Source organism: Hominimerdicola alba, assembly GCF_900109655.1.
GTDB lineage: Bacteria > Bacillota > Clostridia > Oscillospirales > Ruminococcaceae > Hominimerdicola > Hominimerdicola alba_B.
On record NZ_FOAT01000005.1, the window covers coordinates 57672 to 115342 of the forward strand.

The 57671-nt window shown below is 46.3% G+C and carries 52 protein-coding genes and 4 tRNA genes (2 of these 56 cut by a window edge); 17 read left to right on the plus strand and 39 right to left on the minus strand.

What is annotated here, in order from left to right; genetic code table 11:
- Window positions 1-648, minus strand: the beginning of a protein-coding gene (locus BMY75_RS07285) for a BspA family leucine-rich repeat surface protein (RefSeq protein WP_074831845.1). The gene continues 1290 nt to the left of window position 1, outside the view; only the first 648 of its 1938 coding nucleotides appear in the window; the start codon lies at window positions 646-648; the stop codon falls past the left edge of the window.
- Between the two features lie 346 nt (window positions 649-994).
- Between BMY75_RS07285 and BMY75_RS07290 the strand changes: the two genes are divergently transcribed.
- Window positions 995-1927 (plus strand): LysR family transcriptional regulator, encoded by a 933-nt coding sequence (locus BMY75_RS07290; protein WP_074831848.1) that lies wholly within the window; start codon window positions 995-997, stop codon window positions 1925-1927.
- A 213-nt stretch (window positions 1928-2140) separates the two neighbouring features.
- Here the strand turns inward: BMY75_RS07290 and gdhA are convergent, their stop codons facing one another.
- On the minus strand, window positions 2141-3490 hold the full coding sequence (gene gdhA / locus BMY75_RS07295) for an NADP-specific glutamate dehydrogenase (protein ID WP_074831852.1): 1350 nt from the start codon (window positions 3488-3490) through the stop codon (window positions 2141-2143).
- 861 nt (window positions 3491-4351) lie between these two features.
- On the opposite strand from gdhA, the gene BMY75_RS07300 reads away from it, so the two are divergent.
- From BMY75_RS07300 to BMY75_RS07310, 3 genes are read left to right on the plus strand one after another with little or no spacing between them, the layout of a single operon-like run.
- Window positions 4352-6196, plus strand: a complete 1845-nt coding sequence (locus BMY75_RS07300) for a PIN domain-containing protein (RefSeq protein WP_074831854.1) — start codon at window positions 4352-4354, stop codon at window positions 6194-6196.
- Window positions 6197-6252: 56 nt separating this feature from the next.
- Window positions 6253-8097: an excinuclease ABC subunit UvrC gene (gene uvrC, locus BMY75_RS07305; protein WP_074831857.1), complete on the plus strand. Its 1845-nt coding sequence runs from the start codon at window positions 6253-6255 to the stop codon at window positions 8095-8097.
- A gap of 4 nt (window positions 8098-8101) precedes the next feature.
- Complete coding sequence (locus tag BMY75_RS07310; protein ID WP_074831860.1) at window positions 8102-8512, plus strand: peptide deformylase; 411 nt, start codon at window positions 8102-8104, stop codon at window positions 8510-8512.
- A gap of 460 nt (window positions 8513-8972) precedes the next feature.
- Here the strand turns inward: BMY75_RS07310 and BMY75_RS07315 are convergent, their stop codons facing one another.
- From BMY75_RS07315 to BMY75_RS07330, 4 genes are all read right to left on the minus strand, one after another.
- Entirely contained in the window at window positions 8973-9776 is an 804-nt protein-coding gene (locus BMY75_RS07315) for a hypothetical protein (protein WP_074831876.1), read from the minus strand.
- A gap of 2 nt (window positions 9777-9778) precedes the next feature.
- On the minus strand, window positions 9779-10555 hold the full coding sequence (locus BMY75_RS07320; protein WP_074831877.1) for an EFR1 family ferrodoxin: 777 nt from the start codon (window positions 10553-10555) through the stop codon (window positions 9779-9781).
- Window positions 10556-10559: 4 nt separating this feature from the next.
- On the minus strand, window positions 10560-11249 hold the full coding sequence (locus BMY75_RS07325; protein ID WP_074831878.1) for a DUF2461 family protein: 690 nt from the start codon (window positions 11247-11249) through the stop codon (window positions 10560-10562).
- A 71-nt stretch (window positions 11250-11320) separates the two neighbouring features.
- Window positions 11321-11677 carry a hypothetical protein gene (locus BMY75_RS07330; RefSeq protein ID WP_139199747.1) on the minus strand — a complete coding sequence of 119 codons (357 nt, stop codon included), beginning with the start codon at window positions 11675-11677 and terminating at the stop codon, window positions 11321-11323.
- Between the two features lie 149 nt (window positions 11678-11826).
- Between BMY75_RS07330 and BMY75_RS07335 the strand changes: the two genes are divergently transcribed.
- From BMY75_RS07335 to BMY75_RS07350, 4 genes are all read left to right on the plus strand, one after another.
- On the plus strand, window positions 11827-12294 hold the full coding sequence (locus BMY75_RS07335) for a GNAT family N-acetyltransferase (RefSeq protein ID WP_074831880.1): 468 nt from the start codon (window positions 11827-11829) through the stop codon (window positions 12292-12294).
- A 14-nt stretch (window positions 12295-12308) separates the two neighbouring features.
- On the plus strand, window positions 12309-12782 hold the full coding sequence (locus tag BMY75_RS07340) for a hypothetical protein (protein WP_074831881.1): 474 nt from the start codon (window positions 12309-12311) through the stop codon (window positions 12780-12782).
- A 64-nt stretch (window positions 12783-12846) separates the two neighbouring features.
- The gene (locus tag BMY75_RS07345; RefSeq protein WP_024857420.1) at window positions 12847-14463 is read left to right on the plus strand and encodes an ABC-F family ATP-binding cassette domain-containing protein; all 1617 of its coding nucleotides are present in this window, start codon (window positions 12847-12849) and stop codon (window positions 14461-14463) included.
- A gap of 391 nt (window positions 14464-14854) precedes the next feature.
- Window positions 14855-15841 carry a hypothetical protein gene (locus BMY75_RS07350; protein WP_242940203.1) on the plus strand — a complete coding sequence of 329 codons (987 nt, stop codon included), beginning with the start codon at window positions 14855-14857 and terminating at the stop codon, window positions 15839-15841.
- Between the two features lie 449 nt (window positions 15842-16290).
- On the opposite strand, the gene BMY75_RS07355 is transcribed toward BMY75_RS07350, so the two are convergent.
- The 16 genes from BMY75_RS07355 to BMY75_RS07430 all read right to left on the minus strand — a co-directional run bounded on the left by BMY75_RS07355 (window position 16291) and on the right by BMY75_RS07430 (window position 26178).
- A complete protein-coding gene (locus BMY75_RS07355) occupies window positions 16291-16665 on the minus strand; it encodes a VOC family protein (RefSeq protein WP_074831886.1) in 375 nt (124 codons plus the stop codon).
- Between the two features lie 54 nt (window positions 16666-16719).
- A tRNA-Cys gene (locus BMY75_RS07360) sits at window positions 16720-16790 on the minus strand.
- 10 nt (window positions 16791-16800) lie between these two features.
- Window positions 16801-16873: transfer RNA gene (locus tag BMY75_RS07365), tRNA-Gly, on the minus strand.
- 27 nt (window positions 16874-16900) lie between these two features.
- Window positions 16901-16974, minus strand: a tRNA-Asp gene (locus BMY75_RS07370).
- A gap of 22 nt (window positions 16975-16996) precedes the next feature.
- A tRNA-Val gene (locus BMY75_RS07375) sits at window positions 16997-17072 on the minus strand.
- A gap of 236 nt (window positions 17073-17308) precedes the next feature.
- Window positions 17309-18190, minus strand: coding sequence for an Hsp33 family molecular chaperone HslO (gene hslO / locus BMY75_RS07380; protein ID WP_074831889.1), 882 nt, complete (start codon window positions 18188-18190; stop codon window positions 17309-17311).
- Between the two features lie 93 nt (window positions 18191-18283).
- Window positions 18284-18664 (minus strand): hypothetical protein, encoded by a 381-nt coding sequence (locus BMY75_RS07385; RefSeq protein ID WP_074831892.1) that lies wholly within the window; start codon window positions 18662-18664, stop codon window positions 18284-18286.
- Between the two features lie 30 nt (window positions 18665-18694).
- Complete coding sequence (locus BMY75_RS07390) at window positions 18695-19450, minus strand: class I SAM-dependent DNA methyltransferase (protein WP_074831895.1); 756 nt, start codon at window positions 19448-19450, stop codon at window positions 18695-18697.
- Window positions 19447-19755, minus strand: coding sequence for a YerC/YecD family TrpR-related protein (locus tag BMY75_RS07395; RefSeq protein ID WP_024855868.1), 309 nt, complete (start codon window positions 19753-19755; stop codon window positions 19447-19449). Before BMY75_RS07395 ends, BMY75_RS07390 begins: the two co-directional genes overlap by 4 nt.
- Before the next feature lie 129 nt (window positions 19756-19884).
- On the minus strand, window positions 19885-20595 hold the full coding sequence (yihA, locus tag BMY75_RS07400) for a ribosome biogenesis GTP-binding protein YihA/YsxC (RefSeq protein ID WP_074831898.1): 711 nt from the start codon (window positions 20593-20595) through the stop codon (window positions 19885-19887).
- Window positions 20596-20679: 84 nt separating this feature from the next.
- Complete coding sequence (locus tag BMY75_RS07405; protein WP_074831900.1) at window positions 20680-21075, minus strand: cytidine deaminase family protein; 396 nt, start codon at window positions 21073-21075, stop codon at window positions 20680-20682.
- Between the two features lie 19 nt (window positions 21076-21094).
- A complete protein-coding gene (lon, locus tag BMY75_RS07410; protein WP_081350476.1) occupies window positions 21095-23521 on the minus strand; it encodes an endopeptidase La in 2427 nt (808 codons plus the stop codon).
- Between the two features lie 298 nt (window positions 23522-23819).
- Window positions 23820-24065 (minus strand): 30S ribosomal protein S18, encoded by a 246-nt coding sequence (gene rpsR / locus BMY75_RS07415; protein WP_013499091.1) that lies wholly within the window; start codon window positions 24063-24065, stop codon window positions 23820-23822.
- Window positions 24066-24119: 54 nt separating this feature from the next.
- A complete protein-coding gene (locus BMY75_RS07420) occupies window positions 24120-24719 on the minus strand; it encodes a single-stranded DNA-binding protein (RefSeq protein WP_074831902.1) in 600 nt (199 codons plus the stop codon).
- Window positions 24720-24789: 70 nt separating this feature from the next.
- A complete protein-coding gene (rpsF, locus tag BMY75_RS07425; protein ID WP_074831904.1) occupies window positions 24790-25080 on the minus strand; it encodes a 30S ribosomal protein S6 in 291 nt (96 codons plus the stop codon).
- Window positions 25081-25209: 129 nt separating this feature from the next.
- On the minus strand, window positions 25210-26178 hold the full coding sequence (locus BMY75_RS07430) for an RING finger protein (protein ID WP_074831920.1): 969 nt from the start codon (window positions 26176-26178) through the stop codon (window positions 25210-25212).
- Window positions 26179-26597: 419 nt separating this feature from the next.
- Here BMY75_RS07430 and BMY75_RS07435 point away from each other — a divergent pair, with 419 nt between their 5' ends.
- Window positions 26598-28106 carry an LCP family protein gene (locus BMY75_RS07435; RefSeq protein ID WP_074831923.1) on the plus strand — a complete coding sequence of 503 codons (1509 nt, stop codon included), beginning with the start codon at window positions 26598-26600 and terminating at the stop codon, window positions 28104-28106.
- A 332-nt stretch (window positions 28107-28438) separates the two neighbouring features.
- Here BMY75_RS07435 and BMY75_RS07440 read toward each other — a convergent pair whose 3' ends face one another.
- The 13 genes from BMY75_RS07440 to BMY75_RS07500 form a co-directional block, all read right to left on the minus strand.
- Window positions 28439-29428, minus strand: a complete 990-nt coding sequence (locus BMY75_RS07440; RefSeq protein ID WP_074831924.1) for a RelA/SpoT domain-containing protein — start codon at window positions 29426-29428, stop codon at window positions 28439-28441.
- A 185-nt stretch (window positions 29429-29613) separates the two neighbouring features.
- Window positions 29614-30537 (minus strand): M14 family metallopeptidase, encoded by a 924-nt coding sequence (locus tag BMY75_RS07445; protein ID WP_074831926.1) that lies wholly within the window; start codon window positions 30535-30537, stop codon window positions 29614-29616.
- Window positions 30537-31472 carry a M14 family metallopeptidase gene (locus BMY75_RS07450; protein ID WP_074831927.1) on the minus strand — a complete coding sequence of 312 codons (936 nt, stop codon included), beginning with the start codon at window positions 31470-31472 and terminating at the stop codon, window positions 30537-30539. Before BMY75_RS07450 ends, BMY75_RS07445 begins: the two co-directional genes overlap by 1 nt.
- Before the next feature lie 13 nt (window positions 31473-31485).
- A complete protein-coding gene (locus BMY75_RS07455; RefSeq protein ID WP_074831929.1) occupies window positions 31486-32256 on the minus strand; it encodes a transglutaminase family protein in 771 nt (256 codons plus the stop codon).
- On the minus strand, window positions 32253-32954 hold the full coding sequence (locus BMY75_RS07460; RefSeq protein ID WP_074831932.1) for an alpha-E domain-containing protein: 702 nt from the start codon (window positions 32952-32954) through the stop codon (window positions 32253-32255). Before BMY75_RS07460 ends, BMY75_RS07455 begins: the two co-directional genes overlap by 4 nt.
- Window positions 32936-34273, minus strand: coding sequence for a circularly permuted type 2 ATP-grasp protein (locus BMY75_RS07465; protein ID WP_074831934.1), 1338 nt, complete (start codon window positions 34271-34273; stop codon window positions 32936-32938). The genes BMY75_RS07460 and BMY75_RS07465 overlap by 19 nt, the downstream gene beginning before the upstream one ends.
- Window positions 34274-34429: 156 nt before the next feature.
- A complete protein-coding gene (locus tag BMY75_RS07470) occupies window positions 34430-35713 on the minus strand; it encodes an HAD hydrolase family protein (RefSeq protein ID WP_074831936.1) in 1284 nt (427 codons plus the stop codon).
- A 358-nt stretch (window positions 35714-36071) separates the two neighbouring features.
- Window positions 36072-37199, minus strand: coding sequence for an iron-containing alcohol dehydrogenase (locus tag BMY75_RS07475; protein ID WP_074831938.1), 1128 nt, complete (start codon window positions 37197-37199; stop codon window positions 36072-36074).
- Window positions 37200-37208: 9 nt separating this feature from the next.
- Window positions 37209-37844, minus strand: coding sequence for a cytidylate kinase-like family protein (locus BMY75_RS07480; protein ID WP_074831939.1), 636 nt, complete (start codon window positions 37842-37844; stop codon window positions 37209-37211).
- Window positions 37845-37853: 9 nt separating this feature from the next.
- Entirely contained in the window at window positions 37854-38594 is a 741-nt protein-coding gene (locus BMY75_RS07485) for an amino acid ABC transporter ATP-binding protein (RefSeq protein ID WP_074831940.1), read from the minus strand.
- Window positions 38595-38609: 15 nt separating this feature from the next.
- Window positions 38610-39365 (minus strand): amino acid ABC transporter permease, encoded by a 756-nt coding sequence (locus BMY75_RS07490; RefSeq protein WP_074831942.1) that lies wholly within the window; start codon window positions 39363-39365, stop codon window positions 38610-38612.
- 93 nt (window positions 39366-39458) lie between these two features.
- Entirely contained in the window at window positions 39459-40313 is an 855-nt protein-coding gene (locus BMY75_RS07495; protein ID WP_242940196.1) for a transporter substrate-binding domain-containing protein, read from the minus strand.
- A gap of 53 nt (window positions 40314-40366) precedes the next feature.
- Window positions 40367-41581 carry an aspartate aminotransferase family protein gene (locus BMY75_RS07500; protein ID WP_074831946.1) on the minus strand — a complete coding sequence of 405 codons (1215 nt, stop codon included), beginning with the start codon at window positions 41579-41581 and terminating at the stop codon, window positions 40367-40369.
- 2133 nt (window positions 41582-43714) lie between these two features.
- On the opposite strand from BMY75_RS07500, the gene mobC reads away from it, so the two are divergent.
- The 5 genes from mobC (at window position 43715) to BMY75_RS07525 (ending at window position 49224) form a co-directional block, all read left to right on the plus strand.
- The gene (gene mobC / locus BMY75_RS07505) at window positions 43715-44065 is read left to right on the plus strand and encodes a plasmid mobilization relaxosome protein MobC (RefSeq protein ID WP_242940197.1); all 351 of its coding nucleotides are present in this window, start codon (window positions 43715-43717) and stop codon (window positions 44063-44065) included.
- The gene (locus BMY75_RS07510; RefSeq protein ID WP_431602518.1) at window positions 44014-45438 is read left to right on the plus strand and encodes a relaxase/mobilization nuclease domain-containing protein; all 1425 of its coding nucleotides are present in this window, start codon (window positions 44014-44016) and stop codon (window positions 45436-45438) included. Before mobC ends, BMY75_RS07510 begins: the two co-directional genes overlap by 52 nt.
- A gap of 176 nt (window positions 45439-45614) precedes the next feature.
- Window positions 45615-45782, plus strand: coding sequence for a transposon-encoded TnpW family protein (locus tag BMY75_RS17490; RefSeq protein WP_081350477.1), 168 nt, complete (start codon window positions 45615-45617; stop codon window positions 45780-45782).
- Window positions 45783-45867: 85 nt separating this feature from the next.
- Window positions 45868-47466, plus strand: a complete 1599-nt coding sequence (locus tag BMY75_RS07520) for a recombinase family protein (protein WP_074831949.1) — start codon at window positions 45868-45870, stop codon at window positions 47464-47466.
- A 669-nt stretch (window positions 47467-48135) separates the two neighbouring features.
- On the plus strand, window positions 48136-49224 hold the full coding sequence (locus tag BMY75_RS07525) for a GGDEF domain-containing protein (protein WP_074831952.1): 1089 nt from the start codon (window positions 48136-48138) through the stop codon (window positions 49222-49224).
- A 245-nt stretch (window positions 49225-49469) separates the two neighbouring features.
- On the opposite strand, the gene prfB is transcribed toward BMY75_RS07525, so the two are convergent.
- The 4 genes from prfB to BMY75_RS07545 all read right to left on the minus strand — a co-directional run bounded on the left by prfB (window position 49470) and on the right by BMY75_RS07545 (window position 55327).
- Entirely contained in the window at window positions 49470-50606 is a 1137-nt protein-coding gene (prfB, locus tag BMY75_RS07530; protein WP_024857546.1) for a peptide chain release factor 2, read from the minus strand.
- A gap of 619 nt (window positions 50607-51225) precedes the next feature.
- The gene (gene pfkA, locus BMY75_RS07535; protein WP_074831955.1) at window positions 51226-52188 is read right to left on the minus strand and encodes a 6-phosphofructokinase; all 963 of its coding nucleotides are present in this window, start codon (window positions 52186-52188) and stop codon (window positions 51226-51228) included.
- A gap of 182 nt (window positions 52189-52370) precedes the next feature.
- The gene (locus tag BMY75_RS07540; RefSeq protein WP_074831958.1) at window positions 52371-54302 is read right to left on the minus strand and encodes a protein kinase domain-containing protein; all 1932 of its coding nucleotides are present in this window, start codon (window positions 54300-54302) and stop codon (window positions 52371-52373) included.
- A 191-nt stretch (window positions 54303-54493) separates the two neighbouring features.
- On the minus strand, window positions 54494-55327 hold the full coding sequence (locus BMY75_RS07545) for a glycosyltransferase (RefSeq protein WP_074831961.1): 834 nt from the start codon (window positions 55325-55327) through the stop codon (window positions 54494-54496).
- Window positions 55328-55550: 223 nt separating this feature from the next.
- Between BMY75_RS07545 and proC the strand changes: the two genes are divergently transcribed.
- The 3 genes in view from proC to BMY75_RS07560 are tightly spaced (at most 47 nt apart) and all read left to right on the plus strand, a layout consistent with a single transcriptional unit that may run on beyond the window.
- Window positions 55551-56354, plus strand: a complete 804-nt coding sequence (gene proC / locus BMY75_RS07550; protein ID WP_074831965.1) for a pyrroline-5-carboxylate reductase — start codon at window positions 55551-55553, stop codon at window positions 56352-56354.
- A 47-nt stretch (window positions 56355-56401) separates the two neighbouring features.
- A complete protein-coding gene (locus BMY75_RS07555) occupies window positions 56402-57022 on the plus strand; it encodes a hypothetical protein (RefSeq protein WP_242940198.1) in 621 nt (206 codons plus the stop codon).
- A gap of 39 nt (window positions 57023-57061) precedes the next feature.
- On the plus strand, window positions 57062-57671 hold the 5' portion of the coding sequence (locus BMY75_RS07560) for a YesL family protein (protein ID WP_074831972.1). Its footprint extends 284 nt past the window's final position; the window shows 610 of its 894 coding nt (coding positions 1-610); its start codon is at window positions 57062-57064; its stop codon lies beyond the right edge, outside the window.

Sequence of the window (57671 nt, forward strand, 5' to 3'; positions counted from 1 at the left end):
TGTATCAAAACCGCTAACATCAAGTGCAGTCAGATTATCACAGTTAGCGAACATTCCGCTCATACCTGTAACTTTGCTTGTATCAAAACCGCTAACATCAAGTGCAGTCAGATTATCACAGTTAGCGAACATTCCGCTCATACCTGTAACTTTGCTTGTATCAAAACCGCTAACATCAAGTGCAGTCAGATTATCACAGTTAGCGAACATTCCACTCATATCTGTAACATTGCTTGTATCAAAGCCACTAACATCAAGTGAGGTCAGTTCTCTACAAAAGAAGAACATTCCACTCATATTTGTAACATTGCTTGTATCAGCCTTTGAAAGATCGATACTCGTACACGAATAATATTCACTAAATAGTTTGCTACAGTCTTCAGGCAAAACTGTTCCTTCTTCGGCTATAATGGATTTTAGCATAGGTCTATAATTAGCACTGAATTCCTTTAATGCATCAGCGTCGATCTGTCCCCTGAGTGTAAGCACACGTGTACCCAGATCAAATGAATAACAGTCCGCCTCCATAGTAACAGTTTGCCCTGTTATGACCGTTTCTGCGCTGCTTACCACTGTGTTTGGCAGAGCTGTGCCGCCGAATACTAATGTCAGCGCCATCAGACCTGCTACGATTTTTTTGTTGTTCATAATTATGAACCCTCCTATATAAAAAACAATTTAACGACATGGACCCGACTAAAAAATTTTTATCCCGACAATAAAAATTACTTATCCCTGCCACTTGTGCTGTGCTTGGCTACACTGACAAGATCGGGATAAATATAATAGCACATGTCGTCTATGGTTAATTATATTATATTTTTAACTGTTTGTCAATAGGTGTTCTGCAAAATAAAGAATTATTCTTTTTAGATATTTTTTGCGCGCTACCGTCAATTGCATTTATAGGTGATATATGCTCTTGACATATAAAAAAATATATTGTATAATATACATGACAATATGTACTTTTCGATATAACGGAGGGATAACAATGAATTTGACGCATCTTCGGTACATTGTGGAAGTCGAGCGGCTGGGATCGATAACCAAGGCTGCGGCGGCGCTTTATATGGGTCAGCCCAACCTTTCAAAGGCTATAAAAGAAATGGAACACGAAGTCGGGATACCGATATTCAAGAGGTCGGCAAAGGGCGTAGTGCCCACGGACAAGGGCAAGGAGTTTTTGCAGTACGCTAAAGCCATACTCGTTCAGCTTGACAAGATGGAAAATCTTTACAAGGACAATGTCAGCAACAGGGTGAGCTTTTCTCTGCTTCTGCCACGTGCAAGTTACATCACTCACGCTTTCACCTGTTTTCTGAACAGGGTATCTGACAGGCAGGCGATGGACATCAAGATAAAGGAAACCAACTCGATGGAGGCTATAAACTCGGTGGTGGAGTGCGAATACGATATGGGCATAATCCGCTATCCCATCGCATACGAGAGCTTTTTTCTGCCGCTGCTTGAAGAGAAAAATCTCACGATACACAACAGCTGGGAATACGACTATGTGCTGATAATGAGTGCGGACAGCCCTCTTGCGCAGGAGACTGAGATAACCGAGGAGACCCTTGAAAAGTACATCGAGATACTTCACGGCGACAATACCGTGCCGAATATATCGGCGGTATATCAGAAGAAAAATGCAGACCTCAATCCTCACAGGCGGCATATATATGTTTACGAAAGGGGCAGTCAGTTTGATATACTGTCGGATTGTCCCGAATCGTATATGTGGGTATCGCCCATGCCCCGGGAGATACTCGACCGCTGCAAGCTGGTTCAGCGCAGCACGCCGAATATCCGCAAGACCAACAAGGACGTGCTGATATATCAGTCCAGCTATCGTCTGAGCGCGACGGACAATATGTTTGTGGACGAGCTGGAGAAAGTTCGCAGAGAGATAAGTGTATCGGAATGATCTTGGCTTGATGATATATTCGCGATATTATTTATACTATTATAATAGTATAGTTTGCTGATAGCATAATCTAACGGGAACTGCTAAGGAAACAAAGTACGCGCTTTGCTTCCTTGGCAGTTCCCGTTATATTGCTTTTCGCAAAAAAATATACCCGTCATCACTGACGGGTATATCCGATATATAAGGACTATATAGTTTAAATGGCTAGTATTATACCACGCCCTGAGCCTTCATAGCCTCTGCTACCTTCAGGAAGCCTGCGATGTTTGCACCTGCTACAAGGTCATCGCCCAGACCGTACTCGTGTGCTGCCTCGATGGAAGCAGAGAAGATGTTCTTCATGATCTGATGCAGCTTAGCATCAACTTCCTCGGAAGTCCAGTTGTATCTCATGGAGTTCTGGCTCATCTCGAGGCCGGAAACTGCAACACCGCCTGCGTTAACTGCCTTGGAAGGAGCTACGATAGCGCCGTTCTCTCTCAGGTAGGTAACTGCCTCAGCTGTTGTAGGCATATTGGAAACCTCAACATAGTACTTAACGCCGTTTGCGATGATGTTCTTAGCATCCTCGATAGCAACCTCGTTCTGAGTTGCGCAAGGCATTACGATGTCGACCTTCTGCTCCCAAGGCTTCTTGCCTGCGAAGAAAGGTACACCGAACTTGTCAGCGTAATCCTGAACTCTGTTTCTGCAGGAAGCTCTCATCTCAAGCAGGTAATCAACCTTCTCGCCTGTGATGCCGTCCTTATCGTAGATGTAACCGTCAGGACCGGAGATAGTAACTACCTTACCGCCCAGCTCGTTTACCTTCTTGATAGTACCCCAAGCAACGTTACCGAAACCGGATACTGCAAAGGTCTTGCCTTCGATGCTGTCGCCGAAGTGCTTCAGGAGCTCTACTGCATAGTAAACTGCGCCGTAGCCTGTAGCCTCGGGTCTGATCAGAGATCCGCCGTACTGCATACCCTTACCTGTCAGAACGCCTACGAATTCGTTTCTGATTCTCTTGTACTGACCGAAGAGGTAGCCGATCTCTCTGCCGCCTACACCGATATCACCAGCGGGAACGTCGGTATCTGCGCCGATGTGCTTGCAGAGCTCAGTCATGAAGCTCTGGCAGAATCTCATAACTTCAGCGTCAGACTTGCCCTGAGGGTCAAAGTCGGAACCGCCCTTGCCGCCGCCCATAGGAAGGCTGGTCAGGCTGTTCTTGAAGATCTGCTCGAAGCCCAGGAACTTGATAACGGAAGCACATACTGTGGGGTGGAATCTCAGACCGCCCTTGTAAGGTCCGATAGCGGAGTTGAACTGGATACGGAAACCTCTGTTTACCTGTACCTTGCCGTTGTCATCAACCCAGGGAACACGGAACATTACCTGTCTCTCAGGCTCAACTATTCTGTCGAAAACGCCTGCATCGATAAGATCCTGTCTCTTGTCAGCAACAGGAACAAGGCTCTCAAGAACCTCATATACTGCCTGGTGGAATTCCTTCTCACCGGGGTTTCTCTTCTCGACCTGCTCGTATACCTTCTGGAGGTACTCATTCTTCAATGCCATTGTAAAAACTCCCATCTTAAATAAATAAAAATTACCGTCAGAGTCCGACTACGGCGTACACTTGTACGCTCCGGACTCACACTGCCCTATTATTATAGCACACTCTTTTAGGTTTTGCAAGTCTAGAAACGCAAAATTTCAGATTACCTGTGAATTTTAGTACATTCGGAATAATTATCGCAAAATAGCTCTTTATATTTATGCAAATAGTCGGAATAGTTCTGTAGTTTTGAGATTGTAATTATACTCGATATCTGTGATTCGTATTATCAAAAAGCCTATTTTACGTACATTTGTATAAAAATGAATTTCAACTTATCTATTCTTGCAAAATTAGAATAATACCGACATCGGGATATGTCAGCGACGACAATATATGATGATATTTGACAGAGAATATCTGTAATATGGGTCATAGTGGAAAAATTTTCCCGTATAAGTACGAAAATATATCCCGATATCTTTACATTTTGCATTTTATATGGTATAATATCGGTGACGGGGCTATATTTGCTCCGAATCCGAAACGGACGCGGCGGTGTGTTCTGTTACTGCGGCAGCACGGAGTTATTTATACCGACTGACATATATCCGGCTTAACCTATGCCATAGCCAGAGCATAAGTCGGGCATTATATGTGATACATAACAGCGGCGGTCATAGGCAGAATATCTGCGTGATATGACTCCAAAAGTATCACATTATCCAAAGCGGATACTTTCCCTTTCGCACAGGTGCGCATATACCTTATATGTGCGTTGAGGGACAGACGCGGGAATGTCTGAACGGTAGGGAGATTCTGTGTGAGCCTGCGATGTACGGTACACTGCCTTTCCGTAACACACCGAAAGGACAAGACAGATGAAAATTTATCTTATCGACTTTGAAAATGTGAAGTCAAAGGGTCTGACAGGCATCGACAGCCTGACCGAGTATGACCGCGTCATCATTTTTTACAGCGAGAACGCGGACACCATCAATTTTGAGATGCACCAGAAGGTGCTGATATCCAAAGCCGAGGTCGAGTATTTCAAGGTACACGTGGGCGGCAAGAATGCACTGGATTTCCAGCTTTCAACACTGCTGGGATATCTTGTGAGCAAGAACTATTACAGCCATATCTTCGTTATCAGCAACGACAAGAGCTTTGATTTCCTGCATGATTTCTGGCACGGCAAGTACATAGCCGCTCCCGACTGCATCGTATACCGCACCAAGACAATTGCGCAGGCTATCAACTATGCAGGCGGCAAAAAGCAGCCTATCCCAGACGATGACGATGATACGGATACAACTGTATTTGCAAGCACTGAGGCAGTTTCGGAAAGCGAGCAGGATAAGGAAACTCCCGCCGCCGAAGCAGAGCCTGTGAAGAAAGTTCCCGAAGTAAAGGAAACTGCGCCGGTCAAGGAAACAGCTCCTGCAAAGCCTGAACCCGCAAAAGTTCAGACCGAGAAGAAAGAACAGCCTTCCGCAAAGAGCGAGACTTCGGAAAAGGCTGTTGTGATGAGCGCCGACCTCACCGAGAAACGTGCCGCTAAGCCAGCGCCCAAGCAGGAACCCAAAAAGGATAAAGCTCCCAAGCAGGCGAAGAATAATGCTCCCGCCAAGGAAGAGGAATTCACCATCAGCGCCGAGGAGCTGAATGCTCTGGAAGCTTCATTCAGCGCTTATTCCATCATTGATGTCAAGAAAGCCGAAAAGGCTGAAAAGCCAGCAGAGAAGAAAGCCGAGCCCACTCCCGCGGCAAAGCCTGCCGAGGTGAAAGCAGAGGTCAAGGAAGAACCTGCAAAGGTCGAAGCTCCCAAGACTGAAACTCCAAAGGAAGCACCCAAAGCTGAACCTGCAAAGGAAGCTCCTAAGAGCGAAAAGCCAGCAGACAAGCAGAAAGTTCAGACTAAGGGATTTTTCGCGACACTGAAAGAGATCATGAAAAAGACCGAGTGCAAGGCTGAGATGATCAACCACGTATCTCAGCTGCTGATAAATTCCGATACCAAGGAAGAATTCCACAACTTGCTTGCCAAGGATTACAAGCAGGATGCCACCGAGCTTTACAAGCTACTGCGCCCTAAATATCTCCGTCTGAAAGAGATGTACGCAGCAGAGCACCCCGAGTATGTCAGCCCTGATACAGTGACTGTTCAGCCCGCAGAGGAAGCTCCCAAGGCAGAAGCAAAAGCCGAGGTCAAGGAAACTGCTAAGGCTGAAAAGGCAGAGAAAAAAGAAGTTCCTGCTGAAGTACCTGCAAAAGCAGAGGAAGAAGTCAAGACTGTCGCTGAGACTGTGACCGAAAATGCTGAGGAAGTTGCGGAGAAAGCTCCTGCCGCTGAGGAAAAGCCCGCAAAGAAGAAGACCAGAACTTCAAAGGCAAAGAAATCCGATGAGGGCAAGACCACAAAGTCCGAAAAGACCGAAAAGTCTGCGAAGACTGCTAAAACTTCAAAGACACGCACAAGCAAGAAATCTGCAAAGGCTGCCGAAAAAGCCCCCGCAGAAAGCGTATCGGAAGACAGGCTCGAACAGCTTCTGGACGGCAAATGTTCAACCGATGAAGTCGAGCTGATACGTCAGCTTTTCAGGGAAGTTCCCTCAAGACAGCAGCTTTATATCCGCATGATAAAGCTCTTCGGCAAAAAGAACGGCTGTGTATATTACAGCGCCATAAAAGAGGAATACAGCGCTATCAGCGAAGCGATAAAATGATGAAATGACAATATCCCCTGTCTGCGGACGGGGGATAATTCTTGAATGGAGGATATATGTATATCACCGAAGAACATAACCCTCGCTTGCCTTTTCTGCGGGACAAGACCTCGAAGCTGACAACTTCGCCCGGGGTCTACATCATGAAAGACAAAAGCGGGAAGATAATATACATCGGCAAAGCGAAGAATCTGCACAACCGCGTGACTTCCTATTTCCGCAAAGGGCAGGATCATCTGCCGAAGGTGTGGAAGATGGTTTCCAACGTGAACGACTACGAGTTCATCGTGACTGACAGCGAGTTTGAAGCGCTGGTACTGGAATGTTCGCTGATAAAGATGCACACGCCGAAGTACAATATCCTGCTGAAAGATGACAAGGGCTATAGCTATATCCGTGTGACAAATGAGCCATATCCGCGTATTCAGGCAGTTTTGCAGAAGACCGATGATGGCGCGGAATACATCGGACCATATACCAGTTCATTCACGGTGAAGCAGGCTGTTGAGGAAGCAAATAAAGTTTTCAGATTGCCTACCTGTACAAAAATATTCCCGCGTGATATAAAAAAAGAACGTCCCTGCCTTAACTACCATATAAAAAGGTGCATGGGTGTATGTACGGGTCATTTCAACGAAGAAGAATACCGTAAGACCGTGGCGCAGGCTGTGGACTATATCAAGAACGGCTCGGTGCAATCGGTAGAGCGGCTGACCGCTGAGATGGAGCGTGCCGCGGAAGATCTTGAATTCGAGCTTGCCGCAAAACTCAGGGATAGGATAAATGCCATAACTAAAGCCGCCGAGAGCCAGAAAGTCATCGACGAAACTATACCGGACTGTGACATAATCGCCATATCCCAGAACGTGGATATCGCCTGCGCCAGCGTTATAATGTACCGCGGCGGCAGACTGACTGACAAGGCAGATTATTTCCTGGGTGAACGTGCCGAACCCGCCCAGATGATGGAAGAGTTCGTGCTGAGTTTCTACGCGATGAAAGAAGATGCGCCAAAGAACGTCCTGCTGTCGGAAGAACCTGCGGATATTGAAATGCTGGAGCAGTATCTCCGCGAAAAGTACAGCCGCGCCGTATATGTAAGTGTACCAAAAAGAGGACATCTGACCAAGTTGTGTACTCTGGCAAAGAACAATGCCAACGAGTTCATATCCGTCCGCGTTGGCAGAACAGGTCGTGAAGTCGCAGGGCTGGAAGAACTTGCAAGGGCGCTGGGCATGGAAAAGCCGCCGAGATTCATCGAGTGCTACGATATATCCAATCTGGCATCGAGCGATATGGTGGCGGGTATGGTGGTATTCGAGAACGGCAGACCTTGTAGAAAATTCTACCGCAAATTCAGCATAAAAACAGTATTCGAGCAGAACGATTACGCCTGCATGACCGAGGTCATCGAAAGGCGTTTCGCAGAATATAAAAAAGGCGAGGACGAGGGCTTTTCTCAGCTTCCCGACCTGATACTGCTGGACGGCGGAAACGGTCATGTAAACACTATCAGACCAGTACTGGAACGGCTGGGGATAAAAGTTCCGCTGTACGGTCTGGTAAAGGACGACCGTCACCGTACAAGAGCGATAGCTACAGGAAACGGCGAGATATCTCTGCTGAAAAGCCGCGGGGCTTTCGCGTTGGTGACGCAGATACAGGACGAAGTTCACCGTGTTGCGATAAGCTATCAGAAATCAAAGCGAAAGAAAAGCTCTTTCACGCTTGAACTGACACAGGTCAGGGGCGTGGGGGACAAGAAAGCCCAGAAACTTCTGCGGGAATTCAAGACAAAGGAAGCGCTGAAAAAAGCGTCTTTAGAAGAACTGCGGGCTGTGGCGGGAGTAAGCATGGATACCGCCCAAGAGCTTAAAAAGATAATAGATGAAATGAGTTGATGATATGGTAAGAGAGATAGTTCACGACGTTCTGTTTTTGAAGCAGAAGTCCACAAAAGCAGATAAAAACGATATGCAGATAGTCACCGACCTGAAAGACACGCTGAAAGCCAACCACGACAGATGTGTTGGCATGGCAGCGAACATGATAGGGTACAATAAACGCATAATAATTTTTACGGCAGGCATCATGGATATCGTGATGATAAACCCTGTGATAGTGAAAAAAGCTCAGCCTTACGAGACCGAAGAGGGCTGTCTTTCGCTGACAGGCGTGCGTAAGACCAAGAGATGGGAAAAGATCACCGTTGAATATCAGGATACCGATTTCAATAAGAAGCGTGGGGAATTTACGGGATTTGTAGCGCAGATAATCCAGCATGAGTGTGACCATCTTGAGGGGATAATTATATAACGTAGAATCACCAATAGATAGCTTATGGTCAAAAGGTCCTCGGCCGGACGGGCCAATTTCGCGGCAACAACCCTGTGCGCCAAACATAATATGCCGCGAATCAAAGAGCGCTGAAATAGAACAGCGCACTTCCAACCATGTCAAAAAGGCGCGGCACGCGGTCGACGCAGTCACCGCTAACAAAAATCCGAGCGTGAACAAATCTTGTGTTCACGCTCAAACTATTTGCGGATATTATTGCCGCTCCCGAAATCAACAGCGCCAGCACAGTCGAGCAGTCGCTGTTAGTTGATGACTCGACCCGCGAAACAATGGACGAAAACCATCAAACTACTGACCAAAGCAAATATCCGAATCAATCACACCATAAAAAAACACCCCGAAGCAAGTAAAAATACTTCGGGGCAAAGATTAAATATCTGTATCAAGCCCATCCACATAAGGACAGTTTTTTGTACACTTATTTTTCCGAGTCTTCCTCAGCAGCCTCGGATTCCTCTTCCGCCTCATCACCAAGGAATATCTCTTTCTGCATATCTTTCAACTCATCGTCTTTAAGCTCTTTGCCGTCGATAGTTATGCCCTCAGCTGTGATATCCTTGAAAATGAATCCGTCATGCTCTACGTTCACCGTGACTTCCGCAGATATTTTGCCGTGTCTTCCGCTGTAAACCAACTCATAGATATCCCCAGAATGTGTGCAGTCACATTCGTAAGCACCATCATCGAACCAGCTTTCCAGCATCTTTCCTACAGTCTTGTCATCGTCAGATGTATCAAAGCCCATCACCGATACAGGGGTGTTCTCCAGCCTGTCCGGAACGTTCTTCTCGTTCACCGTCAGTCCCTGAACAAATCCGTTCGAGAATATAGCCGCCGCAGTAAGTATCACCAAAACAGCGCACTTTGTTGCTCCCGCTCTTCTCATCTTGTCTCTGCGGTACAGGTAAAGCGGAGGTATCCACACCGCCTTTGCAAGACTTTTACGTGCAGTATCATCAAGGACGTCAGCATTATTAAGGTCATAGTGTTTAAGGTCAGCCCGACAGCCGAAGAATATCATGAATATCACTGTCAGCCAGAGCACCGCACCGGAATACTTATCCACCGCAAAGCTCTCCAAAACTATACCTGCCAGAGGCAGTAAAGCAACACACCAAAGTCCGCCGCCCACCGAGCGCTCGCCTCTTGCAAGCCTGGGCTTCAGCTGAAATTTCTGCTCGGGCGAATACTGCCAGCTGAACTGCATATTATTAAGATCCATCTTTAATATTTGTACCTCCAAGTGATATTAGGCTCTCTGTGGCAGTAATATCTGTCCCTGCCCACAGTCCGCCTGCCGTACTCTATAGCCTTAGTCGGACAGCCGTTTATGCAAGACATGCAGTGCATACATTTCTCGCCCCATACAGGTCTGCCGCCTACCAGACTTATGCTGCCGTAAGGACAGGCTTCAACACATTTGCCGCAGCCCACGCATTTGTCCGTCGCCCTGAATTTTCTGCTTGAAACGCAAGCTCCGAAAAACCATGGGTTCACCAGCTTCGTCAAAGGCTTCAGCAGCTTCATATCCAGATGATCTTTCAGAACTTCTCCTCGGGATATGGTATTCACGATGGATACTATCTCGCTGTCCGCCATGCGGTAGATATGCCTGCACTCATCCTCTTTCGGTGGCTTGTACATGATGATATAGTTCTCGGGCATAGGCACGCCCGCAAATCCCATGAAAGTCATGCCTTTTTTCTCGCATATCTTTTTGAGATACTTTGCCGCGTCCCCTGTCTGAGATTCGCAGGTCGCAACAAAGTATACCTTGTCGCTGCCCCAGAAATCAGAACGTTCCAGAAAGCCCTCCACCAGCGGCGGGAATCTCCAGGCATATATGGGCGCACAGATTATGTAGGGCGCCTTTGAATAGAACTTCGTCTTAACGCCCGTCTTTATGTATTCTCTCATATCCTTGACTTCATTGTGCAGAAGCTCGCCTATAACCTCTGCCACATAACGGGTATTGCCCGTACCGCTGAAATATAAGACCATCTTCTCACCTCGTCTTCTCAGAATCCTCCGCCGCCACAGCTTCCTCAGCCTTTATGAAAAGCTCATACACAGGGGCTATCTTCTCGAAATCCGCCGCCACCCTTTCGCAAAGCTTGTCCCCGAAAAACAGCTCGGGGTCATCACTGGAATGTAGCACCACGGGATTTCTCCTGTTCAGCCAGTTCTTGTACCTTACGGGTTCATTGGGGTACCTGTCACGCTTGTAAGGCTCACCGTCAAGCACAAGGCTGTCCTGACTTTCATAAGCGTCTATAGCCTTCACCGCCGTTTTGTCGCGGTTGAGTATGTACATACGCACCTTTTCCACCACAGGCGAGGGTATGTTGTAATACCCGCAGCCCCAGCCCAGATCATCGGGACTTATCCAGAAGAAAAATTCAGGCTTGCTGACGAATCTCTCTTTCGGGCGCATAAGGGAGAACCATATGCTTTTCCTGAAAAACATACCGTCCCTGATAAGCCTTACGTCCCTGTATATACGGCTGACTTTCTTGGGCGAGCATACTATCCTGCTGTCGATACGCCCCATAAGCGGCGTAAGATATTCTATCATCTCCCGCATGGGAACAAGTATCTCCCTCTCGTAGGTCTCCTTGTTCGCCTTGAACCATTCCTTGTCATTACGGGTGTAGTTTTCAAACAAAAACTGCGGTGCATTAGGTGTGAAAGGCATAACCGTTACCTCTGCTTTCTTGTCATCGTCTTCTCTTTTTCACGTCTCTCGTCCTGCGTATCCGACCCCTGTCAGGTCATAACGAAATAATCGTCCTCACACTCGCCGTCCAGGCTGTAAATGCAGTAATATTCGGCAAATTCAGGGCTGCTGTCCTTTTGGTAAACATCAAGATCAACCTTGATGAAATCACGGCTGAACTTTTTTGATACCACAAAGGAATACCCATAAAGCCTGACTTCCACCTGATCTTTGTCCGTCAGCCCATACTCTCGGCTTTCCTCTCTCGTTATATCGTCTGTAAGATAGTTTTCAAAGCACACCCAGAAACTGTCAAAAGTCCGCTTCACCAGATCATATCTTTCAACTATCTCATCAAGTTCATCTCTCAGCATATTTCCTCCCTGATCTACGGCACATGGGGTCATACGTCTATTCAGATATATTATAACCTATTTTTCCCAAACAGTCAACAGCTTTATTCAGATTTGAGTTTTTTCCGTATGATTTGCCGATTTACAAAGCTATCGTAAAATGTTATAATTTTAAAGTATTATATTATGCGGAGGTGTGTACTGTGGCGATAGAATTCAAGCGCGCAGACCTGAGTGACCTTGAAGCCCTTGTTTCATCAAGGATAAAAGTCCTCATAGCGGCAAACAAGCTTCCCGAGGATACTGATATGTCACTGATAGAACAGCAGTCCCGGGATTATTACAAGCAGTCCCTTGCAGACGGCACCCACACAGCCTATCTTGTTTATGACGGTGATGATATCATCGCCGCAGGAGGAGTAAGCTATTACAGGGTAATGCCCACCTGCGATGTCCCCACAGGCAGAAAAGCCTATATCATGAATATGTACACCGACCCCAGATACCGCAGACAGGGCATAGCCTATAAAACTCTGTCCCTGCTTGTTGAGGACGCTAAATCAAAGGGTGTTGATTTCATCTCTCTCGAAGCCACGGATATGGGCAGACCTCTCTATGAGAAGTTCGGCTTTGTGGGTACGCCCCATGAGATGATACTTCCGACAGAATGACAGGAGGAATGTAAATGTACAAATATTCGGACAATGATATGAACCATTTCTCTCTTCATGACTGCCGTGCCACCAAACTTGCCATCGGCGACCATAGTCTGACTTTCGAGTTTGAGGACGGCTACTATATCTGCGGCGGCACAATGCTGAACCAGTACACAGGCAGGTCGGAAGTCAGCTTCACAACTCCATCCGACAAACCCGACAGGAACATCAGCATATATGTGTTCGAGTATCTTGATACCGATGAGGACAGCGAAGAAAGCAGGGCGATAAGAACCTCCATACCCTTGGATAAATTCATCGGACTGCTGAACAACGGCGCACAGCTGGAATTTCTCGATGAATACAGCGGCTATGAAAAATTCTTCTATGACTGCGTGCTGTGGTACCCGAAAGGGGAAGTCCCCCGCACTGCGGACTGTCAGATATTCATCAGAGCAAAGGATATCACCTACCGCTGGAACGAGGTAAAGACCGAAGGATAACAGCGTGAAATTTCGCTGTATTATAAAAGTAAGTAAAGTATATTATGTTAAGGAGTAAAGTAAAATGATAACAGTTTCAAACGTCAGCCTTTCCTTTGGAGGGCAGCTGCTTTTCAAGGATGTTGACCTTAAATTCACAAACGGCAACTGCTACGGCATAATCGGCGCTAACGGCGCAGGCAAATCCACTTTCCTGCGCATACTCAACGGCGAGCTTGAACCCACAACGGGTGAGGTCGCTATCACCAAGGGCGAGCGCCTTTCAGTGCTGAAACAGGATCACTTCGCATTTGACGAGTATACCGTTCTGGACACAGTCATCATGGGCAACAAGCGCCTTTATGATATCATGCAGGAAAAAGATGCACTCTATGCCAAGGAAGATTTCTCCGAGGAAGACGGCGACCGCGCAGGTCAGCTGGAAAGCGAATTTGCCGAGCTCAACGGCTGGGAAGCTGAATCCGATGCTTCCAAGCTGATACAGGGTCTGGGTCTTTCCGAAGATCTTCTCTATCAGCAGATGGCAGGACTTTCGGGTAACGAGAAAGTCAAGGTACTGCTGGCTCAGGCACTTTTCGGCAACCCCGATATCATCATGCTTGACGAGCCTACCAACCATCTGGATATCGATGCTATCCGCTGGCTTGAAGACTTCCTCGCAGATTACTTCGGTACAGTACTCGTTGTCAGCCATGACAGACACTTCCTCAACAATGTCTGCACACACATCGTTGATATCGACTACACCAAAATAAAGATGTACGTGGGCAACTACGAATTCTGGTACGAATCCTCACAGCTGATGCAGAGACTTATCAAGAACCAGAACAAGAAAGCTGAGGAAAAGATCAAGGAACTCCAAGAGTTCATCAACAGATTCTCAGCTAACAAGTCCAAATCCCGTCAGGCTACTGCGAGACGTAAGCTTCTGGATAAGCTGAGCGTCGAGGAAATGCCCGCATCATCAAGAAAGTACCCATTCATCGGCTTCAACATCGACCGCGAGCTGGGCAAGGATATACTGAAAGTCAACAACGTTTCCAAGACTGTTGACGGCGTAAAGCTTCTCAATAACGTCAGCTTCACCCTCTCCCGCACCGACAAGGTGGCATTCATAGGCGAAAGCGAACAGGCGATAACCGCACTCTTCAAGATACTCGCTGAGGAGACCGAGCCTGACGAGGGAACTATCAAGTGGGGCGTTTCAACTTCACGTTCATATTTCCCTGTTGACAACTCCGAGTATTTCAACGGTCACACCGAGAGCATAGTTGACTGGCTCCGTCCCTACTCTACTTCTGAGGTAACAGACACATTCCTCCGCGGCTTCCTGGGACGTATGCTGTTCTCGGGCGACGAGATATACAAGCCTGTTGAGGTACTCTCCGGCGGCGAAAAGGTAAGATGTATGTTCAGCCGAATGATGCTTTTCGGTTCAAACGTTATACTCCTCGACCGTCCTACCAACCATCTCGACCTCGAATCCATCACCGCTGTGAACAACGCTCTCCGTGATTTCAAGGGTGTAGTTATATTCGCCAGCCACGACCACGAGATAGTACAGACCGTTGCAAACCGCATCATCGAGATAACTCCCGATGGCTGTATCGACCGTGCAGGCACCTATGAAGAATTCCTTGAATGGAGAAGAGAGCAGGGCATGAAGTCCTTCATCGAATAACTTTTTTAATTCATAACTATTGGCAGTGGCGCGAGTGTTGCGCCTTGTATCCAAAGAGCGTATGCAGAACAAAATGCATACGCTCTTTTTGTGTAATATTTTACCATTTTTGATGGTTAACATTATTTTTTCTTTGAGCCACTCATTAAACAACCCCTGTTTTTCGAGGCTAATTATCCTTTAACAGTTCTTAACATAAATCATTGTGAATGTCAATTATTTAATATAATCAACATTTTCCGCAACTCTCACAAATGAAGCTGCAAAATCACCTCAAAAATCAGACCTCTCAAAAATACCCGATAATAAGTTCAAAAAAACTTAATTAAAAAGCCCCCGCTGTATGTTATAATTTTATCAGATTCCTCAGTTGAAACATTTCATGTCCGAGGTGAATACTTTGTCCGATAAGAAAAAACTAATACCGATACTGATATCCTCAGCAGTTTGTATACTGATGGTTGCAGTAGCGGAGATGACGGGCGAAAAGGAGATCATATTTCCTGAGATCGCTGCTATCGCCATAGGCACGCTTGCCGCCCCCACACAATCGTGGAACGCAAGCAAGCTGCGCATGATAACGACCTTGACCATCGCTGCTCTTATGGGAATGGCAGTCGTCAGGTTCGTACCCTTTCCCCAGTACATACAAATACCCATAGCGCTGACAGCATCAATGGCTCTGATAACACTGTCGCGGACGAATTTTCTTCCCGCGATATCAGCCTGTCTGCTGCCGATACTTCTGGTGACACGAAGTTTCCTCTACCCGGTTTCGGTAGTTGTTACCACAAGCCTGATACTTCTTGCTCAACATATCCTTGAAGAGACTAGTCAGCGGGGAAAGCACATATTTATCCCGATAAAGCCTGACAAAGCTCTTTTGAAGCTCCGCATAGCTCAGGTAATCATATCCAGCCTGATATGCTTCCTGCCCACCGCAAACGGAAGACCTTTCCTGGTTGCGCCTCCGCTTCTGGTGGCTTTCGCTGAAATGACAGCCCCAAATTCCCGCATCAAGAAGAACATGAGAACTGCCACGATAATGATGGCGCTCTGCGCTTTCCTCGGCTGTTCGTCCAGACTTCTTCTCACTGAGATACTGGGACTTCCCTTAGCACTTGCCGCAGCGATAACTTGCTGTGCGGTAATGTTCGCAGTTGACAGAACAGCCTTCTATTTCCCGCCCTGCGGCGCGATAGCTGTCCTGCCATTTGTTATCCCGCTGAATTCTTTATTGATATTCCCCTTCGCGGTGACCCTCGGTTTCTTAGCGTTCGCCACACTGACGATGCTGACTTCCGATCATGTCATCAAAGAACAGACTGAGACCGCCCACGAAGAACAGGAACACGCCGAAGCACTAAACCACATATAAAAGTTTTGCCCCGAAGCACTTGTATAGTACTTCGGGGTGTTTTTTGCAGAAAATCGACGGAAGCTGTCAAAGAAGAGGGCTTTGGCTCAAGCCTTTCGCAATAGCAAACTAGCGGAGAATCACCAACAGGGAGCTTTTGGTCAAGCTTTTCGCGAAAAGCTTGCGAGGAGTTTGAGGGGCGGAGTCCCTCAATCACCAAGGTGCAAATCCAAAATGCATTGCAAAACATAAGAGAAAAACAAACTTCCGAAAAAGGCGCGGCACGCGGTCGACGCAGTCACCGCTACAAAAATCCGAGCGTGGACAATACAAACGTCCACGCTCATTCTATGTGCGGAAAATTATTGCCACACCCGAAATCGGACAGCGTCAGCGAATCCGATTTATCGACCCGAGGAACGAGGGGCGAAACGTCCACCGCAATCCCTAACAAAAGAACATCAAACAACTCACTTCTCACAAAACAGCTCGATCTCCTCACCAAGCGCTCCAAAAAAGAAAGCAACCCTCGCAGGCAAATGCGGTTCCGAGGGTATGCAGATGTCCTTGGGCTCGACAAATACCTCGTAGCCCGCAGAGCGTACCTGTGTTATGAGAGCATCAACATCATCCACAGCAAAAGCAAAATGCCGCACAGCACCGACTTCCCTGTTGTTGCCGCCTGTGGTGAATATCTCTATCAGACAGTTGCCCGCATCGAGCATTATGCCGTCTTTCCATTCACGCGCAACTTTCAGCCCGAGTATATCCCTGTACAGACACAGGACTTTTTCAAGTTCGCCGCGGGTGCATTTCATTGATATGTGATGTATGCCTTTTACCATAGTATCACCTCGATATAATAAAAAAGAGTGAAACCCGTATGAGTTTCACTCGAGAGGCGCCACCCAGATTTGAACTGGGGATCAGGGTGTTGCAGACCCACGCCTTACCACTTGGCTATAGCGCCATATAAAAAGAGCGGATTACGAGGCTCGAACTCGCTACCTCCACCTTGGCAAGGTGGCGCTCTACCAGATGAGCTAAATCCGCAAGTGCCAATATTTGATTGGCTGTAAGCGACCCGGATGAGACTCGAACTCACGACCTCCGCCGTGACAGGGCGGCGTTCTAACCAACTGAACTACCGGGCCGTAAGAGTTTTGCAACTCTTGATGGTGGGGACTACAGGGCTCGAACCTGTGACCCTCTGCTTGTAAGGCAGATGCTCTCCCAGCTGAGCTAAACCCCCATTTTGCTGGATTTTCTGAGGTTTTGAAGTTTTTCGTGTCCCTCAGAACAGTATCTATTATACACCATTGCAAGCGATTTGTCAACCCCTTTTTTCAAAAAAAATGATATTTTTTTCATTTAATTATTTTACGTTTTAGAAATCAAAAATAATGTTCCACGCGGAACATTTGTGCGACTATCAACACTTCATCACAAAAGCAAAATGCCGCAGACCTAAGCCCGCGGCATACCAATTTATTCCTTGCTTTCAGATATCAGACTGCGCACTTCATCGGGAGTGAAGCTGTAATGCTTGCCGCAAAAGTGGCATTTGATATCGATATCCTTGCCATCATCGATGATATCAGCGAGTTCTTTCGAACCGAGGGATATCAGCACTCTCTCAGTCCTCTCACGTGAACAGTCACAGCGGTAGTCCACCTTGAAATCATCAAGCACATTGGGCTCAAGACCGTCAAGAGCCATCAGCGCTATCTCGTCGGTAGTCCTGCCGTTTTCCATCAGAGCGGTGACAGACTGCATAGCCTGGATATTTTTCTCTATCTGAGTGATTACCTCGTCACTGGCAAAGGGCAGTACCTGTATCAGGAAACCGCCTGCGTTCTTGACGGTGAGATCTGAATTCACCAGCACGCCAAGTGCGCACACGCTGGGCACCTGCTCGCTCTGGGCGAGGTATGCAGTGATATCCTCAGCTATCTCGCCGCTTACAAGGGGTACCTGACCCACGTAGGGTTCTTTCAGACCAAGGTCTTTTATAACGGTTATAGCGCCGTCTGTGCCCACAGCACCTGCAACATCAAGCTTGCCGATGGCATTAGGCGGAAGCTCCACCACAGGCTGCATAACATCGGCTTTTACGTTGCCGTAGCTGTCAGCCACCGCTATCAGCTGACCCGCAGGTCCGCCGCCCTCGATCTTTACTGTTATCTTATCGTCCTCGCCTTTCATACCGAAACCGAGGAGGGATGTGCCCATTGAAAGCCTGCCCAGCGCCGCTGTAACAACCGCCGAGGACTTATGCACACGTTCGATCTCTTCGACAATGTCCTTGCCATCGATAGCCGAACACACTACCGAAGCGTCCTTTGAGATCGCTCTTACTATTCTTCCCACTTTAAATTACTCCTATCATAAGTGAATGATCAGTCTTGAATGTATATCCAGCCCTTACATCTGCAAATGCATGACGCAGAGCCTGTTTGTCTTTTATTTTAAGAAGCTCATGAATCCGCCGAAGAACAGGAATACCGCAAGCGTTATAGACACCACCGTTGCACCTATCATGGGCTTGATATATTTTTTCGACTTCGATGAGCCCTTTACTCCTACGCCTATCAATGCGATAATACCGCACAAAGGATTTAAAAGGATACATATGCACAGCAGGGTACACAGAACATCGTTATCCTTTGCCAGCAAAGCCTCTGTCCGACTGATACCGGCTGCTGCATCTCTCCTTTTGCGATCAAGCACTTCCTTTGCAGTTTCGATATCCTCTTCCGAATACAGATCTCTCTGCTCGTAAATAATCTGTTCAAGGTCTGCAATGCCGTAGGTTTCAAATTCTTCTTTTACATTATCTTCCATATTATCATCCTCATTATAAACAGCACCATATTATTCAGTGCCGCGGTCTTTACGCCTGTACACGTACAACTCACGCTCGGTCTTGCTGTCGGGCGGGTCATCGGTAAGTCCGTCATAGATACCTACATTTTCAAACCCGAACTCCTCAGCAGTCCTCTCGATAAGCTCACGGGAAAGCAGTATCTCTGTGATATACTCTGTCTCGCGGGTATAACTGCCGTCTTCTTTTTCAGCGAAGAAATCAAGGGCGATATCCACCGTTCCGTTGTCACGGCAGTTATTCCTCCATGCACAGAACAGCCCGTCAAGTTCATAGACGAAACAGTTATCGCCCAGTACCTCACGGTGCTTGTACTCGGTATTCACATCAAATATAAACAGCCCGCCGTCGCAGGTGAACATTGAAGCACGCTCCACCGTTTCGCGGAAAGCCTCCTCATTCGGCAGATGGTTCATGCCGTCAAGCACGCAGACTATCATATCCGCCGCGCCCCAGAGGTCGAGCTCAGACATATCCTGACATATATATGTGATATCGCTGTCGGCTGAACGGTTCTCCTCAGCCGCTTCGAGCATATCCGCAGATATATCCACGCCTATCACATCGAACCCCAGCTTTTCAAGCTCGGTACAAAGCCTGCCTGTGCCGCAGCCCAGCTCGACGACGACCTCGTTCTCGCTGCTGTATTCAAGCCCAAGCTGACGTATCCTTGCGGCTATCGCGCCGTATGGAACGTCTTTCTGGAGAGCGTCATAATATCCGGCAAAGCTGCTGTAGCCGTTCATTCCTCGGTTTCCTTTTTCTTCTCCAGCCTGTCGAAAACTATGTTGTATCCGCCGCTGCCGTCATAGGAAAGTGACCTGTTAACACGGCTGATAGTCGCCGTGGAAGCGCCTGTCTCCTTGACGATATCGCTGTATACGTGCTTGTCTGTCAGCATCCTTGCCACCTGAAAGCGCTGTGAAAAGCTCTTCAGCTCGGGAACTGTACAGAGGTCTTTAAAGAAAAGCCTGCACTCTTCAAGAGTTTCAAGGCAGAGTATTGCTTCGTAAAGCTCGTCCAGATTTGCTATCTCTAATTTATCGCGCATAAAAAACACTCCTTTACATTTACTATATTTTTCATATTGTAAAGTGCTAAATTACATTTATATTTTAGCACATTACAGCGTAAATGTAAAGGGGTATATTGAATATTTTATATTAATAAAGAAAATCTTTTATCTATTGCGGTTAGGGGTAAGAAATCCTGTGGGCGGTTCAGTGTCGTCCTCGTCATCGGGGATATCTTCGGCGTTTTCTTCCTCTTCTTCCGCGTATTCGGCATTTGCATACCAGTCTTCGCGAATCTCCTCGATTATGGCTTTCAGCTCCTCAACGCCCTCGCCTGTCACCGCCGAGAAAGGTATGCAGTGGATATCCTCAAAGTAGGGTATCTCATCAGCTAAAGCCGCCATGCGTTCCTTGCGGGCAGTGGGCTTCAGCTTATCAGCCTTGGTAAGCACGATAACAAAAGGTATCTCGTTATCGATGAGGTAGTTTATCATTTGCAGGTCGTCCTTGCTGGGGGCATGACGCATATCTATCAGCTGGAACACCAGTTCAAGGTCGCGGTCAAAGTCAGCTAGATATCCGCCGATAAGGTCGCCCCAGCCTTTTTTCTCGCCCTTGGACACATTAGCGTAGCCATAACCGGGAAGGTCAACGAAATAAACATCCTCCACCGAGAAGAAATTTATCGTAACCGTCTTGCCGGGAACAGAGCTGACCCTTGCCATATTCTTGCGGTTGAATATTTTGTTTATCAGCGAGCTTTTGCCCACATTAGACCTGCCCGAAAATGCGAACTCGGGTCGGTCAGATTCGGGTATCTGCGCAAGCTTGCCATATGAGGTGATAAATTCTGCCTTATTGAAATTCAGCGGTTTCATCTCATTCACTCCTGTCTTAATACTCACAAAAAGAGGGCAGCCACAGTCGACACAGTCACCGTTCAGCCCTCCCATGATTAGGTTTTATCCTATCCACCACTCGGGAGTAAGTTCACCGAGGGTCATTATCCGCCCTGCTTCATAGTCCATCATTATCTCGATATCCTTGTAGCTGTCGGGCATCAGCTGTACCATAAGTTCCCTGCAAGCACCGCAGGGTGCGCCCTTTGAGGGGTTCGGGGATATGCACAGCACCTTGTCTATCTCCTGCTCGCCGTTGGTTATCATGTTGAATATTGCGTTCCTCTCGGCGCATATGCCGAGGGTCGAACAGGTGTCGATACACACGCCGGTGTATATCTTTCCTGATTTTGAAAGTACCGCCGCAGCCACTTCTCCGCAGGTCACGTAATCCGATATCTTACGCGCACCGAGGACAGCTTCTGCCGCATCATACATATCTTTCCATATCTGTTCCATTTTGTTTCTCCATTATATTTTATACTGTCTTTCTGCTTCTTGCTCTCACCCTCGGCTGAGGATTGCCCATCATATCGGGCAGAACAGCGTTCTCGGGAGGCTTTACCAGTGCAACATCTAGTACATCGGATATCCTCTCGGCAAACACAAATTCAAGACCTTCCTTGACCACATCATCTATCTCGTCAAGGTCTCCCCTGTTCTTTTCAGGGACGATTACAGTCTTAACGCCTGCCTTGAAAGCCGCCATGGTCTTTTCACGCAGACCGCCTATAGGCAGAACTTTGCCTGTAAGTGTTATCTCGCCTGTCATAGCAACGTCCGCGCGTACTTTTCTGCCGCTGAGTGCGGATACCAAGGCAGTTATCATCGTAACGCCAGCCGAAGGACCATCCTTGGGCACAGCGCCCTCGGGTGCATGGATATGCAGATCCTTTTTCTCGTAGAATTCCTTGTCGATGCCGTATTCATCTGCTATGCTTCGGCAGTAGCTAACAGCTATCTTCGCGGATTCCTTCATAACATCGCCCAGTGAGCCTGTCAATTCCACCTTACCCTTGCCGTCAAGTACAAGAACTTCCAGAGGCATCAGCACACCGCCTACAGATGTCCATGCAAGACCGTTTACACTGCCCACCTGGTCTTCCTTGGCTGCATCATCGGGCAGATACTTGATATGTCCGAGGAAATCAGGGATATTCTTGGAGCTGAAAGTTACTTTCTTAACATCGTTCTCAACTATCTCCCTAGCAGCCTTTCTACACAGCGAACCTATTGTTCTTTCGAGGGTACGCACGCCAGCCTCGCGGGTATAGCCGTCTATCAGCTGATAGATGCCGTCATTGGTCACTTTCATCATAGATGCAGTCAGACCATGCTTTTCAAGCTGTTTCTTCACCAGATGCTTCTTGGCGATATTGAACTTTTCCTCACGGGTATAGCTGGAAAGCTCGATGACCTCCATTCTGTCAAGCAGAGGTGCAGCCACTGTATCAAGAGTATTCGCCGTGGTAATGAACAGTACACTGCTGAGGTCGTAGGGAACTTCGGTATAGTGGTCGCGGAAAGCATTGTTCTGCTCGCTGTCGAGAACTTCAAGCATAGCCGATGAGGGGTCGCCCCTGAAATCGTTGCTCATCTTATCTATTTCGTCAAGGAGCATAACGGGATTGCTTGAACCCGCAAGCTTCATGGCATTTATGATACGTCCGGGCATAGCGCCGACATATGTCTTTCTGTGACCTCTAATATCGCTCTCGTCCTTTACGCCGCCGAGGGATACGCGCACGAACTTTCTATTAAGCGCCCTTGCGACAGACTTCGCCACCGAGGTTTTGCCAACACCGGGAGGTCCTACAAGGCAGAGTATCTGACCCTTGATATCGGGTGTAAGTTCCCTGACAGCAAGGTTCTCGATTATTCTCTCCTTGACTCTTTTCAGACCGTAGTGGTCTTTATCAAGGACAGCCTGAGCCTTTTTAACATCAGTGGTGTCCTTGGTGTAAACACCCCAAGGCAGACCGAGAACAGTATCGAGATAACCTCTGATAACAACTGCTTCCTGAGATGAACCAGCCATTCTGGAAAGTCTTCTGACTTCCTCGGAAAGCTTGTCCTTGACCTCATCTGGAGCTTTCAGTTCCTCGATCTTATCGTAGTACTTCTGTATCTCGCCCTCGTCAGAGCCATCGAAGCCGCCTTCGCCCAGCTCGTTCTGGAGAGCCTTTATCTGCTCGCGAATATAGTACTCCCGCTGATTATCCTCTATCTGGCTCTGTACCTGTTCGTGTATCTCCTTTTCAAGAGAGAGCACATCTATCTCCCTTGCGAGGATAGTCATCATCAGCACCAGTTTCTCTCCCGCAGACTGCGCTTCAAGCAGAGCCTGTCTGTCGATGAAAGCCAGAGGTACGTTGAACGCAACAGCTTCAAACAGCTCGGATGCAGTTTTAGCGCCCATAACAGCAGTATATATCTCCTGTGGCATCTTGGGCATAAGTCTCGCATACTCCTCAAAAGCCTTGCGGACTTCCCTCTCAACAGCATCAAGCTCGTGGTTATACAGTTTATCCTTGGAATAATTTGGCAGAGGTTTCACCACAGCTTCATAGCAGTCATCGTGGACTATCATCTCTGAAAGTCTCGCCTTGCGGACACCTCTCACCATGCACCTGCAAACACCGCCGGGACTTTTTATCACCTGACGGATATTCGCGATAGTGCCTATCCTGAACATATCCTTTTTCTCGGGGGATTCAATATTTATATCCTTCTGCGCACACAGGAAGACATCACCGCTGAAATCATTCCTTGCGTTATGCAGACTGTTTATAGACATTTCCCTGCCCACGTCGAAATTGACGCTCATTCCGGGAAAAACGACCAGATCTCTGGTAGGTATCATCGGCAGCAGAATGCCATTCTTTATATCAGTACGCTTTTCCATAAAAGCTCCTTTCTTCCGATCATGGAGTCAAACTTCATGTTAATATTATAGCATATATCCCTGATTATTGCAAGAGGAAATGAAAAGCAATAAACTTGCCTGTAAAGCGGGATAATCCGTATTAAGGCGTATTATCTGCTAAAAAACAAATGCAAGGATCAGAAATTCTGCTGCTTGCATCTGTTTTTTTACATATCGTTATCTATTCGATAATAAAACAATCGTCAAAGCATTCGCCATAAAGCTGATCACAGTATAAAAACAGAGGTATCCCGAAGGATACCTCATAAAAATCATATTAGTCTGCAACGTAAGGCAGAAGAGCAACGTGTCTAGCTCTCTTGATAGCCTTTGTCAGCTCTCTCTGATGATAAGCACAAGTGCCTGTTACACGACGGGGCAGAATCTTAGCCCTTTCTGTCATGCACTTTCTGAGCTTAGCGATATCCTTGTAATCGATCTTTTCAGCTCTGTCAACACAGAACATACAAACCTTCTTGCGACCTCTCTTAACAGGTCTGCCGCCAGTTCTTTCCTTTTCCATGGTATGATCTTCCCTCCTCGTTAGGAATTATCAAAATTCGTTTTAATGATCTTATCAGAACGGTACGCCGTCGTCTGAAAGTACATCTTCAAACTCCGACAGATCACCGATGTTCAGCGCGTCATTGGACGGTGCCTGATTATTGTTATTGTTGAAACTATTCTGATTGCCGCCGTTATTTCCGCCGAAACCGCCGTTGTTATTGAAGCCGCCATTGTTGTAGCCGCCTCCGTTATAACCGCCGTTGCCGCCGTTTGAGTAGCCGCCGTTGTTATTACCGAAGCCATTGTTTCCGCCGCCATAATTATTTGTATAATTACCGCCGCCCTGATTGGCTTTTTCACCGGTGAACGAAACGCTGTCTACAAATACTTCTGTAACGTAGTGCTTTGTGCCGTTCTTATCTTCGTAAGTTCTTGTTCTGAGGTTACCCTCGATAGCGATCATTCTGCCTTTACCGAAATATTTTCCGATAAATTCAGCCTGCTGTCTCCATGCAACGCAGGTGATAAAATCAGACTGATACTGACCGTTCTGATCCTTGAAATTACGATCTACTGCGACATTGAATGTAACTACAGCCTGTCCGTTAGGTGTCTGTCTTACTTCAAGATCCTGTGTGATTCTACCCATTAAAATAACTCTGTTCAGCATAACTCTAATTCCTTTCAATAAAAATACTCATTCCGTTCAACTGCTGATACTCCTGATTTTTTCCTGTCACTTACTTAGTAGTGATAAGGAAACGTATAACGCCGTCAGTGATGCCCAGTACTCTCTCCAGCTCTGCGGGGAAATCGGTCTTGCTATTGAAAGACCACAGTACGTAAGTGCCCTCTGTCTCGTAGTTGATCTCGTAAGCCAGCTTGCGCTTGCCCCATACGTTCAGCTCTACATTTTCAGCGTTAGCCTTGATCATGTCATCGAACTTTGTTGTCAGCGCGTTAACGCCTTCCTCATCGAGCTTCTGGCTGAAGATAACCATTGCCTCGTAGTTCTCATTGATCTTTGCCATTTTAGTACACCTCCTTTTGGATTTCGCCTGTACGATATAGTACAAGCAAGGATTAACTCATATATTATAACACCGACCATGCTGAATGTCAAGCATCGCGTGGTCGGTGTTTGTAAACTTTTTGTAAATTCACTTCAGAAGCTTAGCTACCAGTAACAAAGAGCCCATAGAGAAAATTGTATATATCATGAAGGACAGTATCATATATCCGTATGAAGTACCACCCTTGGTCATTATACGCTCGTTTATAGCATCTCTGTCCTCATCTTCGGATTCGCGGTATATCCTGAAAATATCACGTCTAGCCTGCTTATAATAAAGGTAGTTTGCAAAGAATCCCGCCATTATCTCCAGCATCATCCTGACAAACACCGCGATCTGCTCCAGCATCTGAAAATTGCGTGATTTCACATCAATGCCGAATTTTATAGTGAGTTCATAACTTCCGGAGCTGAAAGTCTCGATCATAACAGGAAGATTCAGCAGAGCCATGATCACAGCAGCAGCCAAGCCCCATCCCTTCATCTTGCGGTACATAAAGTACAGGGGCGGGAATAGGAAAGCGAATATATTCATAGAGAGCTTTCTGCCTGTTTTGCCGAATTTTATGAAGCTGGGCAGGAAGCCCAAAGGATTAGGACCTATATATCTCGCCAGGTCGCCCAGCTTTACACCATCGATATCCGAATCCTGTGTAAGCATAACGGGGGTCATGTTGATACCCGGGATATTTGTCTTCATGGGATCCGGTTTGGCATCGTGACCGTCCTCCGACTCATTATTAAAAGGTCTCGGACCGTCCATATTTATAAGAGGCGTACCGCACTGCTCACAGTAGCGCAGACTCGGGTCATTCTCAGCACCGCACCTTATACAGCGCTTGACATTCGATGCCGAAGTGACCGGGATCTCCTCGGCAGGCGCATCGGGTAGCCAGCTAACATTTTTATCATGCAGGATATCGTTTATACATCTGCCCTTTTCTTCATAACAGCTTCTGTGGTAGGGCGTGCCGCATTCGGGGCACACAACGATATCGTCATCGTCGGTGAACCGCTTTCCGCAGCATATACATTTTGAGCCTGTATAATTCGTCATTTTTCTTTTCCTTTCGGTGTTCTGTCACAATCTGATATCTGATCTTACGTATGGTCGGTGATATTCTGTAAAACCTTGATCCATCGTGATAAACTTTTCATTTTATTATACCACACTCTGCAAGAAAATGCAATACGCCCCCACAAATAATATTCAGACAATCTCCATTAAGGCTATCAGCGGCCTGTCCGAGCCGAAACTGTACCAAAAAACGTGCTAATTCGGCTTCAATCTATGCTAATACCCTAAAAAATCGACACAATGCGCTGTTTAATTCGTTAGTTTTGCGTGTTGTAATTTCATGGAAAGTAAGATATAATATAATCTGTATGAGAATATACAGTACTTAGAAAACAAGGTACAGTGGTAAACATAAGACGGGCCGTAAGCCCTTTCCGCTGAAAAGAGGAATATTTACTATGAAAAATAACAAAGAGCATACCGTGGCTTCCGCGGAGCTTAGGGACATGATCAATCATGCCATGATAAACAAACGCAACAGCGAAGCTGATGACGACCTGAAATCAAGCATAGCTCATGCTATGGATAAAAAAGCCGCTACGGGTAAGATAAAGCATTCCGAGAGTGATCAGGAATGTCCCGCAGACAAGAACGAAAAGCACAGTGATGCAAAAGCCAAAAAGAAAAAGCGTTTTCCGCTCAATATGCGGGGCGGATGGAGCATACGCAAAAAGACAGGCGTTACTTTGGGTTTTATCTTCCTGGCACTGGTACTTCTGATGGCAGTAATAGTGTTCCTGTTCTTCCACTACACAGGTCTGCTGAAAGACCGTGATAATTCTATAAGAACGGAAAAACCGCCGGTTGACAGCCGTGACCTTGTAGACGAGCCTGACACTCTCGACGAGGAAGCAAAGGAGAAAGAGCTCCGCGAGATGCTTCAGCAGAGATCAAAGAAGATCTCAAATGAAAAGGTAATGAATGTCCTACTGATAGGCGAGGATATCAGAGATACTGCTTCTCAGGACAGAGGTAATACCGATGTGATGATGCTTATCTCTATAAACAAGGAGCATAAGACCGTCACCCTGACCTCACTGATGAGAGATACATGGGTATATATGGAAAAATTCGGCATCAGCAACAAGCTGAACCAGGCTTACTGGTACGGCGGCGCCGAATACCTTTCGGAAGTTGCTGAGGATTATTTCAGCATCAAGATCGACAGAACTGTTAAGGTCAACTTCAAACAGTTCATAGATATCGCTGAGACCGTCGGCGGACTTGATTTTGATGTCAGCTACACCGAGGCAGTTGCAATGCGCGACCCCATGGACGAGCAGAACTATTATCTCCACAATCCCGAGGGTACTGATTATGTAGATCTTAAACAGTACGGCAAAGATGATTCTGTGAATTATTACGATGTTGACGGCAAGTTCTGCACAAGCATCGAATATCAGTCCGAGGAAGATAATGTCATCAGTATGCACCTGAACGGAAATCAGGCACTGGCTTATGCCCGTGTAAGATACGGCTGCGGCGATGACTACGGCAGAACGATGCGTCAGCGTGAGGCGATACAGGAGATCGTTTCCAAAGCGAAAAAGCTCAGCCTTGTAAAGCTCGACGAACTGATGAACAAGGTACTTCCCGAGGTCGAGACCGACCTTGAAGAAGGCGAGATAGCAGAGATGCTCCTTAACGCATTCGATTACATGAATTATGACATACAGCAGCTGCGTCTCCCTGTGGACGATTACTTCACCATGGACTTCATCAACAGCCAGAGCTGTCTCTCACTGACCAACTGGCAGTTCCAGGCGAATGCAGCAATGCTCAGATACATGGTATACGGCGACTGCAAGACCGTCGAAGAAGCAAGAGCACAGTACCAGAAAGAAATAGACGATGGTACGTTCTACGAAAAGAACGATTTCCAGCCGCCTGTTATGTACTACTACTGATAAATGATGAACAGCCGCTTTGGGCTGGGTCTGTAAGAACATATGTGATTATTATTGAGGGAAGACCCTTTTGATATAAGCCACTCGCAGCGTACACATGACAGCCGAATCGATCATTATCTATCATTATTGTCAACACTCAAAAAAGACACACCCAAACTGACCGCAGTCATATTTGGTAAAACACAAAAGGTTCAGCGACCTATCAAAGCCACTGAACCTTTTATTATTTCACTTGCTGCGAGTCGAGTATAGTCAACATGAATTTACCTGACGTAGTATCAGTGCAGAACGCCCACATGACTTATATTTTAGGAGTTTGTGCAAAATTGTCAGTCTATAAGATCATTCTGAAAACGTGACAGATGCTCGAAAGGCAAGATCTGCCGACCGCGGAACAGACCGCAGCCGTCGTTTATCAGCTGGTTGTTGAATGCTTTGAACATATTCACATTTACGGAGGCAAGGTCAAGTTCCTGTAATTTTGTGAAACGCTCATAGGCTTCATCGAAATATCTGCACTCGCCTAAAGGGATATTATCCCGCCTTGTACGGCTTTCTTCCTGCTGGCGTTCATAGCCGAAATGATTAGCACTTCCTATCTCGGCAAGGTCGTCCATATCCTTTGTTCTCAGCTGGAGTTCGGTAAAGCATCTTGCAAGATTATCGTAGAAAGTGATGTGCAGGGACTGATATCCCGATGGTCTGGGAAAAGCAACATAATCCCTGTAGTAAGGGCGGTTGCTGCTGATTAGTGAATCGGCTGTCTTTTCGTGCCCCGAGCCCGAAAGTTCAGCAGTGAAACCGCGGACCTCAAGATACTGGGGAAGTACATTGGCTATCTCGTATAGATATTTTTTCTCCTGTTCTTCCTGTGAGATTCCGTCTTCTAGGTGACACATGGGCATGGATATCACAATACGGTATGCGATAAGGTCACGAAAACAGGTGAGGTTGCTTTTTATCTCTGCTTCAGTGGGATAGCTGTGGTTTTTCTGGTAGTAGTCATAGATATATTCAAGTATATAGCCGTTGAATTTTTCCTCAGCCCGTATCAGCGATTTTATCCTGCCCTTGAATGTAAAGGCGAGGAAGGGATATTTCTGGGTCATGTATTTGTAGAATTCCTTTATCCTCTGGGACTGTGAAGTAAGGAAGTCATTGTGTTCGAGAAGCTCGATTATCTGTATCAGAAAATTGCAGTGAGCAAGGTCGATTGGGTTATCGGTCTCGATAGCCGATCTTTTCAGGTCAGAGGAATACTGGTGCAGTATCTTCAGCACCGTATCCCCAGAGAATAAATAGTCGTTCAGGGTTATCATTGTTTTGTCCTCCGTAAATGCGAAGCTGCCGTGCTGTGCGGCAGCTTCATTTTATGATAAGGCAGTGTCACCGCTCGGGTTCGTTTTAGGGTAGTAAGATAATTGCTCGTTTCTTTCTCTCATTGCAGGTGTGGGAGATACTCCTGCTTATTTACACAATCCCGACCTTTCACGGCGGCACCGGCTTATTTGATTATTTTAAAGCAGACGGTCTTTGCGTTTATCAGCGGGCTGTTGTAGGCGAAATACACTGTGCCCGATACGGGAGTTCTTATCTCGGCAACAAGTTCACCGTCGAGAGGGTCGTATATCCTGCCCAGGATATCTCCGTTTTCCACAGTCTTGCCTATGTCGGTAACTCTGAAAAACAGTCCTGCAGCCTCGGAGCGAAGCTGTTGTGTCTGGCTCTCATCAAGTATCTCGGTTATATAGCCGGGAGGTGTTTTCGCTGATACTATACTGCGGTTGTTCATGAAGCGCAGTATGGCGTTGACAGCTTCGTCTGCGGCTTTTACGTCTATAACGTCAGTTGCGTTGGCGTATACCGAGAATGCTTTGGTTTCCCAAACCTGCCAGTTGAAGTTCAAAGTAGTGGTATCGTAGGGACGGGGTTTGCGGATAATACCGAATTCAAGACCGAAATCTTTCATTATCTCGGAGTCGGTGAACCCTGTGTCCATCATCTTTACGTGAGGAAGGAATATTCCCGGCTGGTAAAAGCTTGCCAGCTGTATGCCGTATTCGTAACCTTTGAGTTGGCTGAAAACTCCGTCAGCGATACGCTGTGTGGTCTCGCCCTGGTCATATCCGGGGAACATTCTGTTGATATCGGTATTATCCATAGTCCAGAAGCGTTTACCGATGTTCATTGAGTAGTAATTCACACAGGGGACTACGAGTATCTCGGTATCCTCGGCGAGCTTTCCGCTGCTTTCTAGTTTTTTCAGCGCCTGCACCATTCGCGAGCAGACGTACATCTGCTGGACTTCGTTGCCGCGCATAGCACCGACTATTGCCAGCGCCTTTTTGCCGTGACCGAAATGAAAGCCGACGATATCGAGTTGTTCGCGGTAGGGTGAGCGCAGTGAAAACAATATGCTTTTCTTCATTATGCGTCACCTCCCGCAGGCTGTAATATTCTTGCAAGCAGTGAACCACCGTATACAACAGGGTACTCACGCAGGGTGAATATCATTCCGTCGCAGACTGCCTGCACTTTTTCCACAACGGTGGAAGTCAGTGGGTCAACCACATCGCCTATGTGGTCGCCCTGCTTGACCGTATCACCGAAATTCACACAGGGTACAAATATTCCCGCCGCGTCGGAATTAACAAATCCCACCTCGCGCCCCTCGGAGATCACAGGCTCACGTACGGGAGCAGTTTCGCCTTTCCACATACCAAGCGCTTTCATGAGATTCAGCACACCGTCAAAAAGCTGTTCGCAGTATTCTTTTGTGATGCGCATACCAACCCCCATTTCCACAACAAGGGTCTTCGTACCCCTGCTGTTGAGGGTGTGGGCAAGTGTCGATTCAAGTACAGTTGCGCTTTCGTGGATCCATACAAAATCAACGTTCAGCATTTTGGCATATGGCACAAGGGTTTTCGCAGTGGGGACGCTTATGCGTATCTGGGGTATCTCTTTCAGGAAGATATTGCTTGAATGTACGTCGATACAAACATCAGAGCCCGCAATGTCATCAACTATAGCTGAGCATATAACCTCAGCCATAGTGCCGCTTTTAGTTCCCGGGAAGACCCTGTTCATATCAAGATCGAACATGGGTATGCCCCTTGTGATACTGTCGATGCCCATAGGGTTAAGGGCGGGGTAGATATCAAGTGTACCGTCAAGGTCTTCGATATGCTCATCGATATAGCTGCCCACCATGTAGGCGAGATACTGCCCCTCAAGTTCATCACCGTGAGTGCCTGTAACAAGGCTCAGGCGCTTATTGCCTGTGCCGTGGCGGATACGCCGCTTTTGTATATTTAGACTTTCGTTTACTGCAAGCGGAATGCTTGCTACCTTTTCTGTCATTGGTCACACCTCTTTATGTAAGCACTGTGCGCACAAGCTGTAGCTGCCTTGTGTATCTACCGAACATCACACCCCGGTCTATGGAACAGTCGCGGAAATCACGTCCTTGAGAGATAACAAGGTAATCATCGCTGACAGGGCAGTTGTTGGCAGGGTCGATGCCCTCCCAGTGGTCGCCTGTCCAGTACTCCACCCATGAATGTGTCTCACCGTCACAGAAGGCAAGTCCCGCGATATATCGCGCTGCAATACCGTCCATTCGGAGTAGCGAGATAAGTATATGCGAAAAGTCCTGACAGACGCCTTTTTTCAGCGCAAACGCCTGTGCTGAAGTTGTGGAAGTATCCGTTAAGCCCTTTTCGTATTCCATGGTATCTGAAAGAGCATCGCAAAGAAATTCAGTCCTGTCCTGTACCGTACCTGTGCATCTGCTCTTTACGCTTTCATAGAAATTTGTAAGCGCTTCATCGGGCTTTGTGTACTGTGATTGATACAGATAGCAGGGCATATAGTCGGTGCGGTGCTTTGAATGGTCTATATCTGCCGCGCCCTTTATCTCAAAATCAAGAAATCGGTGGTCGCCTTTGAGATAGCCCGCTGTTACATTGTTGCCGAAAGCATCGGTAGTCTGTTGGGTTGAAACGTGTGGGGATATATGCAGGCTGCATGAGATAACGTGCTGGGTATCTGTCTCGGGCGGGATAATGCGCAGGGCAAAGCTGTGATCGTGGACGTAATCATCAAAGGTCAGCTTTGTGATATAGCTGAAATTTACTCGCTTCATACATATACCTCCGCAGGTTCAAATAAATGGGCAAGACTTTCAAGTGCTTTGACGGTATCCTGTTTATAATCTTCCTCAGAGCCAAGTGCTTCAACAAGTCCCGAAAGATACTTTGTGTTGTAGCGGTAGGGAGTGTGTCTCGGTACGCGGTTGAGGTTTTTCAGAAGCCGCACATATTCGCGCTTTACGCTTTCAAAGGGATACTTCATTCGCATATAAAGGTCAAGACGTTCAACGGTCTTACCGATGTAGATTATGTTTCTGATCTCGTCATCGTAGATATGCTCGTTGACACTGCCCCAGAAGCCGTAGATTATATCTTCCAGCGGCAGAAGCGCCAGCCTGACATTATTGCTGTGTTTAGCTTTGGTCAGTGTATCCTTAGCCATTTGCAGGAATGACAGAGAATCGGTAGATATCTCTTCACGCAGGACAATGCCGTTGTCATAAGCACGTTCAAGACAATATGCGGCTGAATTTGGATTGCTTTCATCAAAAAGAAAACCCTGTATGAAATCTCTGTTGTCTATATATATATCGGGATAGCCGAAGCAGTCGAGATAATCTTCGTAGCTGTGGGCTGTGCCGATCATTTTATCAAGCTGTTTTTCAAGAGCTTTCAAAGTTGTGAAAAATCTTTCTGTATACCGTCCAAGCCAATAAAGACGGTCGCTGTGTTCTAACGAGATAGTACCCATGTGTCTTTAAATCCTCCTCCTTGAGATGAGTTAACAACGAATGAATCGGGGTTCCGTGAAAATCTTGTAAGTCCCGATGCCCAGACTTTTGTAGTCTTGCCTGAAAGCACGAAGGCTCTCAGGTCTGCTTTGCGCATAACGGTCTCACCGTTTTCAAGTATAGGCAGATCAAGAAAATCAATGACCTCCTGTGCGATGAAGCGTCGGGGCTCTGCGATTATAGTTGCACGAAATTCCTCCAGTTTTTCTTTTGTAAGGTCACTGCCGAAGACTACTCCGTAACCGCCTGCTTCCGCAACGTCCTTTATGACTAGTGTATCAAGATGCTCCATTACATACTTCATGTCGTCTTCGTAGAAAGGAAGATAGGTGGGAGCATTTTTGAGTATCGGTTCTTCGCCCAGATAGTATTTTATCATCTTCGGCACGAAATAGTAGATGCCCTTGTCATCTGCCACACCGTTTCCGGGAGCGTTGATTATGCCCACGTTTCCGCTGCGGTAGGCTTCCATAAGATTCGGTATGCCTATGAGAGATTCTGGCAGGAAAGTCAGCGGGTCGAGGTACTCGTCAGCGATACGTCTGTAAAGTACGCCTATCCTGGTTTTGCCCCCAGAATACGTCCGGTGGTAGAGAATATTGTCTTCTACGAACAGCTCATCGTTCTGCACAAGCACCGAACCTGTGTGCTCTGCAAGATAAGAGTGTTCAAAGTACGCCGCGTTGTAACGCCCCGGGGTTAGTATAGCCCTTGCGCCACCGCAGTTTACGTCTTCCATAGTTTCTTTCAGAAGCTTGGCATATCCGCGGTTGTCGATTATAGGGTTTTCCTCAAATGCCTGAGGTGCCGCGATACGTGTCAGCTCCCTTGCTATGAGAGGATATGAAGCACCCGAGGGGATACGCAGGTTGTCTTCCAGTATGTACCACTCGCCGTCCTTAGCCTGAACAAGGTCGATACCGGAGATATGGCTGTACACCTTGTTTTTGGGAGTGATGCCCTCACATTCGGCAAGGTAGCCCTTGGATATGTAGATGAAATCTTCGGGGATAATGCCGTCACGGACGATCTTTTTATCGTGATATATATCAAAAAGGAACTCATTCAGGGCGTCTACACGCTGAACAAGTCCCTTTTCCATACTTTTGAAATCCTCCGCCGAGATGACTCGCGGAATAGGATCAAACGGAAAAAATTGTTCATTGAATACGCCGTTTTTGTATATACCAAACTTTACTCCGTATCTTCTGAGAAGTTCATTTATCTCATTTGCATTTCCTACTGCCTCGGTAAAATGCGACTGTTTCAGTTCTTTCATAGTTATCACTCCGTTCGGTATAATAAGAAAAAGCACTTGTCCCCAACGGGAACAAGCGCCTTTGCTCTGCATTATTCTATATTTATATTTTATCACATCACCACTTTAAAGTCAAGCGACAATATCCTATATTATTACGACTTATACGTCTATGCATCAATGATATATATCGTTCCGGTACAGCTTTTTCAATTTTTTAATAGCTGCATTGCCTCCGCCGTCACCAATATAGACATCATATTTGCTCTTGATACTTCCAATAGTTACTACTTTTTCACATCCCGTATTTGATTTAAGCTTCACAAGCATATGTTCTTTTGAAGCGATAGGAGAAAAGACTTTTAAATATTTATATCCGTCATACTCTGAGTCCGCAACGGTTATTCTTGCAAAACCGCCAAGCTCATTAACAAGCTGTTTTTCACGAACAGATATCTTTATGCTTTCATCAAGCACCGTAAGATACAGAACACGTTCCGAAGCATCGTGCCTTCTGAATATATCACGGACATAATTTCTGTACGGAGAGTGCTTATGCGTTTCATAAAGCTTTTTCTCGGCAGTATTCTTCAATTCGCCGTAAAATATAAGCAAAGTTGAATCATACATAACATTTACAAAACAGTGCATACCGTTACCGGCAATTATCCTTTCAGCTTCTTCACATATATCAGTCTGCAAAAACTCTGCTTCAAGATACTCCCTTTCGTTCATATCATATATTGCAGCCCCGTCCATGACGATGATCGGCAGTTTTAGGTCAACTCCCTTCATAAGTGTCTTAACTTCTGCAGGAGTACGGATAGTTGAAATCGTGAATTTCACTCCCGATTCGATCATTCTGTTAAGTTCGACCTTGCTGAAAGCATTGACCGAATGATCATCGGGTATCAGAACAGAGTCGATGCCGCTGACATAAAGTGTTTCACTGTCATGCCTGACAGGCATATGAAAGATATTTACCGCAAGACCGATCCCGATGCCGATAAACGTATCGAGAACACGGTTCAATACAAATAGGTAAGGATTATCATCAAAGGAATGTGTAAGTGATATGCTTAGGAATACCACACAGGAGAAGAATGAAGCATTACGATTATCTGTAATGACTGTAAGATATATCACAGGCACTATTATTGCCGAAGCCAGCAGATATACAAGTATCGGCTCTGTCAGTCCGATACATCGGAGCAGCAGGATAAATACAAGTCCGAACACCGCACCGGTCAGAGTTCCTATAGAACGCTGTGATGCGTTGCTCTTTGTTGTTCCCTGAAATGGCTGCATACACCAAAGAGCGGCAAGTGCGCTGTAAAACGGTATGCCGTTCCCGACAGGAAGAAGTGTGCGAAAATAATAGATGACCATACATAAAGCTACTGCAACAGATGATTTTATTATTCTCGCCCCGATATGCGGGAGTTTTTTAGGTATCTCCATTGCCTTCACCTCACAAACAAAAAACGGCACTGAATGTATATCAGCACCGTTGCTCATTTATTATAGCAATATTATAGCACAGCTATGATCCTGATGTCAATTGACAAGATGATGATTTTTAGATGAACATACAGAGTCGAATTTGGATATTAGACTTAATCAAGCTCTTGAGAAATATGATGATTAATACCTTGAATCATGCTTCACATTATGATTCAGGGTATTATACATTGATCTCTGCTGTCAAGAAAATGGTTTTGATGGTTATCGAATAGACTCATAATTAAATAAACTCTTCGGCAGAAATCTGTCGAAGAGCTTGAATTTGATAGCTAAAAGAGATATACCGGCAATTGCCTCATAATGCCTTCTCATAAAATTCAGCGATGGTATCCGAACTGAATACAGCAGGATGATTTGCAACGCTCGCTTCTGAGACTTTGAAGCAGTTTTCTGCGAGCCATGGAATGTCTTTTTGGCTAAAGCCATCCTCGGAAAGCCTGACGGTGAGACCCAGCTTGTCAAGAAAACTCCGCATAGCATCAGCGCAGTCCGTCTCGTTTCTACCATGAAGCAACTTTGAAATAGCGGCATACTTTTCGGGTGCATAGCTCACACTTGCCTCGGTAATGACTGGCGTTAGTGCAGCAAGACCCCTGCCGTGAGTAATGTTTTTCAAACCGCTGAGCGGATGCTCCATAGCATGAGGTAGGGTCACTCCGGAAGTGTTTATCACCATTCCTCCGATAGTGCTTGCCCATGCAAGGCGATCCCACAATATATCATCATCGCACCCGTTGTACACGTTCACAAGATCTGCTGTGATAGTTTTCATTCCCTCATAAGCCAGATATTCCGTCATCGGCTGACATGAATTTGACAGAAAAGCTTCCATCGAATGACACAGCGCATCAAAACCTACGCAGGCAAGCAGATTCTTTGGCATCGTTTGCATAAGCTCCGAGTCGATAATAGAAACTGATGGGATTATCTCGTTTCGTCTTAGTGACTTCTTGTCACCGTTTTCGGGATTTGTCAGCACTGCAAAACTGTTGCCCTCGCTGCCCGTACCGCAGGTAGTGGGTATGGCGATGACAGGTAATGCACCTCTGCCATGGTATCTGTTATAAATGTAATCGTTAATGTCTCGGTTGTTCTTAGCAAGGAATGCGGTCGCCTTAGCACAATCGATAACACTTCCCCCGCCCAGACCTATGACCATATCACAGTCTTCTGTCTTTGCATATGCAGCAGCCTCCTCCGCAGTAGTTGTCAGTGGATTGGGCGTTACCTTGTCGAACACAAAACTCTCTACCCGCTCTTTTTCAAGAAAGCCGCGAACTCTGTCAAGAGTCCCCGACCTCACTGCACTGCCGCTCGTCACGATAAGCGCGCGCTTTCCGTATTTAGCCGCAGAACTGCCGACTTTACTGAGCTGACCTCTGCCAAATATCAGATTTACAGGAAGATAATATTTGAAATCCATCTCTGCACCTCACTTAATAAGACCCTTGATCTTCATATAAGCTTTTATAAGCTCAACACATTCGTCTATACCAACACGCTCGCTGTTGAGCGTCATATCGTAGTTTATTGGATTTGTCCAGTAGTTGCCATGGGTGTAGTATTTATAATACTCTGCACGGTATGCGTCGGTCTGCTTTATAGTTGCCGCAGCGACCTCCTCTGTAACACCCATATTCTCCATGGTACGCTTTATACAGAAATCACGCGGAGCTTCGATATATACGCTCACGACGTTTGGTCTGCCGGCTAATATATAGTCCGCACATTTTCCGACTATCACGCAGGATTCTGTATCAGCTAGATTCATGATTATCTGCTTCTGATATTTAAAAAGCGTGTCATCTGAGACGAATTTTTCATTTCTGGCAATGTATTTTCTTGATCTGGGCAGACCCTTCATCAATCCCGCAAAGGTACCTTGCTTAGTTCGTATCTTCTCATTTACCTCGCGAAACATATCCTCATCCAGACCGCTCATCTGAGATGCAAGGGTGAGTATTCGGTTTTCATAACAATGAACGCCCAAGTCAGCCGCCAGCTTTGAGGCAATGACCTTACCGCCAGTGCCGAATCCCCTGGCAAATGTAACAACAAAACTTTTCATAATAAACCATCACCCCGCTATGAACCTGCTCAGGAATTCCTTTGCCCTCGGATGTTCGGGTACAGTAAAGAACTTCTCAGGCGGTGCGTCCTCAACTATGTAACCCTTGTCCATGAACAGCACCCTGTTTGAAACATCACGGGCGAAATCCATCTCATGTGTTACTATAAGCATGGTGAGATCTTTTTTTGCCAGCTCCTTCATTACATTCAACACATCGCCCACCATCTCGGGGTCGAGAGCAGATGTCGGTTCATCGAACAGAAGCACCTCGGGGTTCATGCAAAGCCCTCGCGCTATAGCAACACGCTGCTTCTGTCCGCCTGAAAGCTGAGCGGGATAAGCATTGATAAATGGCGCCATACCAACGCTTTTTAAATGAGTGATGGCGCGTTCGTGAGCCTCCTGCTTTGATAAGTGCAGCACCTTGCGGGTGCCCTCCATGCAGTTTTTAAGCACTGTCATGTTGTTGAAAAGATTGAAGGACTGGAACACCATTCCCACCTTTGAGCGGTATTCGTTTATCTCACGCTGGGTTCGCCCCAACTCCTTACCGTGAAAAAAGATCTTACCGCAGCTTTGGGTCTCAAGCTGATTTATACACCGAAGCATCGTAGACTTACCCGAACCCGACGAGCCAAGTATGCATATAACATCTCCCTTGTTCACTGTAAAATCGATCTTTCTCAGCACCTGATGCTCGCCGAATGATTTTCCAAGCTCTTCAACTCTGATGATCTCCTCGCTCATTCTGCTGCCACTCCTTTACTGTGTATTTTCCATATACTCAACGGCAAGAACATAGTCCTTCTGTCCCGCCATCTTCTTCTCGATAAGCGCGAATACTCTGCTGAAAACAAAGCACAGCACAAGATATATCAGCGCGATAACGAGATATGATTCGAGGTACTTGTAGTATGTACCGCCTGCTGTTTTCGCCTGCAAAAACAACTCCTGCACACCGATTACATTCAGCACAGAGGTCATTTTCAGATTGGTGAGGAATGTGTTCGCCATCTCAGGAACGATGTTCTTAAACGCCTGCGGCAAAATGATATTGAACATAGTGGAGATGGGAGACATACCTAACGCAAGTGCGCCCTCACGCTGACCGATATCTATCGACTTTATGCCCGCTCTCACTGTTTCTGCCATATATGCACCTGTGTTGAGCAGTGTAACTAAAATACCTGCATTTATCGGGTCTATCTCCAGCCCGCCCTGACGCAGACCGTAGAATACGATCATTGCCTGAACGATCATCGGTGTACCTCTGAACAGCTCCACATATACAGCTGAGATCGCATTCATCATACCGGCAATGCTACGTTTTACAATGTTATCATCCTTGTTGATCTCGGTGTCCTGAATAATACCGACAACATATCCCAGCACAAAGCCGAGTATCGTGCCTGTTACCGAAACAACAAGAGTCAGCCATGTGCCGCGTATAAACAGGTCGGAGTATTTCTTCGCTATGAACCATACCCATTCAAAGGAGTTGTTAGGTGTGTTTGTCATATCACTCGCCGCTTTCTTATTCCCAAATTTTATATAACTGTCGGGATGACACAGCCATCCCGACAGCTATGGAGGTAAAGTATTAATTGATTTTTAATTAGCCGCAGGCTGTAATTCTACTGCTTTGCCCATCAGCTCGTCCATCTTCGCCTTATCGTTCCAGCCGATGTCGTCCATTGCCTTCTGAATCTTATCACGGAGAGCGGTGTCGTCCTTTCTTGTTGCGATGCAGACGTTGGTCATTTCCTTGTCGCCCTCGAAAGCATCATTCTCATCAGGAACGATTATCGTAAGATCGGTATTGGTCAGCAGTGCGGATTCAGCGGTAGGCAGGTCGATCAGTGCAACATCTGCTACACCGTTGGAGATAGCCATGAACACTTCTGCGGTAGTCTCGTAGTTAGCACCAAGATTAGCATCGGGTATCTGCTCAAGGAGAGGTACCCAGCCTGTGCCGAGCTGTGTTGTAACAGTGACGTTCTTTCCCTTGAAATCCGAAAGTCCCTTAGCGCTCTCGTATTCCGAGCCCTTCTTTACAACAAGGCAGTTGTCACGATAGTAGTACGGCTCAGTGAAGGAGTATGAAGCCTCACGTTCAGCGGTCCTGCCCATACCTGCGATGATGCAGTCGTATTCATTGGCGTCGAGAGAAAGACCGATGGAATCCCACTCAACTTTGTGTATCTCTAAGCTCATACCCATCTGATCGGCAAGCTTCTGTGCTACCATGACATCGTAGCCGTAGGCATAATCACTACTTCCGTAGATAGGAACCGCCTTGCTTCCGTCGGGCACATCTTCGGTGACCTGCGTCCAGTTGAATGGTGCGTATGCGCACTCCATGCCGACCCTGAGTACCTTACCCTCAGCTGCAGCTTCTTTTCCCGATTTGCTCTTACTTCCGCAGCCAGATAACGGCATTGCCATTACACCCATAGCCAAAGCCATACATAACATTTTTTTCATTCGCATTTTCATAACAAACATCCTTTCACGTATCCCTATTTTATTGCATCTTCTATAGCTTCTCTGATTATTGCTACTGCTTTGTCGCAGTCCTCTTCGGTGATAATAAGCGGTGGCACCATTCTGATGACATTTTCACCTATCGCCGTGATCAGCAGCTTTCTGTCAAAGCATTTGTGCTTGACTTCGACCGCATTCACGCCATCAAACTCAACACCCACCAGCAGTCCCTGACCGCGTACCTCTTTGATATAAGGGAGAGTTTTCAGTTTATCCATAAAGTATGCACCCATTTTTGCGGCGTTGTCCGCAAGGTGTTTTTCTTCCATCTCTTCGATAGCCGCCAGTGCTGCAGCACAGCATACGGGGTGACCTCCAAAAGTGGTTCCGTGCGAACCTGCGGTGAACGCCTTTGCGACCTCGTCAGTCGCACAGATAGCACCGATCGGCATACCGCCGCCCAGCGCCTTCGCCATAGAGACGATATCGGGCTTGATACCGTAATTCATGAATGACATGAACTTACCTGTTCTGCACCAGCCGGTCTGTACTTCATCGAGAAGCAGCAGCATATCATTCTCGTCGCAGAATTTTCTCAGCCCTGTCATAAACTCCTGAGTTGCGGGATTTACTCCACCCTCGCCCTGCACAGGCTCGATCATTATTGCGATGGTATTCTTTGTGCAGGCAGCTTTAAATGCTTCAAGATCGTTGTAAGGTGCATAGGTGAAGCCCGGGGTCATACCTCCGAATCCTATCTGACAAGCGTTGTCAGGCTGACCTGTTGCTGACATTGCACCGAAGGTCCTGCCGTGGAAAGAATTAGCAGCAGTAACTATGTTATAGCGTTCAGGACCGTATTTCTCAACACCGTACTTTCTCGCCATTTTTATCATGGCTTCGTTTGCCTCAGTGCCGCTGTTCTGGTAGAATATCTTATCCATACCTATTGTCGTGCAGATCTTTTCCGCAAGTAATGCCTGGGGCACGGAATATGGATAATTGAACACCTGCATTACAGTTTCCGCCTGTTCCTGCACTGCCTTTATTACTCGTTCATTGCAGTTGCCGACTGAGTTTACAGCGATACCCGCATAAAAATCAAGATACGGTGTACCCTGCTCGTCGTACATATAAACGCCCTTCGCGCTGTCCGCGATAAAGTCAAAACGCTCGTAAGTCTCAATGATGTACTTTTTAGCCTTCGCCTTTAGCTCAGTCGCTGCAAGTCCGGTGTCTTTTAGTTTCATATTACCATCTCCTAAAAAATAAAAGCGGACATTGCTATTCTCCATTGAACGCCATTGCCCGCTAAATATACATAAAATAAAAGATGGACAGCAGAGCTTTGCTGAACTCCGTTGTCCATCGTCTTTGTTTTCGATGGTTTCATATTATCACTTTTTTTGACATAAGTCAAGGGCTTTTTAGCAGTTTCTCACTTCTTGACAAAACTCAAGTATGATTTTTTATGGAGTGTATTTCACCATTCACAATTTACGAAAAAGTCGTGAACAGAGCGAAAAATAATTTCACATATCACGGCAAAGACGTTTATCCACAAAAGGGAGAACGAATTTTTTCATTTGAAATTAGAATGAAATATGAGAAACCATACCATAGTCGCAGTACCCATTTTCTACTTTGAATGCGACAGCCTTTTGATGATCCCCGGTCAAATGGATCAGCTGAGGCAGGCATATGCGCTTCGTTGATTGCATCACATACAGTTTTGACTCCAATTGGGCTTCAAAAGAAAAGACCTATCCTTTTGGAAGATCGCGTATATATCCATCTACTCCAAATGGTAAACCACCGTTTATTACCTTATTGGCGGTAACAGTATTTTTGACAACAGTAACTATGTTATTTATCTCAGAATACTCTAGGTATCACCAATCAACAAATGAACATATTGCAACGGACGCTGTAACTTTGTGAGTCACAGCGTCTGTTATTGTTTTCATTTCATATATAAAATTTCAGACCCCTCATCACGAAAAAAATCGGATTATGGAATATATGGCACAATACAAACAAACGTGCTATATAATAGAGGGGTAGCATCAGCACTATTCAAGACAACATTATAGCAATCATGCATGGGCAACTCTTAATATTTTGTAAATGATTGCAAAAAACTAAAGATCCGCCTTAACATTTGGGGCTGAATCCTATGTATATATAGGAAGGCTTTATCTGGCACGAAAATTCTTCTGTATCATTTTTGTGACCCCGTATCTAGAACATCGCCATGTGCATTACTGTTATCGCCCACCCCTAAATTTCTAGTGCAAATATTTATAGCTCCATACTTTTCAAAGTCGGTTAAGAATTAGCCCATTTTTTCCCATGTCCTTATGGAAGGTATTTTTGTGCAAGTGAACTTTTGGTAGAAAAAGCGCTTAAATCTCATAACTGTCAAATCATATGTGCAACATCACTCCGGCTATGCCATTGACTTTGATAAAACTATTCAAGCCTACAAAACTGATCAGAGGGGTTTTCGAAAAATGGCTCCAAATGTGCTTACTGATGAAGGATATTTACAAAATGAAAAAAATCTATCGCAATCTGTCTGACACCAATAACTATCAACCTTACGTCTTCTCCGTTTCGCTTACGGCAGATGAAGTACCACAGGTGTCCAATGTTACTAACCCAATCCACCGGAAGTGATAACCATAGTTACATAAACCCATACTCAAATGAACGTAGGGCTATTCGCCTAACCTTGCAGTTGAATAGTTCAAGTCATTCAACGCGATGTTAGCTAACTCATCAAGCTGTATCATCATAACCGAACATCGCAATCGACTATACCGACCTTGTGATGTTAATGAGTATGAATCGAAAGGAACGTGATAACCATTTTGAAAACTATGAATTTGAACGTCAGTAGGATTGTCCATTGCCATATCGCTCGTCACAACGCAGATACCTTTAGCGGAACTTCACCGCCCACTGCTCTCATATAATTTCTGCCGAAGTCGGCTTATCCTATAATTCGCTGTACGAATTGTGCAAAGCAATATATCATAAGCCGTATTCATCGGTGCAATGTTCAATCGAGCCGTTTCAGAAAATGGCTCACGTCCAGCGTAGCGATTGTATGCTTTGTTTACAACTATGCCCATTCTAGTAATTGTGGGTTGTCAGATGCAAATATAAATATCCTGCCGATATCGGCAGAAAAAGTTGAAATGCTTATTTACCGGATTTTTATGAACTTTCAGTATGCAAGCAGGGAAAATGCCGTACACCGATACGGCACTTTACTCAAATCGCAGTACCCGGCGATTTGACCGTTTAGGGAACCCGCCGCCCTAAACATGACACCAACTCATTCGAGGAAAAAATTTTGAATCAACAATAAGAAAGGAATGATCGTTATAGCCAGAAAGTATAAACAGGTCCACCGCAAGGAGATCGATTTTGATATCAAGGATTGGAAAGAGATCGAGCGCAGGGCAGCCGCCTGTCATATCGACACATCAAAGTATCTGAGAATGGTGATAAAAAATGCCACTCCGTACTTTTATGATATGAAAGAGTTCGCCCCCATGCTGAACTGTATGCGAATTATTTCCAATAATATCAACCAGCTCGCTAAAAAGGCAAACGAGACCAACAACATTTACGCCGAGGATATTGAAAAGCTGAAAGGAGATCATCAGGAACTTTGCCGATTGTTAAACACATTTGTATCCACCATAACGCCCAAAAGAGTCTAAGGTATATCCTCGATCCGGACAAGACCGAAGATTTGTTGTACACGGCTTCTATTAATTGCATGACCGATTCTGAGTCAGCATATTTGCAGATGAAAGCTGTTTACGAACAGTTCGCCCGCGACCACTTTGAAAGCCCTCCGCCAATTCAGGGGAATGGAAGTGTGAAAGCGATACACTACATTCAGTCATTCTCGCCCGATGACGATGTTACTCCCGAACTCGCTCATAAGATAGCCAAAGCTTTTGTCAGGAAGAACTTTGGTGAAGATGTTCAGGCGGTTATCGCAACCCATGTTGACAAGAATCATCTACACAGCCACATTATCGTCAATGCTTACTCACTCAGCGGAAAGCGGTTTTATGCGAACAAGGCTTCTTTGATAAAAGCAAGAGAGAATTCTGACGGAGTATGCAAAGCCTTTGGTCTTGAAATGAATCCGAACCTGACCGGTAAGGGGAAGTCTATAAACTATGGCGAATGGCGGCATCGGAAAAACGGGGATTCGTGGAAACAGCAGATCCGTGATGAAATAGACAAGCTGATACCCAACGTTACTTCACTCGATGAACTGTTGCAGTCACTTGAAGAACGTGGCTATGAGGTCAAACGCGGAAAGTACATCTCAATAAAAGCCTCGGGGCAGGAGCGCTTTGTCAGAACAAAGACCCTCGGGGAAGAATATACTGAAGAGTGTTTGAAAGACAGAATACTGTATCGTGACCTGGATGCAGGCGATACGCCAACACAAGATAGTGAATCACAGTTAAGGGCGGCTTATGTTGCAGTAATCGGAGATGTTCTCGTACTTGCCACCCAGCATAAGAAAGTACCCCGAAAGCATATTGTCACAGCTGAATACTCCGTCGAGAATGATCTCGATGTATACAAGCTGTCTGCGCAACTGTCGGTCATCAATAAGGAAAATATAATTTCTATCGGTGATCTGGAGGGCAGAATTACAAAGCTCCGCGCGGACTATGAAAAGCAGCGGCAGGAAGTAAACAGCTTCATCGAAGAACACAACCGACTTGTAAGCCTGTGGGAACAGGTGAAGGATTACCATGCTCTCTCGGATAAGGGCGAACTGTCCGAGACTGAAAAACTGAAACTGTCAATCTGCAAACGTGCGATGTCGGACAGCGGCATTTTTACTCGTGCAGATTTTGACCAACTAAAAGAACGCACGGGAATTATCGACAAGAAGATAACCGCCATGAAAGATAGCCTTGATAAATGCCGACAGCAGTATGATGTGTTCCGCGATATTCGTGACACTTATTATAATATCTCGAAGGGTGACTACATATCTAATCTAGTCGAGGAAGAACGTCAGCGGCAGGCTCAGGTGAAGAAGAACAAGCCTCACCGCTGATCATATCTTGGTGCAGGGGCATGAGATTCCTGCATTATAATAGACGTTCAAAACATCGAGTAAATATGTCTAAATTGTAAAGTTTGATATTGTCATGAAAGGAATGATAAAAAATGGAGACCAAAATCAACTTTACCATATAAAGGCACAACCTAGAATTATGGAGGAACCAGTATTTGAAAAAGACAACGGAACAGAGAACAAACAAAGATATAGTAAACTCACACGAGATAAAGATCGGTGATATTACATATACCGTAGTATCGCATTTTGATAATAAATCGAACGAGACTGCCGAGGATAAAATAGAAAGACTGATCAGCAGAGATATCAAGCTGTATTGATCTGATACTTATAAAAACTATGGACAGCCGAACCGATCTGTGGTATAATAAACATGATCGATTTGGCTGTCGGAAAGGAGTTAGAATGACACAGCCAAACAAAATAACTGCATTATATTGCAGGCTTTCACAGGACGATGCTATTCTTGGCGAGTCCAACAGTATAACCAATCAGAAAAAGATGCTTGAAAAATATGCCGCAGATAACGGCTTCGAGAATTGCAGGTTCTACGTTGATGACGGATACAGCGGTATCAGTTTTGATAACCGTCCTGCGTTTCAGGAAATGTATTCCGAAATAGAAAAGTGCAATATAGGAACTGTTATTACAAAAGACCTTTCACGATTCGGGAGAAATTATCTTTTGGTCGGTCAGTATTTACAGATCATTTTTCCACAGTATGGCGTGAGGTATATCGCGGTCAACGATAATGTTGATACTATTCAGGGCGATGACGAATTTACGGAGCTGAGGTCGTTATTTAATGAGTGGTATGTTCGTGATTGCAGCAAGAAGATCAAAGCTGTAAAGCTGGCACAGGCTATGCGCGGCGAGAGGGTGAACGGGTCTGTTCCTTACGGGTATATGCCTTCGCACGAAGACAAAAATCGGCTTATTGTCGATGAAAGGTTTGCGCCCGCGATACAGGATATGTTCAGGATGTACGCCAATGGGGATGGCGTGATAAACATTATTCGTCACCTGAAAGCGTGCAAATATCCGAAGCCTGCGGTGATGAAGAAGCTGCAAAACGATCCGGGCTTTGATGTTTCAGCGATTGCCGATCCTTATGTCTGGTGCAAGCGCTCGATAAATATAATACTTGATAATCCCGTCTATCTTGGGCATACATACACTCACAGGTCGGGTAAGGCTTCCTATAGATCGAACAAGAAGGTCATGTATCCGTCGAATCAGCAGTTTGAATTTCTGAACACGCATAAACCGTTGGTCGATAACGATACATGGAATACAGTTCAGCGCAGAAAGGCGGACCGACCCAAAGTAAACAGGCAGAGTGAAGTTGACAGTTTTTCGGGACTTCTGTTCTGCGGAGACTGCGGCACAAGAATGTCAGTCCACCGTGAGAAAAACAGACCGAGGATATATTACACCTGCGAAGGCTACCGCTCGCGCAAAGAGCGTTCCGACCAATGCACCACGCACTGCATAAACAAGAAAATAGTTGAAGCCGTAGTGCTTGATGATCTGTTGAGAGTCACATCAGAAGCGAGGAATAACCGCGAGAAGTTCATAGAGCTCTGCAAGAATAATTCTTCAACAGCATCTAAAAAAGAGCAAGCCGCCAAAAAACTGGAACTAACAAAAGCCGAGAAACGCTTAGCGGAGGTCAAAAGAATGTTCGTAAAGATCTACGAGGACAACGCGCTTGGAAAGCTGTCTGACGAGGATTATGTTATGCTCTCTGGAACGTATAAATCAGAACAAGCTCAGCTTGAGCAGACTGTCAATGAACTTTCAACAGCACTTGAACAGATCAGGAACGATGAAGAAAACACCGAGCGTTTCTTGAAGATAGTGGATAAATACACCGATATCACCGAGCTGACGTATGACCTGCTCAGAGATTTCATTGATAAGATTTTCATCTACGAAAAGGACAAAGTAAACAAAACACGAAGGATCGAGATATTCTATAACTTTGTGGGGAATATCTCGTAAATAAGAATTATGGTGTACGCTGTGGGCTGCTGACTGAAGAAAGGTTGTCCCTCAGACTCCTTTCCAAAGACTTTTAACTCTTTTTGGCAGGGGGCAGACATTCTTACAAAGTATTGCAAAGAACGTTCATTTAGCGTACTATATAAGGATAGCTGCCCCCTGCCAAAAAGAAATAGAAGTTTTAGGAAAGGGGGTTTTGGGGAAAAACCCTTTTTCAAAAGGATTTTCCCCCAATAAGCCCCGCAGTCCGTAAGATAGAACGACAACCGCCGCAGTCGAAGATTACCCGACAGCGGCGATCGCGATATTATGAAAGGATAGAGTAAAGGCGATCAGATCAATCAATCTCTTATTAGTATATTAACATATGCGTAATATTTTCACATCATCATAAAGTGTCAGAAAAATCCCACAAATATCAGGATATTACTTTGTCGGATTCTTACAATTTCGGATTTATATCACATACCTTGGCTTAAAACAACGTAATTTTCGCGGTTTTTTCGCTGTGTGACCTTGGTCTTGCGATCTTAATTTGATGACTTTCACGAAAAACCATTCGTAATTTTGTTGAAATATCATCTTGAAAATAATTTCTTAATAATTTATAATTAGTATATAAACAATTGACAATTAATTATACAAATGTAACGAAAGGGGTGCAGCTATTTGAGAAAAAGCAAGAAATCAGGCATAAACATCATGCGCTTCGATAATCTGAACGAACACACTGTCTACGCCATTGGCGGGATATCACTGCTTGTGTCGCACATAGCGTACCTGACTATTTTCTCGATATTGTCCGTCAAGCCGATGATATACTATAATATATTCAGCGTGACTTTTTATATAGGAATGCTCGTACTGCTTTACAAAAGACCCTACCGCAAGCGCCTTGTGCTGGCAACGCTGGTGGAAGTAATGGTTCACTCCTGCCTTGGCTGTTATACAATGGGCTGGGATATGGGCTTTGGTACCATGCTGCTTTTCCTGATACCGATACCATTTTATCTGCCGCTGAGAAGGCTGATGACCCCGTATCTGTTCTCCCTTGTGCCATTTGCCCTGTATGTCGCCATAGCCGCACAGGTGAAGTTCAGAGCCCCCTCGGCTGAACTCTACACCTTCAAAGACCCGACGATAAACAACATCGTATACTTTATAAACATATCCTTTGCGGCGCTGATACTACTTTATATATCATCGATATATATGTTCAGCCGCGAACTCATGCGGTTCAAGCTGACCAGCAAGAACGAGAGCCTGAAAAAACTGGCGACCATCGACCCCCTGACACAGCTTTTTAACCGCCGCGCCATGAACGAGTACCTCAAACTCGTCCAGCATAACTGCGAACGTTCGGGCAAAGGCTACGCAGTCTGTATCGGTGATATCGACGATTTCAAAAAGGTCAACGACAAGCACGGTCATTCCATGGGCGATGAAGTCCTCAGGCAGATAGCTTCGGTCATAGCCCATACCGTTCCCGCCGAAGGTTACGCCGCAAGATGGGGCGGCGAAGAGTTCCTGTTCATTATCCCAAACGCCGATGCTTCATGCGGCGCTGAACTTTCCGAAAAGATACGGGAAGATATCTACAAAAAGAATTTCAGATCCGATAACGGAAATTTCCGCGTAACGATCACCGTAGGCATCTGCCGCGGCAACCCCGGGGACGATATCGAAAAAGTGATATCCCTCGCCGACCATCGCCTATACCAGGGCAAACAAACAGGCAAAAACAAAACAGTAGTCTGACCCCGCTAACGTCAGGCTATTCAGGAAAAATATTATATCGCACGAACTGCGGGATTCTCTGAGGGAAACCTTTTTGAAAAAGGGTCCTCCTCAAACGTCAGCTTTGCTGATGTTGACTCCTTTCCGAAAACTTTTATTTCTTTTTTTGTGGGGACAGTTGTACTAAAAAAGCGCAGTATTTAATCGTACTGCGCTTTCTTTATTAATGTGTATGTCCCCGCCCCAAAAGCGGCTGTTCATTATTATCAGTTCTTCTCGATTTTGCCGAGGGAGAGGGCTTTGAGGTAGGCATTTATAAAGCCGTCGAGGTCGCCGTCCATGACCGCCTTGACGTTGTTATACTCATAGCCTGTGCGGAGATCCTTAACAAGGGTATAGGGCATGAAGACATAGGAACGTATCTGTGAGCCCCATGCTATCTCCTTCTGAACGCCCTTGATATCCTCGATCTTTTCGAGATGCTCTCTCTCCTTGATCTCGATGAGCTTTGCTTTCAGCATTTTCATAGCGTAGTCCTTGTTCTGGAACTGGGAACGCTGAGTCTGGCAGGCTGTCACGATACCGGTGGGCTTGTGTATCAGTCTTACCGCAGAGGAGGTCTTGTTGATGTGCTGTCCGCCCGCGCCGCTTGCACGGTATACTTCCATCTCGATATCCTCGGGTCTGATCTCAACTTCGATATTATCATCCAGTTCGGGCATAACCTCTACCGCAGAGAAAGATGTGTGTCTGCTTCCTGAGCTGTCAAAAGGCGATATGCGGACAAGTCTGTGGATGCCTGATTCGCTTTTCAGATATCCGTAAGCGTTTTCGCCCTCGATGAACATAGAGCAGCTCTTGATACCTGCGTCGCCGCCCTCAAGTATATCCATTATCTTCGCGCTGAAGCCATGGGAATCTGCCCATTTGGTGTACATTCTGATAAGCATTTCCGTCCAGTCCTGAGCCTCAGTTCCGCCTGCACCGGCATGGAAATTCAGGATAGCATTGCTGTGGTCGTACTCGCCAGTCAGCAGAGTTTCCAGCGATGCCGCGTCAAGGTCAGCTTTCAGCTTGTCGAGCTCAGCCTTGATCTCCTCGACCAGCTCTGCCTGAGTATCCTCGTCCTCCTCGGCAGCCATCTCTATCATTACCTCGATATCATCGGCAGCACCGTTGAACTTGTTGTAACGCTCCACCTTGCCTTCAAGGTTTCTTGTCTGCTGCAGAACCACCTGCGATTTTTCGGGATCGTCCCAGAATCCGGGCTCTGCTGCCTTCTCGTGAAGCTCCTCGATCTTCTCGGCTGCATTTTCGATATCGTATACATCGTGCAGCTCCTTTATCATCGGACGGCAGGCTTCAAGCTCCGATCTAAGGTTCTCTAAAAAAACAACTGCCATTATCTTTACTCCTTCATAAAAAAATACATACAAATATATTATATATCATTTTCGCGGAATTGTAAAGCCCCCAAGGCAATTTTTTTCATCCCATGCGGTAAAATACGCCAGAAACCGAAAAACGGCTACAGCGCAATTGCGCCGCAGCCGCTTGTTTTTGGATGCGTCCGTGCTAATAACCCTGCACTATGACATATCCCCGCCTTTATAAAGCATACTTCCCCAAGTACACTTACATTATAACGTTTTCGGAGTTAGTTGTCAATGACCGCTCCGTTTACGTAATAGTTTTAACTTATATTTATTTGCTGTAAAAACAGAACCTTTGGGAGAAAACACCACCCCACAACTGTTTATACTGCTCTTTTTTCAGGGCAGGAATAATGCAAAATGCACAAGTCGCACAGAGATCTTTTTCGTAAACGGTTTCGTTTTTTCGCTCAAAGATTCACAATAAGTTTACAAATAAAAAAGGACAGCGAAAAACTGTCCTTTTGATATCATATATCGTGAGCTTTCAAGTGTACGAATTAACTTCTTACCGAATCATAAGAGATCTTAACATAAGGAAGAATCACCGACAGCACCACTGCTCTGTATATGTCTGAATTCTGTTTTATCAGAACGCAGTTTCGTTCAGGATCTTGTAAAGCTCGTCCTCGAAGGGCTTCTTCATGGAAAGTGCTTCCTGGATATCAACGTCATATACCTTGTTATCCTTCATGCCTACAACTCTGTTGCCGATGCCCTTTTCAAGCAGTTCAACAGCGTGATAACCCATCTGTGTAGCAACAACTCTGTCTCTTACTGTAGGAGAGCCGCCTCTCTGTACGTGACCCAGGATAGTTGCTCTTGTCTCAACGCCTGTCTTTTCGCTGATGATCTTAGTGATCTCGTCAGTCTTGCCAACGCCCTCAGCTACAACTACAACGAAGTGGTTCTTGCCGTTCTTCATTGTGTTCTTGATCTTTTCGCAGATTGCGTCGATGTCATAATCCTCTTCGGGAGTGATAACGGCCTCAGCGCCAACAGCCAGACCAACGTTGATAGCTATGTAACCTGCATTTCTGCCCATTACCTCAACAACAGAGCATCTGTCGTGGGACTGTGCAGTATCCTTGATCTTGTCGATCATTTCCATAGCGGTATTCATAGCGGTATCATAACCGATAGTATACTCAGTGCAGGAGATATCGTTATCGATAGTGCCGGGAAGACCTATGCAGGGGATACCCATTGCGGAAAGGTCAGCTGCACCTCTGAAAGAACCGTCGCCGCCGATAACTACTATACCGTCAAGACCGAGCTCCTTGCACTTGTCTCTGCCCTTTGCAACGCCTTCTTTTTCCCTGAATTCAGGACACCTTGCTGTGTAAAGACAGGTGCCGCCTCTCTGGATAATGCCTGATACAGATCTTGCGTTCATCTCAAAGACTTCACCGTTCAGCAGACCGTTGTAACCACGCTGGATACCAACTACTTCCATGCCCCTCTGAAGAGCTGCTCTGCAAACTGCTCTGACAGCTGCATTCATTCCGGGAGCATCGCCGCCGCTTGTAAGAACGCCGATTTTCTTTGCCATAAAATATACCTCCAAATTCGGGCTGTTTGTCCATTATATGCCCTTTTCTTCTCATTTTTCCAAATCTAAGAATAACACAAAGCCCTCGGAATGTCAAGGGCTTTGAGCACGTTTTCACATTTTTTCAAAAACGTTTTAGATGAAGTTCATTATTTACTGCAATATTCCGAAAACGTTTGATATCAGTAGAACACGACCCCGCCGTTGTTGTCGCCTCCACCGTTCTGATTGTCCGTAATTTCGGGCTGATTTGTGTTTCCGGGATTACCCGATGATACGGGAGGATCGGTATGGGGTGCCCATGGATCCTGTGTATCCACAGAGAGCTGAGGCTCTGTCGTGCTGCCGCTGACTGATGTGGAAGACTTGGTAGTAGTCTCGGGCGGTCTGCCAAGGCTGACCGTTACAGTGAGGATATCACCCTCTTCGATATTTATCCAGCCGCCTGCAGGTATACTGGTCTTGAACACTAAACCGTAAGGCACCGACTTGCTGTAATCTTCCGCAACACTGTACTTGATGTTCAGGCTGTCCAGCAAACTGAGATAATCGCTCTTGGAATAATTCGAGCAGTCAGGTACTGGTATAACGGAAGGTCCTGCACATACTTCCAGCACCAGTTCATTCTTCCTCTTGGGGTCGTAATCCGTTCCCTCGGGGATGCTCTGGCTCTTTACATAGCCGCGATCAACATCGTCGGAGTAGTAGTACTTCGGCTTCAGGGTGAACTCGTCGCCCATTTTCTTTTCGACCTCGGTATAGTACAGACCGACTAAATTCGGCATTATCGAACCTCTGCCGTACTCGGTGTCATCATCATCAGATTTAGCAGCAGTGGTAGTTGTAGCTGTACCGTAATCATAGCTGTCCTCTGCCTCGCTGTCTGAAATTTCTTCCTCGGGAGCGCGGGATACCGCCGTTGAATTTGTATCGGGCGGAGCAAAAAGCTGTGTCATAAGATATATGCCTATAACCAACAGAACGCCCAGAACACAGAGTCCGACTATCGTAGCCAGTTTGCTGCTCTTCTTAGCAGCAGGTCTTCTGCGCTGATACTCTTCCTCTTCGTTCTCCTCATCACGGTAGCGTCTTTCCTCACGGGGAACGTGCTGTATCGGGATAGTCTGGGTTGAGCCCTTGGGGTGTTCTATCCTTGATGGCTGTTCAAACAAACCTGAGACAAGTTCGGTGACGGTCTGTGTTCTCTCCTCACCGCGCACAGCCATAGCCTGTGCCAGGGCATCGGAGATATGCAGGGGTATACGCGGATTTATACGAGAAGCTTCCATCAGCGTATCGTTGTGTATCCTTGTATTGGCATCAAGGGGCATATTTCCCGTAAGTATGCGGTATATGACCGCAGCCACCGCATAGACGTCCGTCCATGTGCCCTGCCACTGCAGTGACGAATACTGTTCGGGTGCTGTATAGCCCGAATAGAACTCAGGCATCATACCTGTGTTCGATGTCCTTATCGAGCTTATGCAGAAGCCCGTGAGCTTCAGCTCGCCATCGGTGGTGACTATTATATTCTCGGGGGAGATACCTCTGTGGATTATCCCCGCATTGTGGATTATATTCAGCGTAGTGAACAGGGGCACGAACAGCTTCTTTACCTGTTCCCATGTAAGGAAGCCCTTGTTCGACTGCAGGAATTTCTTCAGGGATACGCCTTCAACATATTCAAGTATCACGTAGGTCGTATTGTTCTCTGCAAACATATCCTTTGCCGTGACGATATGAGTGAGGTTCCTCATTCTTGAAAGCACCTTGTTCATATCGGCAAATTCGGACATAAATGTCTTATACTTCGCCAGACAATCCCTGTTAACGTTCAGGGTCAGACCGTCGGGCGCTCTTTCACACAGTGTATCGGGCATATATTCACGACAGACGCACTTGCATTTGCCGACCATATCATAGCATATATACGAAGCACCCTCACCGTTATATGAGAGCATCTTACCTATGACATATCTGTTATCCAGCACTGTTCTGGGTGCCAGATAAGCCTGTAAATGGGGGATATCGTCCGTATAGCTGCAATAATGGCAGTGTCCGTCCGCTCCCAGCTCGTTCATGCAGCCCATGCACAGCTTGACACTCGGCTCCATACCGAACCTCCTTACTTAAAATCGACGTTCATCGCGCCGTTTACTTTCCCTTTCATTCCGTCCCGCGATAACCTCGGGACGCTTCAATAATATTACCAACTTTTCGCATCAAAGTCAAGGGATTTTCCTTAACTGTACTTGTTGTGAAACAATTTGTATTCTTTCTGTAAGAACTGAATGTTTCTGCGTAATCATCGTAACAGTTTCTTGTAAAATCTTCCAGTCAGCGATGACGGAAGCAGGAACATCACAAGCTGCGCGGCGGTAGTCACGGTGAAGTCCCACAGCCCAGAGAATCCCGAGCGGTATATCTTCCAGCGCACCGCTATGAAGCTTCGAGTATTCGCCCAATTGCGCCGTCTATCGTAATTTCCGCCGTTTACACGGTATCTCACCAGCACCTTTGGGATATTTCTTCCCACAGCCCCGGCAGCCAGCATTCGCACCACGAAATCGTAGTCCTCACAGCGCCTTACCGTTGTATAGCCGCCTATTTTTTCCACCCATGACTTTTTATAAACCAGGGTGGGGTTATTGAAAGGATTTCTGCGCCTTGCATACTTCCTTATAGCGGAATCTCCCGCAGGAGTCTTCCTGACAGCTATCTCCTCACCGGTGTCGCTGTCAAATTCGCTTATATAAGCGCCCAGCATATCTACCCCGGGATGTTTCGCCATCATGTACATGGAGAGCTCACAGCGTTCGGGCAAAGCAATATCGTCCGAGTCCATCTTTACGATATACTCGTTCCTGCACATTTTAAGTCCTTCATTCGCACAGTGCCCCACACCCATATTTTGGGGCAGGCGCAGCACGCGGAAGCACTCATGCTTCTGCTCATACTCACTGATAACGCTGTCCAGTTCCTTTGTCAGCGGACCGTCGCAGACCAGCACGAAATCATCAGACGCAAAGGTCTGCCCCAGCATACTATCGATACATTCTTTAAGGAACTCAGGTCTTTCTCCCTTATACACAGACATAAGCACACTGTATTCGGGAAGCCTGACACCATCTTTCTCCATTTCTCACACCTCCGCGGTGTCACATATATAGTTATTGTAACATTTTTCTTGGGTTTTGTCAACACAGCGGAAGAAAACCGCCAATGATCGGTATTTTTGGCGATCTCAGCGTGATCGTCTTTTCCCGGACCTGCAATTGAGTTTCTTCATAAAATATACTTGAAATGTCGCAATAAATGTGATACAATAACAATATCTATTTTTTGAATGGAAGTGTGACAAAATGAGTTATAAAGTAGGATTTATCGGCGCAGGCAATATGGGCAGCGCTATCATGAAAGGTATCGTAGGCAGCTCAATGAACAGCGAAGTCGAGCTCTATGCTTATGACAGCTTCGAGGCTGCACAGGAAAGAGCTAAGGCTATAGGTGCTAAGGGCCTTGATAGTGAGGCTGACCTCACCGCCACCTGCGATATCGTATTTCTTGCCATCAAGCCCCAGCAGCTTGACGAAGTTCTTGCTAAGATAAAGGGCGAAGTGACCAAGGATAAGGTGATAGTATCCATCTGCGCAGGCGTAACAGACGATAATATCGCGTCAAAGACCATTGAGGGCGCAAAGGTAGTTATGGTAATGCCCAATACTCCTCTGCTGCTTGGCGAGGGTGCAACCGCACTGGCAAAGTCTGACAGCGTTACCGATGAAGAGTTCGCACTGGTTTGCAGGATATTCGGTTCATGCGGTATATATTCTGTACTGCCCAAGGATAAAATGAAAGAGGTCATAGCAATAAACGGCTCTTCTCCTGCTTTCATTTATCTGTATGCTCAGTGCTTTATCGACTACGCAAAGAGCGTTGGCATTGATGAAAAGGCTGCTACCGATCTGTTCGCAAAGTCCCTGATAGGCTCTGCAAAGATGATAACCGACAGCGGCAAAACTCTCGATGAGCTTATAACCATGGTATCCTCAAAGGGCGGTACAACTATCGCAGGTCTTGAAAAGCTGAGAGCAAACAACATCGAAAAGGCAGTAAAGGAATGCTGCGAAGCCTGCACAAACAGGGCTTACGAGCTGGCAAAATAATACAGTCATAATCTTTAAGCAGTGGGCATAGTATTGTTATCGAGGTGATGATGATGCAGACGAGCCCCTGCAGGACAGACGAAAACAGAGCAAGATACAGCGCAGGCACATTCGCTTTTATGTGCGGTGCCATGCTGACAGGTGTGCTCATCGGCACGATGTGCTTCTGCCTTTCGGCTGATACACAGATAAACAGGCTGATCTCCCCATCGGGTGAGATGGAGCGCCTTTTGCAGACCGACCTCGGAAGTGTGATGGCGGGCTCTCTGCTGGGAAGCACTGTGTTTCTTCTGGGACTGGCAGCTGCGGGATTCTGCGCGGTGGGACAGCCCTTTGAAGTACTGCTCATCGTTCTGAGAGGCATGGGCACAGGTCATAAGGCGGCACAGCTTTACAGTGCCGCGGGCAGAGGAGATATTCTCTATGCGGTGGGACTGTTCCTGCCGGGTGCAGTGATATCTGCGCTGGCACTGGCAGCGGCAGCAAGGGAGGCACTTAGCCTTTCAAACATCTACCTGCGGCTCACACTGTCAGGTGGACGTGGCTGCGACCCCTCGGGAGCTGTTAAGCTCTACGGAGCAAAACTGCTGGTGGTAGAAGCCATGCTGGCTCTGGCGGCAGGTGCTGATACAATCTGCTGTTATTTGTTTATTGGAAAGCTTGTCTGACAGAAAGGTCTGTCAGTGATTAAAAACAAGGAGAGTAAAATGGGATTTTTCGGAAATTACGATACCCCCGGAAGAGGAGTACTGAAAACTCCTCACGAGAAGCGTCCGTTCTTCAAATTCTGGGAGGTATATTTCAGACATATGTGGCACCTGATGGGGCTGAACCTGCTGTACTTCCTGTTCACGGCACCGCTGATCGCGGCACTGATGGGGGTATCTTTTACAGGTGATATGAAGTGGCTGCTGCTGGTAGTGATATCTGGCATAATGGGACCTGCCACAGCGGCTATGACAAGAGTAGTGCGCAACTATTCGCAGGAGCGTCCCACATTCATGCTTCACGATTTCCGTAAGGCGTTCAAACTGAACCTGAAGCAGGGTCTTATAATGGGCTATATCGATTCGATAGCCATAGTCAGCTTTATAATAGGCGTGCCTATGTACAGCAAAATGGCGCAGGAAAACAGCATAATGTACGTGCCTTATGTGATCTGCCTGTCGTGTATGCTGGTGTTCTTCATGATGCACTTCTACATCTATCAGATGATGTGTTCCACCACCCTGACGATGAAGCAGATACTCCGCAACTCGCTGTTCCTCGTGTCGATAGGCCTCAAAAAGACCATATACACACTGCTGGCTTCGCTGT

Coding starts and splice junctions, on each gene's coding strand:
- BMY75_RS07325 (WP_074831878.1), bottom strand. CDS start 11,249: ATGCCTTTCACACCTAATGCACCGCAGTTTTTGTTTGAAAACTACACC.
- BMY75_RS07315 (WP_074831876.1), bottom strand. CDS start 9,776: ATGGATCTTAATAATATGCAGTTCAGCTGGCAGTATTCGCCCGAGCAG.
- pfkA (WP_074831955.1), bottom strand. CDS start 52,188: ATGGCAAAGAAAATCGGCGTTCTTACAAGCGGCGGCGATGCTCCCGGA.
- BMY75_RS07355 (WP_074831886.1), bottom strand. CDS start 16,665: ATGGTAAAAGGCATACATCACATATCAATGAAATGCACCCGCGGCGAA.
- BMY75_RS07495 (WP_242940196.1), bottom strand. CDS start 40,313: ATGGCTTTGGCTATGGGTGTAATGGCAATGCCGTTATCTGGCTGCGGA.
- BMY75_RS07390 (WP_074831895.1), bottom strand. CDS start 19,450: ATGAACGGCTACAGCAGCTTTGCCGGATATTATGACGCTCTCCAGAAA.
- BMY75_RS07455 (WP_074831929.1), bottom strand. CDS start 32,256: ATGAAGCGAGTAAATTTCAGCTATATCACAAAGCTGACCTTTGATGAT.
- BMY75_RS07290 (WP_074831848.1), top strand. CDS start 995: ATGAATTTGACGCATCTTCGGTACATTGTGGAAGTCGAGCGGCTGGGA.
- BMY75_RS07445 (WP_074831926.1), bottom strand. CDS start 30,537: ATGAAGAAAAGCATATTGTTTTCACTGCGCTCACCCTACCGCGAACAA.
- BMY75_RS07470 (WP_074831936.1), bottom strand. CDS start 35,713: ATGGAGATACCTAAAAAACTCCCGCATATCGGGGCGAGAATAATAAAA.
- BMY75_RS07460 (WP_074831932.1), bottom strand. CDS start 32,954: ATGGGTACTATCTCGTTAGAACACAGCGACCGTCTTTATTGGCTTGGA.
- BMY75_RS07405 (WP_074831900.1), bottom strand. CDS start 21,075: ATGGAACAGATATGGAAAGATATGTATGATGCGGCAGAAGCTGTCCTC.
- BMY75_RS07545 (WP_074831961.1), bottom strand. CDS start 55,327: ATGGAGAAAGATGGTGTCAGGCTTCCCGAATACAGTGTGCTTATGTCT.
- BMY75_RS07345 (WP_024857420.1), top strand. CDS start 12,847: ATGATAACAGTTTCAAACGTCAGCCTTTCCTTTGGAGGGCAGCTGCTT.
- BMY75_RS07450 (WP_074831927.1), bottom strand. CDS start 31,472: ATGACAGAAAAGGTAGCAAGCATTCCGCTTGCAGTAAACGAAAGTCTA.
- BMY75_RS07555 (WP_242940198.1), top strand. CDS start 56,402: ATGATGATGCAGACGAGCCCCTGCAGGACAGACGAAAACAGAGCAAGA.
- BMY75_RS07490 (WP_074831942.1), bottom strand. CDS start 39,365: ATGACAAACACACCTAACAACTCCTTTGAATGGGTATGGTTCATAGCG.
- BMY75_RS07440 (WP_074831924.1), bottom strand. CDS start 29,428: ATGATAACCCTGAACGACTATTTATTCTCTGGGGATACGGTGCTGAAG.
- BMY75_RS07465 (WP_074831934.1), bottom strand. CDS start 34,273: ATGAAAGAACTGAAACAGTCGCATTTTACCGAGGCAGTAGGAAATGCA.
- BMY75_RS07430 (WP_074831920.1), bottom strand. CDS start 26,178: ATGACGAATTATACAGGCTCAAAATGTATATGCTGCGGAAAGCGGTTC.
- mobC (WP_242940197.1), top strand. CDS start 43,715: ATGATCGTTATAGCCAGAAAGTATAAACAGGTCCACCGCAAGGAGATC.
- yihA (WP_074831898.1), bottom strand. CDS start 20,595: ATGAAACCGCTGAATTTCAATAAGGCAGAATTTATCACCTCATATGGC.
- gdhA (WP_074831852.1), bottom strand. CDS start 3,490: ATGGCATTGAAGAATGAGTACCTCCAGAAGGTATACGAGCAGGTCGAG.
- BMY75_RS07480 (WP_074831939.1), bottom strand. CDS start 37,844: ATGAAAAGTTTTGTTGTTACATTTGCCAGGGGATTCGGCACTGGCGGT.
- BMY75_RS07540 (WP_074831958.1), bottom strand. CDS start 54,302: ATGGAGCCGAGTGTCAAGCTGTGCATGGGCTGCATGAACGAGCTGGGA.
- lon (WP_081350476.1), bottom strand. CDS start 23,521: ATGGAAAAGCGTACTGATATAAAGAATGGCATTCTGCTGCCGATGATA.
- BMY75_RS07500 (WP_074831946.1), bottom strand. CDS start 41,581: ATGAAACTAAAAGACACCGGACTTGCAGCGACTGAGCTAAAGGCGAAG.
- BMY75_RS07475 (WP_074831938.1), bottom strand. CDS start 37,199: ATGGATTTCAAATATTATCTTCCTGTAAATCTGATATTTGGCAGAGGT.
- BMY75_RS07310 (WP_074831860.1), top strand. CDS start 8,102: ATGGTAAGAGAGATAGTTCACGACGTTCTGTTTTTGAAGCAGAAGTCC.
- uvrC (WP_074831857.1), top strand. CDS start 6,253: ATGTATATCACCGAAGAACATAACCCTCGCTTGCCTTTTCTGCGGGAC.
- rpsF (WP_074831904.1), bottom strand. CDS start 25,080: ATGGCAAAGATCAATGAGAACTACGAGGCAATGGTTATCTTCAGCCAG.
- BMY75_RS07320 (WP_074831877.1), bottom strand. CDS start 10,555: ATGGTCTTATATTTCAGCGGTACGGGCAATACCCGTTATGTGGCAGAG.
- BMY75_RS07435 (WP_074831923.1), top strand. CDS start 26,598: ATGAAAAATAACAAAGAGCATACCGTGGCTTCCGCGGAGCTTAGGGAC.
- BMY75_RS07485 (WP_074831940.1), bottom strand. CDS start 38,594: ATGAGCGAGGAGATCATCAGAGTTGAAGAGCTTGGAAAATCATTCGGC.
- BMY75_RS07330 (WP_139199747.1), bottom strand. CDS start 11,677: ATGACCCCATGTGCCGTAGATCAGGGAGGAAATATGCTGAGAGATGAA.
- BMY75_RS07340 (WP_074831881.1), top strand. CDS start 12,309: ATGTACAAATATTCGGACAATGATATGAACCATTTCTCTCTTCATGAC.
- proC (WP_074831965.1), top strand. CDS start 55,551: ATGAGTTATAAAGTAGGATTTATCGGCGCAGGCAATATGGGCAGCGCT.
- prfB (WP_024857546.1), bottom strand. CDS start 50,606: ATGGCAGTTGTTTTTTTAGAGAACCTTAGATCGGAGCTTGAAGCCTGC.
- BMY75_RS07395 (WP_024855868.1), bottom strand. CDS start 19,755: ATGCGCGATAAATTAGAGATAGCAAATCTGGACGAGCTTTACGAAGCA.
- rpsR (WP_013499091.1), bottom strand. CDS start 24,065: ATGGAAAAGGAAAGAACTGGCGGCAGACCTGTTAAGAGAGGTCGCAAG.
- BMY75_RS07300 (WP_074831854.1), top strand. CDS start 4,352: ATGAAAATTTATCTTATCGACTTTGAAAATGTGAAGTCAAAGGGTCTG.
- BMY75_RS07420 (WP_074831902.1), bottom strand. CDS start 24,719: ATGCTGAACAGAGTTATTTTAATGGGTAGAATCACACAGGATCTTGAA.
- BMY75_RS07520 (WP_074831949.1), top strand. CDS start 45,868: ATGACACAGCCAAACAAAATAACTGCATTATATTGCAGGCTTTCACAG.
- BMY75_RS07385 (WP_074831892.1), bottom strand. CDS start 18,664: ATGGAAGATAATGTAAAAGAAGAATTTGAAACCTACGGCATTGCAGAC.